The sequence below is a fragment of the Mediterraneibacter catenae genome, from assembly GCF_008691045.1.
GTDB lineage: Bacteria > Bacillota > Clostridia > Lachnospirales > Lachnospiraceae > Mediterraneibacter > Mediterraneibacter ornithocaccae.
Map to the genome: position 1 here is coordinate 1 of NZ_VMSO01000006.1, position 57,671 is coordinate 57,671.

The 57,671-nt window shown below is 45.1% G+C and carries 51 protein-coding genes and 6 pseudogenes (1 of these 57 running past the window's edge); 10 read left to right on the forward strand and 47 right to left on the reverse strand.

Annotated elements, in window-relative coordinates; all coding sequences use genetic code 11:
• The 4 genes from FNY66_RS16115 to FNY66_RS06015 form a co-directional block, all read right to left on the reverse strand.
• On the reverse strand, positions 1 to 111 hold a 111-nt coding region (locus tag FNY66_RS16115; protein WP_150310575.1), incomplete at its 3' end, for a helix-turn-helix domain-containing protein.
• Between the two features lie 175 nt (positions 112 to 286).
• Positions 287 to 1,129, reverse strand: coding sequence for a C39 family peptidase (locus FNY66_RS06005; protein WP_229409456.1), 843 nt, complete (start codon positions 1,127 to 1,129; stop codon positions 287 to 289).
• 142 nt (positions 1,130 to 1,271) lie between these two features.
• A complete protein-coding gene (gene uraA, locus FNY66_RS06010; RefSeq protein ID WP_087151609.1) occupies positions 1,272 to 2,531 on the reverse strand; it encodes a uracil permease in 1,260 nt (419 codons plus the stop codon).
• Between the two features lie 87 nt (positions 2,532 to 2,618).
• Complete coding sequence (locus tag FNY66_RS06015; RefSeq protein ID WP_150310576.1) at positions 2,619 to 3,662, reverse strand: dipeptidase; 1,044 nt, start codon at positions 3,660 to 3,662, stop codon at positions 2,619 to 2,621.
• Positions 3,663 to 3,827: 165 nt separating this feature from the next.
• On the opposite strand from FNY66_RS06015, the gene FNY66_RS06020 reads away from it, so the two are divergent.
• From FNY66_RS06020 to FNY66_RS06030, 3 genes are all read left to right on the forward strand, one after another.
• A complete protein-coding gene (locus FNY66_RS06020) occupies positions 3,828 to 4,559 on the forward strand; it encodes a gamma-glutamyl-gamma-aminobutyrate hydrolase family protein (protein WP_087151611.1) in 732 nt (243 codons plus the stop codon).
• Positions 4,560 to 4,588: 29 nt separating this feature from the next.
• Positions 4,589 to 4,771 (forward strand): hypothetical protein, encoded by a 183-nt coding sequence (locus FNY66_RS06025; RefSeq protein WP_087151612.1) that lies wholly within the window; start codon positions 4,589 to 4,591, stop codon positions 4,769 to 4,771.
• A 67-nt stretch (positions 4,772 to 4,838) separates the two neighbouring features.
• Positions 4,839 to 5,087: a spore coat protein gene (locus tag FNY66_RS06030; protein WP_087151640.1), complete on the forward strand. Its 249-nt coding sequence runs from the start codon at positions 4,839 to 4,841 to the stop codon at positions 5,085 to 5,087.
• 54 nt (positions 5,088 to 5,141) lie between these two features.
• Here the strand turns inward: FNY66_RS06030 and FNY66_RS06035 are convergent, their stop codons facing one another.
• From FNY66_RS06035 to FNY66_RS06095, 13 genes are all read right to left on the reverse strand, one after another.
• Entirely contained in the window at positions 5,142 to 5,984 is an 843-nt protein-coding gene (locus FNY66_RS06035) for an HAD hydrolase family protein (protein ID WP_150310577.1), read from the reverse strand.
• 27 nt (positions 5,985 to 6,011) lie between these two features.
• Positions 6,012 to 6,230: a hypothetical protein gene (locus tag FNY66_RS06040; protein ID WP_150310578.1), complete on the reverse strand. Its 219-nt coding sequence runs from the start codon at positions 6,228 to 6,230 to the stop codon at positions 6,012 to 6,014.
• Positions 6,231 to 6,236: 6 nt separating this feature from the next.
• A complete protein-coding gene (locus tag FNY66_RS06045) occupies positions 6,237 to 7,043 on the reverse strand; it encodes an MBL fold metallo-hydrolase (RefSeq protein ID WP_150310579.1) in 807 nt (268 codons plus the stop codon).
• A 105-nt stretch (positions 7,044 to 7,148) separates the two neighbouring features.
• The gene (locus FNY66_RS06050) at positions 7,149 to 8,525 is read right to left on the reverse strand and encodes an NAD(P)/FAD-dependent oxidoreductase (RefSeq protein WP_150310580.1); all 1,377 of its coding nucleotides are present in this window, start codon (positions 8,523 to 8,525) and stop codon (positions 7,149 to 7,151) included.
• A gap of 91 nt (positions 8,526 to 8,616) precedes the next feature.
• Positions 8,617 to 9,315, reverse strand: coding sequence for a YczE/YyaS/YitT family protein (locus FNY66_RS06055; protein WP_087151617.1), 699 nt, complete (start codon positions 9,313 to 9,315; stop codon positions 8,617 to 8,619).
• Between the two features lie 102 nt (positions 9,316 to 9,417).
• On the reverse strand, positions 9,418 to 9,579 hold the full coding sequence (gene rd, locus FNY66_RS06060) for a rubredoxin (protein ID WP_087151618.1): 162 nt from the start codon (positions 9,577 to 9,579) through the stop codon (positions 9,418 to 9,420).
• A 101-nt stretch (positions 9,580 to 9,680) separates the two neighbouring features.
• Positions 9,681 to 10,814 carry a sporulation integral membrane protein YtvI gene (gene ytvI, locus FNY66_RS06065; RefSeq protein ID WP_087151619.1) on the reverse strand — a complete coding sequence of 378 codons (1,134 nt, stop codon included), beginning with the start codon at positions 10,812 to 10,814 and terminating at the stop codon, positions 9,681 to 9,683.
• A gap of 1 nt (position 10,815) precedes the next feature.
• Positions 10,816 to 11,418: a ribosome biogenesis GTP-binding protein YihA/YsxC gene (gene yihA, locus FNY66_RS06070; protein ID WP_087151620.1), complete on the reverse strand. Its 603-nt coding sequence runs from the start codon at positions 11,416 to 11,418 to the stop codon at positions 10,816 to 10,818.
• 1 nt (position 11,419) lies between these two features.
• Entirely contained in the window at positions 11,420 to 13,741 is a 2,322-nt protein-coding gene (gene lon, locus FNY66_RS06075) for an endopeptidase La (RefSeq protein ID WP_087151621.1), read from the reverse strand.
• Between the two features lie 118 nt (positions 13,742 to 13,859).
• Positions 13,860 to 15,131: an ATP-dependent Clp protease ATP-binding subunit ClpX gene (clpX, locus tag FNY66_RS06080; RefSeq protein ID WP_087151622.1), complete on the reverse strand. Its 1,272-nt coding sequence runs from the start codon at positions 15,129 to 15,131 to the stop codon at positions 13,860 to 13,862.
• 24 nt (positions 15,132 to 15,155) lie between these two features.
• Complete coding sequence (clpP, locus tag FNY66_RS06085; RefSeq protein ID WP_087151623.1) at positions 15,156 to 15,737, reverse strand: ATP-dependent Clp endopeptidase proteolytic subunit ClpP; 582 nt, start codon at positions 15,735 to 15,737, stop codon at positions 15,156 to 15,158.
• 81 nt (positions 15,738 to 15,818) lie between these two features.
• Entirely contained in the window at positions 15,819 to 17,108 is a 1,290-nt protein-coding gene (gene tig / locus FNY66_RS06090) for a trigger factor (protein ID WP_087151624.1), read from the reverse strand.
• 164 nt (positions 17,109 to 17,272) lie between these two features.
• Entirely contained in the window at positions 17,273 to 17,824 is a 552-nt protein-coding gene (locus tag FNY66_RS06095) for a DJ-1 family glyoxalase III (RefSeq protein WP_087151625.1), read from the reverse strand.
• 181 nt (positions 17,825 to 18,005) lie between these two features.
• Here FNY66_RS06095 and FNY66_RS06100 point away from each other — a divergent pair, with 181 nt between their 5' ends.
• Positions 18,006 to 18,455: a CYTH domain-containing protein gene (locus FNY66_RS06100; RefSeq protein WP_150310581.1), complete on the forward strand. Its 450-nt coding sequence runs from the start codon at positions 18,006 to 18,008 to the stop codon at positions 18,453 to 18,455.
• 143 nt (positions 18,456 to 18,598) lie between these two features.
• A complete protein-coding gene (locus tag FNY66_RS06105) occupies positions 18,599 to 18,973 on the forward strand; it encodes a helix-turn-helix transcriptional regulator (protein WP_150310582.1) in 375 nt (124 codons plus the stop codon).
• 652 nt (positions 18,974 to 19,625) lie between these two features.
• Here the strand turns inward: FNY66_RS06105 and FNY66_RS06110 are convergent.
• The 4 genes from FNY66_RS06110 to FNY66_RS06125 all read right to left on the reverse strand — a co-directional run bounded on the left by FNY66_RS06110 (position 19,626) and on the right by FNY66_RS06125 (position 25,404).
• Positions 19,626 to 20,537: a magnesium transporter CorA family protein gene (locus FNY66_RS06110; RefSeq protein WP_087151628.1), complete on the reverse strand. Its 912-nt coding sequence runs from the start codon at positions 20,535 to 20,537 to the stop codon at positions 19,626 to 19,628.
• 27 nt (positions 20,538 to 20,564) lie between these two features.
• Positions 20,565 to 22,688: a polyphosphate kinase 1 gene (ppk1, locus tag FNY66_RS06115; protein ID WP_150310583.1), complete on the reverse strand. Its 2,124-nt coding sequence runs from the start codon at positions 22,686 to 22,688 to the stop codon at positions 20,565 to 20,567.
• 37 nt (positions 22,689 to 22,725) lie between these two features.
• Positions 22,726 to 24,099: a PhoH family protein gene (locus tag FNY66_RS06120; RefSeq protein ID WP_087151630.1), complete on the reverse strand. Its 1,374-nt coding sequence runs from the start codon at positions 24,097 to 24,099 to the stop codon at positions 22,726 to 22,728.
• A gap of 168 nt (positions 24,100 to 24,267) precedes the next feature.
• On the reverse strand, positions 24,268 to 25,404 hold the full coding sequence (locus FNY66_RS06125; RefSeq protein ID WP_190324799.1) for an acyltransferase family protein: 1,137 nt from the start codon (positions 25,402 to 25,404) through the stop codon (positions 24,268 to 24,270).
• Between the two features lie 313 nt (positions 25,405 to 25,717).
• Between FNY66_RS06125 and proB the strand changes: the two genes are divergently transcribed.
• Positions 25,718 to 26,521, forward strand: a complete 804-nt coding sequence (gene proB, locus FNY66_RS06130; RefSeq protein ID WP_087151632.1) for a glutamate 5-kinase — start codon at positions 25,718 to 25,720, stop codon at positions 26,519 to 26,521.
• Positions 26,522 to 26,542: 21 nt separating this feature from the next.
• On the opposite strand, the gene FNY66_RS06135 is transcribed toward proB, so the two are convergent.
• The 12 genes and pseudogenes from FNY66_RS06135 to FNY66_RS06190 all read right to left on the reverse strand — a co-directional run bounded on the left by FNY66_RS06135 (position 26,543) and on the right by FNY66_RS06190 (position 37,185).
• Positions 26,543 to 27,070: a methylated-DNA--[protein]-cysteine S-methyltransferase gene (locus FNY66_RS06135; protein WP_087151633.1), complete on the reverse strand. Its 528-nt coding sequence runs from the start codon at positions 27,068 to 27,070 to the stop codon at positions 26,543 to 26,545.
• A 15-nt stretch (positions 27,071 to 27,085) separates the two neighbouring features.
• Complete coding sequence (locus FNY66_RS06140; RefSeq protein ID WP_150310585.1) at positions 27,086 to 27,331, reverse strand: alpha/beta fold hydrolase; 246 nt, start codon at positions 27,329 to 27,331, stop codon at positions 27,086 to 27,088.
• Positions 27,318 to 28,094, reverse strand: a complete 777-nt coding sequence (locus tag FNY66_RS06145; protein ID WP_150310586.1) for a TOTE conflict system archaeo-eukaryotic primase domain-containing protein — start codon at positions 28,092 to 28,094, stop codon at positions 27,318 to 27,320. Before FNY66_RS06145 ends, FNY66_RS06140 begins: the two co-directional genes overlap by 14 nt.
• A 168-nt stretch (positions 28,095 to 28,262) precedes the next feature.
• Positions 28,263 to 28,940, reverse strand: coding sequence for a nucleotidyl transferase AbiEii/AbiGii toxin family protein (locus tag FNY66_RS06150; RefSeq protein WP_150310587.1), 678 nt, complete (start codon positions 28,938 to 28,940; stop codon positions 28,263 to 28,265).
• The gene (locus tag FNY66_RS06155; protein ID WP_267872925.1) at positions 28,927 to 29,481 is read right to left on the reverse strand and encodes a DUF6088 family protein; all 555 of its coding nucleotides are present in this window, start codon (positions 29,479 to 29,481) and stop codon (positions 28,927 to 28,929) included. Before FNY66_RS06155 ends, FNY66_RS06150 begins: the two co-directional genes overlap by 14 nt.
• A 62-nt stretch (positions 29,482 to 29,543) precedes the next feature.
• Complete coding sequence (locus tag FNY66_RS06160) at positions 29,544 to 29,969, reverse strand: DUF6262 family protein (RefSeq protein ID WP_330581280.1); 426 nt, start codon at positions 29,967 to 29,969, stop codon at positions 29,544 to 29,546.
• A pseudogene (locus FNY66_RS16120) lies at positions 29,902 to 30,066 on the reverse strand (tyrosine-type recombinase/integrase); the annotation flags it as partial. The pseudogene FNY66_RS16120 and the gene FNY66_RS06160, both read right to left, overlap by 68 nt.
• Before the next feature lie 157 nt (positions 30,067 to 30,223).
• The gene (locus FNY66_RS06170; protein ID WP_087151637.1) at positions 30,224 to 31,036 is read right to left on the reverse strand and encodes an HAD-IIA family hydrolase; all 813 of its coding nucleotides are present in this window, start codon (positions 31,034 to 31,036) and stop codon (positions 30,224 to 30,226) included.
• A 156-nt stretch (positions 31,037 to 31,192) separates the two neighbouring features.
• Positions 31,193 to 31,993, reverse strand: a complete 801-nt coding sequence (locus FNY66_RS06175) for a helix-turn-helix transcriptional regulator (RefSeq protein ID WP_087151638.1) — start codon at positions 31,991 to 31,993, stop codon at positions 31,193 to 31,195.
• A gap of 263 nt (positions 31,994 to 32,256) precedes the next feature.
• Positions 32,257 to 32,442 (reverse strand): annotated as a pseudogene (locus FNY66_RS06180) (UDP-glucose--hexose-1-phosphate uridylyltransferase); the annotation flags it as partial.
• 136 nt (positions 32,443 to 32,578) lie between these two features.
• On the reverse strand, positions 32,579 to 33,976 hold the full coding sequence (locus tag FNY66_RS06185) for an MFS transporter (protein ID WP_150310588.1): 1,398 nt from the start codon (positions 33,974 to 33,976) through the stop codon (positions 32,579 to 32,581).
• A 170-nt stretch (positions 33,977 to 34,146) separates the two neighbouring features.
• On the reverse strand, positions 34,147 to 37,185 hold the full coding sequence (locus FNY66_RS06190) for a glycoside hydrolase family 2 TIM barrel-domain containing protein (protein ID WP_087152593.1): 3,039 nt from the start codon (positions 37,183 to 37,185) through the stop codon (positions 34,147 to 34,149).
• Positions 37,186 to 37,387: 202 nt separating this feature from the next.
• Here FNY66_RS06190 and FNY66_RS06195 point away from each other — a divergent pair, with 202 nt between their 5' ends.
• Positions 37,388 to 38,251 carry an AraC family transcriptional regulator gene (locus FNY66_RS06195; RefSeq protein ID WP_150310589.1) on the forward strand — a complete coding sequence of 288 codons (864 nt, stop codon included), beginning with the start codon at positions 37,388 to 37,390 and terminating at the stop codon, positions 38,249 to 38,251.
• Positions 38,252 to 39,157: 906 nt separating this feature from the next.
• Here the strand turns inward: FNY66_RS06195 and carB are convergent.
• From carB to FNY66_RS06220, 4 genes and pseudogenes are all read right to left on the reverse strand, one after another.
• On the reverse strand, positions 39,158 to 42,358 hold the full coding sequence (gene carB, locus FNY66_RS06205) for a carbamoyl-phosphate synthase large subunit (protein WP_087152510.1): 3,201 nt from the start codon (positions 42,356 to 42,358) through the stop codon (positions 39,158 to 39,160).
• On the reverse strand, positions 42,358 to 43,428 hold the full coding sequence (locus FNY66_RS06210; protein WP_087152509.1) for a carbamoyl phosphate synthase small subunit: 1,071 nt from the start codon (positions 43,426 to 43,428) through the stop codon (positions 42,358 to 42,360). The genes carB and FNY66_RS06210 overlap by 1 nt, the downstream gene beginning before the upstream one ends.
• A 268-nt stretch (positions 43,429 to 43,696) precedes the next feature.
• Complete coding sequence (uxaC, locus tag FNY66_RS06215) at positions 43,697 to 45,115, reverse strand: glucuronate isomerase (protein ID WP_150310590.1); 1,419 nt, start codon at positions 45,113 to 45,115, stop codon at positions 43,697 to 43,699.
• Positions 45,116 to 45,139: 24 nt separating this feature from the next.
• Positions 45,140 to 45,655: pseudogene (locus FNY66_RS06220) on the reverse strand (SLC13 family permease); the annotation flags it as partial.
• A 35-nt stretch (positions 45,656 to 45,690) separates the two neighbouring features.
• On the opposite strand from FNY66_RS06220, the gene FNY66_RS06225 reads away from it, so the two are divergent.
• Positions 45,691 to 46,746 (forward strand): tagaturonate reductase, encoded by a 1,056-nt coding sequence (locus FNY66_RS06225; protein ID WP_087152507.1) that lies wholly within the window; start codon positions 45,691 to 45,693, stop codon positions 46,744 to 46,746.
• A 97-nt stretch (positions 46,747 to 46,843) separates the two neighbouring features.
• Here the strand turns inward: FNY66_RS06225 and FNY66_RS06230 are convergent, their stop codons facing one another.
• From FNY66_RS06230 to FNY66_RS06255, 6 genes and pseudogenes are all read right to left on the reverse strand, one after another.
• Complete coding sequence (locus tag FNY66_RS06230) at positions 46,844 to 48,100, reverse strand: transglutaminase domain-containing protein (protein ID WP_150310591.1); 1,257 nt, start codon at positions 48,098 to 48,100, stop codon at positions 46,844 to 46,846.
• Positions 48,101 to 48,173: 73 nt separating this feature from the next.
• Positions 48,174 to 48,767 (reverse strand): annotated as a pseudogene (locus FNY66_RS06235) (peptidoglycan-binding protein); the annotation flags it as partial.
• A complete protein-coding gene (locus FNY66_RS06240; protein ID WP_150310592.1) occupies positions 48,739 to 50,445 on the reverse strand; it encodes a recombinase family protein in 1,707 nt (568 codons plus the stop codon). The gene FNY66_RS06240 and the pseudogene FNY66_RS06235, both read right to left, overlap by 29 nt.
• Positions 50,446 to 50,501: 56 nt before the next feature.
• Positions 50,502 to 50,798: a hypothetical protein gene (locus tag FNY66_RS06245; RefSeq protein ID WP_087152504.1), complete on the reverse strand. Its 297-nt coding sequence runs from the start codon at positions 50,796 to 50,798 to the stop codon at positions 50,502 to 50,504.
• Positions 50,799 to 50,900: 102 nt separating this feature from the next.
• Positions 50,901 to 51,209: a hypothetical protein gene (locus FNY66_RS06250; protein WP_087212215.1), complete on the reverse strand. Its 309-nt coding sequence runs from the start codon at positions 51,207 to 51,209 to the stop codon at positions 50,901 to 50,903.
• 354 nt (positions 51,210 to 51,563) lie between these two features.
• Positions 51,564 to 52,559: a reverse transcriptase domain-containing protein gene (locus FNY66_RS06255; RefSeq protein WP_267872926.1), complete on the reverse strand. Its 996-nt coding sequence runs from the start codon at positions 52,557 to 52,559 to the stop codon at positions 51,564 to 51,566.
• Positions 52,560 to 52,682: 123 nt separating this feature from the next.
• On the opposite strand from FNY66_RS06255, the gene istA reads away from it, so the two are divergent.
• Both istA and FNY66_RS16275 read left to right on the forward strand, forming a co-directional pair.
• Positions 52,683 to 53,624 (forward strand): IS21 family transposase, encoded by a 942-nt coding sequence (istA, locus tag FNY66_RS06260; protein ID WP_162607892.1) that lies wholly within the window; start codon positions 52,683 to 52,685, stop codon positions 53,622 to 53,624.
• 43 nt (positions 53,625 to 53,667) lie between these two features.
• Positions 53,668 to 53,989: pseudogene (locus FNY66_RS16275) on the forward strand (transposase); the annotation flags it as partial.
• A gap of 208 nt (positions 53,990 to 54,197) precedes the next feature.
• On the opposite strand, the gene FNY66_RS06270 reads toward FNY66_RS16275, so the two are convergent.
• The 4 genes and pseudogenes from FNY66_RS06270 to FNY66_RS06285 all read right to left on the reverse strand — a co-directional run.
• Complete coding sequence (locus FNY66_RS06270; RefSeq protein ID WP_087151684.1) at positions 54,198 to 54,722, reverse strand: hypothetical protein; 525 nt, start codon at positions 54,720 to 54,722, stop codon at positions 54,198 to 54,200.
• Between the two features lie 823 nt (positions 54,723 to 55,545).
• Positions 55,546 to 56,235, reverse strand: a pseudogene (locus FNY66_RS06275) (carboxypeptidase-like regulatory domain-containing protein); the annotation flags it as partial.
• Between the two features lie 53 nt (positions 56,236 to 56,288).
• Positions 56,289 to 57,320 (reverse strand): RIP metalloprotease RseP, encoded by a 1,032-nt coding sequence (gene rseP, locus FNY66_RS06280; RefSeq protein WP_087151686.1) that lies wholly within the window; start codon positions 57,318 to 57,320, stop codon positions 56,289 to 56,291.
• 18 nt (positions 57,321 to 57,338) lie between these two features.
• Positions 57,339 to 57,671: the 3' end of a 1-deoxy-D-xylulose-5-phosphate reductoisomerase gene (locus FNY66_RS06285; RefSeq protein WP_087151687.1), read on the reverse strand. The gene runs 825 nt beyond the window's last position; only the last 333 of its 1,158 coding nucleotides appear in the window; its start codon lies beyond the right edge, outside the window — the gene reads right to left on this strand; its stop codon occupies positions 57,339 to 57,341.

Genomic DNA, 57,671 nt, shown 5'->3' on the forward strand with positions numbered 1-57,671 from the left:
CCGTTCCCATTTGTTGACCGCCGGAGCGGATACCCCGAGACGCTGCGCCATCTGCTCCTGAGTAAGTCCCTGTTCTTTTCTCTTCCTACGTATTACTTCACCAACCGGCATACTTGTATCCTCCTCATTCTCTTTCACCCGCGCATATTTCGGCCATATACTTTCTTTCTACACACATTATACCAGCTCACAAATACACCTCACAACTGAACTGTCTTCACAAATACTGACAAAAAACTAACCGGCAGTTAAAACGGATAACTGCCGGTTATGCATTTATCTGATTTCAGGTTGTAAATACCCACAGATTATTGATCTGATACTCAAGCCTGCTGTAATCCCACAGCTTCCCGCTGCGTTCCCGGCTGTTCGGATCATTCACCCGGATCTTCCCGTCCTCAACTCCGGTCAGCACGACAAAGTGCCCTGTCGTCGTAAAATCCCCCGGTCTCATGCTGCATATGATAGGGTGACCATTCTCCAGCGCTGTAAGGACCTCGCTCTCACTCAGCCCCATCTCCTCTCCGTATATCCCGAACTGCCGCGCTCCCTCTGTCATCAGAGACCAGCTTGTGCCGGAGTCTCCTGCATAGTAACCGTTTTCCGCTGAGAACTGCGCGACTCTATAGGGAGTGATCGTATTATCTCCGGTCAGCCCCGCCGCCACCATTGAGATCACGGTCGGTCCGCATCCGTTGATCGCGATCATATCGTCTGCATAATACGCATAACCCCAGCGTTCATCCCACTGGAGAAGGAGGGGAATCTCCCCCTGTGTGACGTCGCCGACTGTCTCCGCGGGTGCCGCGTCCTTCTTCTCCGGATATCCCAGCACAAAATCCACCGTCTCTGCATTGCCTTCCAGCAGTTGTATCAGTTCCTCGGGATACTGGTCTTTATGAGCCATCACTTCCCAGACTTTCGGGTTTGTCAGCGCCATTACCCCAAGCTTTCCCTTTCCAGTGATCATATCCTTAGCCCACAGAACCGCTGTAATCATAGGAAAAATCAGCGCGACACAGAAAATACCTTTTATGATCCTGCGTATTCTGTGTCTCTTCCTTCTTTTACCTCGTCGTTCGGTCCGCCTTCCCGTATACCTGCTGTTACTCTCCCATTCTTCCCTCATAAGGGCGTCGCCTCCTTTTCACATAAGGGAATTATATCTTCCCTTTTCGGCGTTTTTTTTGAATGGATTCTTAATATTTGCAGATATTATTTTTAAGAAAAAATTAGCGCCGACATATGCCGGCGCAGTTTCAATCATTCATTTAATCATCTCTGTCGTTCGTAAGGTTCAGTCTGTCGAAGATATAGAACATCAGTCCCATCAGCATGCCGACCACGCACGCCAGCACCATTCCGGTAAGCTCGATACTTCCGAACTGTACCGTAATGCCGGACAGGCCGACAACGAAGATAACAGAAGTCATAGCCATATTCCTTGACTTATTGTAATCCACCTGAGATTCCACCAGAATGCGGATACCCGAAGTACCGATCATACCGTACAACAGGAAGGAAATGCCGCCGATGACCGGACCGGGGATCGTGTTGATCAGCGTCGTCATCTTCCCGATGAAGGAACAGATGATGGAGAGTACTGCAGCCCCACCGATCACGTATACGCTGTACACTTTCGTCATCGCCATGACGCCGATGTTCTCCCCGTAGGTTGTCGTCGGCACGGAACCGATCAGACCGGAGAGCATGCTTGAGAAGTTATCCGCAAAAAGTGAACGGTGAAGCCCCGGATCTTTTAACAGATCCCGTCCCACAATCTTGCTGGTAACGATCTGGTGCCCGATGTGCTCCGATGTAATAACAAGCAGCACCGGTATGAGGATCACGATCGCCTCCCACTTAAACTTCGGAGTGGAGAAATTCGGGATAGAAAAGAGCGGAGCAGCTGCAACATCCGAGAAATCCACGATGCCGCAGACAAGCGCCGCAACATATCCGGCGATGATGGCGATCAGAATCGGAATGACCGACAAAAAGCCGCGGAATAGGACGGAACCAAGTACTGCTGTCAGAAGAGTTACCAGAAATACGATCACATTTCTGACATCAATCACTTCTTCTGTAAGTTTGGCATTGGATGCCGCTGTTCCTGCGAGTTCAAGGCCAATCAAAGCCACGACCGGCCCCATAGCCGCGGGCGGGAGCACCACGTCGATCCAGTCTGAACCGAACTTATATATAATGAGCGCCAGTACGCATCCGAGGAATCCGACCACGACGAATCCGCCCAGAGCATACTCATATCCCCACTTTGAGATGACAACGCCTGCCGGTGCCAGAAATGCGAAACTGGAACCAAGGTACGCCGGCGCCCTTCCTTTTGTGATCAGGATAAAGAGCAGTGTGCCAACTCCGTTCATGAACAGTACCACCGCCGGGTTGATACCAAACATAAAAGGCACAAGCACCGAGGCGCCGAACATTGCGAACATATGCTGAATGCTTAGAGGCGCCAGCAGTTTAAAGGGTACTTTCTCATCTACCTGAATGATTCTTTTGTTTTCCATGTAAGTCCTCCTGTTTTCTCATTCTCATCAGTAACCTTATACATTCTACCATACTATGGGAGTATGGAAAAGATAATTCTGTCCTCATCACCGCCATACTTCTCGGATCACCCTCATCACATTCCCATATGCGATCTTATCAAGCTGCCGCGGCGTGATGCCTTTCTTCCTCATCGCATCCCACACCTTTTCAATGTCTTCCACACCGCGAATGCCCTCCGGCAGAGAAGCAGGCTCAAATCCGTCAAAATCCGTACCCAAGGCGACGGCATCCTCACCGGCTTTTCGTATCATCCATACAGCGTGATCCGCTATGTCCTCCACGGACGCCCTGCGGCCTGCGTTCATCTGGCTGTCTGCCTGTATTCCGCGTCCTTTTCTCAGAAACTCAGAATAAAAATTAAGACCTGCCACACCGCCCTTCTCCCCGAGGGCCCGCAGCATCTCATCACTCAAGTTGCGGGGATGCGCGCAGATGCTCCTTGCATTTGAATGTGAAGCGGCAACCGGCGCCCTGCTGTGCCTGATGCAGTCCCAAAAGCCGCCGTCAGACAAATGGGACACATCGACGATCATACCGAGAGTATTCATCTTTTCCACCACTTCTATTCCAAATTTACTGAGTCCTTTCTCCATTATATTTCTATTCCGGCTGTTGGGAGCTCCAATACAGTTCACATAGTTCCAGGTAAGAGTTACAAGGCGTATTCCCAGTTTATACAAATTCTCCAGTCTGGAGAGCTGCCCGTTCAGGACGCCTCCCTCTTCTAAAGTGAGGATGCCTGCCACTACATCTGTCATCCTGCTGTTCTCCTCTCGCATCCTGATATCTGCCGCCTTCCCGACAATCAAAAAATCCCCGTCCGTCCCGGCTTCCTCATGCGCCAGTGCGATCATATCCAGCACAGCCTGATACGCAGTGTCCCAGCATCTTGTACCATCAGCCCTGTCTCCATATTCAGCCGCATTTACATAGCAAGCAAAAAACTGTGCCGATGCTTTTGCTTTCTTCAGCCGTTCTATGTCTACAGAGAGATGATTTCTTTCCAGACTCTCTTTTGTATTTTCATCTGTTTTCATTTGTTTTGCAATCTCACTCAGCGTGTCACAGTGCATATCAATCCATCTCATACTGTGTTCACCTCTTGATAAATAATTATATAAATTTGTCCCCGCAATCCTGATGCTGACAAATTACTCTTTCTAATATTATGTATAAATCGCTGTTTTCTTACATACTCTATCATACATCATAACAGCCTGACGGTATAAAACAAAAGGAGATAATGAGAACCTATGGAACCGAAGATCGGAATCGTTGTATGCGGCTTTACACAGAACCGCCAGTTCGTCACCAACCCGTATATCCAGTCAATCCGCTATGCAAAGGGCTTACCGCTCGTACTTCCTATTGTAAGGAGCGACCGGCTGCTCGACGAGTATACCGGGCTGTGTGACGGCTTTCTATTCTGCGGAGGAGATGACATTACTCCGCTCCTGTTTGGCGAAGAGCCCCGGAAAGGAAACGGAAAAACTAATGTCACCGTAGATCTCTTTCAGATCCGTCTTATGAAAAGAGTCTTAAACTCGCGTAAACCTGTCTTCGCCATCTGCCGGGGAATGCAGGTCATGAGCGTTGCCTGCGGCGGTACGATCTGGCAGGATCTGTCACTGATCCCCGGAAAGACCATCGACCACATGCAGCAGACTACAGCGCGCGGTGAGGTGAGCCACCGCATCCGGACAGAAGAAAACAGCCGTCTCAGAAAATATATCGGTTCATGCCTTTTTGTCAACAGCTTCCACCATCAGGCTGTCAACTCTCCCGGAAAAGATGTCTTCGTGAGCGCCCGCGCCCAGGACGATACTATAGAAGCTGTCGAAATCAGCAGCCATCCCTTCGCGATCGGCGTACAATGGCATCCGGAATGTATGTACCGCACTTCTCCGGAAATGCGCGGACTTTTTCACGAATTCGTCTTCCATTCACTCATAAATGAGAAAGATTCCGGGCATACTAGCCTCTGAATTCATTTATAACAAGGAGGGTAATAACAATGTCGGAAATTTCAATTCTTGATCTTCAGAATCTGCGCCATCTCATCGGCGGCTATTCAACTACGCACTGCAAGATGACAGACTACGCTGCAAAGGCCGAAGATCCGGAAATCAAAAAACTGTTTCAGGATGCAGCAGACTCTGCTATGAAAAACAAGCAGGAGCTTATGAAATTCCTGTAACGCAATGATAACAGCTTACCGAATCAGACACCGAAACAAAGAAAAATTATATCAGCGAGGTATCATAATGGACGAAAAGACAATGGTCGCCGACGCCCTGGTCGGCATAAACGGAGAACTGAAAATGTTTGGAGACATGATTCCCCAGACTGAGAACAAAGAACTGAAACAGTGCTTAAAACAGATTCGTAACCAGTGCGAAATGTCACAGGAGAAAATGTATGATGCAGCCAGAGAACGCAGCTATTACGTTCCGGCTGAAAAAGCAACACAGGCGGAGATCGATCATGTAAAATCGATCGTACAGGCTAAATAGTTGATTGGGGACGTAGTAAAATCGGATTTTACTACGTCCCTGTTCACAGTTTTTTCACAAAATATATTTTTCGATTGCTCTTGCCGCGCCATCACGGCTGTTTGTATCCACGACATGATCCGCCTGAATCTTCAACTTGTCTACTGCGTTCCCCATAGCAATCTTAACCCCGGACGATACAAACATAGATAAGTCGTTTTCTCCGTCTCCGATACAGGCTATCTCTTCCTGCCTGATTCCCAGATGATCCGCAAGCGCCGAAAGAGCATTTCCCTTTGAGGCGTTCTTCGAATATACCTCTACATATATCGGCGTATATGCAGCATGAAGAGCCGGATACTCGTTTAAGACAGAACGCACCTTGCTTTTTGCTCCCGGGGCGAGGAAATAGAACTGGAATTCTTCTACCTGACAGTTATTTTGGCTGATAAACTCTTCCATATCGCGTACGCAATAAACACCTTTTGCATCTTTCCCATATATCGCAAGACCTGCAGCGGTAAGAAAACGTCCTTGCAGAAGGTAGCGGTGCCGGACATGTGAGGCAATTCCCAGCCCTTTCCCGCGGCACTTTTGAAGAAGAGACTTCGCATCCTCATGCGGCACTGATGCGCGGAAAATCGTCTTTCTCTCCCGGATATCTGTCACCCTTGCACCGTTCGAACTGATCACATACCGGAACAGTCCCTCATTTGCATGGTCGTCAGACGTACCTGTCTTCCTCAGAATCCCCGCCGCCAGCCTGTGAGGGATACATTCCAGATTGCGCCCTGTAGTCGGTACGATGATGACTCCTTTCCCGGCCGCTTTCCTGAGTGCGTAAAGTGTTCTGTCTGTCATACGGCTGCGCCCGTCCAGACAGGTGCCATCCATATCAACTGCAAGTAATTTTATCATAATGTCTCCTTATTGTACTTCCTGCTGTCAGTCTCTGACCTCACTTTTGTCGATCAGATCATACAGATCATACATGGAAAGCATGTTCTGATATGTCATTTTTCTCGCAAAAAGCTGCTGGTATGTCACTGACTTCATCTTGCCCCTTTCTTTTAGTTCATCCATCTCTCTGACGATGCTTCCATATTCCGTCTGCACTGCGGCAAGCATCTTTTCAAACTGTTCCAGACGTTTTTCATTATCCATGATTATTTAATCCCCCAGCTCAATTGTTTCCAGATCATCCGGTACATATAGATTCCCGCAGAAATACCGTCCGCCCTCAGCAGTATATCTTTCCTTTCTCGTGCCCATATCCGAATCCTCCGTATGGTAAAGCACCAGGTTTTCCGCATGGAGCATTTCTGCTGCCGTACATGCGTCTTTTACTGTTGAATGATGCTTCTCATACGGATTATACTGTTCCGCTTCCGAATCAAGGCAGAACGCCTCGTGGAGCAGCCATTTGCATCCCTGCACATACATACGCTCCGATTCATTATAAGGCTCATCACCGCAGCAGACCAGTTTATCCGTTTTATTCAGATAGATTGCAAAGCCGTGCTGCTTTGTCTTTGTAGAATGTATATTGAAAAATGTCGTCTTATGACCGATGATCTCATACACGTCTCCGTCGCACACCGGGACAAAACGAATACGTTCCCCGATAAACTCCGCCTCTTTTTTCGAGAGGAGCATGTGCGACATATCGTCCAGGATACAGAGAACTTTTTTATGCCCGTATATTCGGACTTTTCCGTCGTAACGGCCGCGCTTCATCGCCTGAACCGCCATGCGGATCATCCACATAACGCCAAGGATATGATCCATATGCTTATGTGTGACGAAAATGTCATGAATATCCTGCCAGTCAATCCCGGCATCTTTGAGCTGCTTCAGGATTCCGCTGCCGCCCCCGCCGTCCACAAGGAAATGCCTGTTCTTATCACTGAGCACAAAACATGTATTGTAGCATTCTGTTACTACGGCTTTCCCGGTTCCGAGCATTGTCAGTTTCATCGCCATTCTCCTTTCTGCGTCAGATCTGTCATTCTATCCGGTATCAGTCTGTTTTCTGTCCGAGTCTTCCTGTGTTTGTCTCTCTGCAGCAAATACGGCACTTCGTCACCGTACATTTTCCGCGATCTCTCTTGCAACATACACTCCGCTCGCCGAAGCATGAGACAGCGAATGAGTTACACCGCTGCCATCTCCGATCACATAAAGACCTTTGTGGATTGTCTCAAGATGCTCATCGAGCTGTACCTCCATATTGTAGAACTTCACTTCCACACCGTAAAGCAGTGTATCGTCGTTGGCTGTACCGGGCGCAATTTTATCCAGCGCATATACCATCTCAATTATTCCGTCAAGAATACGCTTCGGAAGTACAAGGCTTAAGTCTCCCGGCTCCGCAGAGAGCGTCGGACGCACAAACCCTTCTTCAATCCTCTTTGCCGTACTCCTTCTGCCCCTGATGAGATCCCCGAATCTCTGTACGAGAACTCCGCCTCCAAGCATATTGGAAAGCCGTGCGATACTCTCGCCGTATCCGTTGCTGTCTTTAAACGGCTCTGAGAAATGCTTCTCCACCAGCAGGGCAAAGTTCGTATTCTCTGTCTGTTTCGCAGGGTCTTCATAGCTGTGGCCGTTGACCGTAACAATACCGTTCGTATTCTCATTTACAACGATACCATAAGGATTCATACAGAATGTCCTTACTTTATCCTCAAATTTTTCCGTCCGGTATACGATCTTGCTCTCGTATAACTCATCTGTCAGGTGCGAGAATATCACTGCCGGAATTTCGACCCTCACGCCGATATCCACACGGTTGGATTTCGTCGGAATATCCAGTCCTTCGCAAATCTTCTCCATCCATTTGCTGCCGCTTCTGCCCACAGACACAATACATTTCTCACATTCAGCTGTATCACCAGCACTTGTCACTCTGTAGCCTTTGTCAATTTTCTCAAGACTGTCCACACGGCAGTTGAAATGAAACGCCACTTTTTCCTTTAATTCTTTGAAAATATTCTCCAACACGACATAATTAATGTCAGTTCCGAGATGGCGCACCGAAGCATCCAGAAGTTTGAGTTTGTTCTGCATACAGAGCTTTTTGAATTTTGTCCCTGCTGTAGAATACATTTTCGTACCTTCTCCGCCATAGCGCACATTGATCTCATCAACATAATGCATCAGGCTGATGGCAGTGTCCTTCCCTATATATTCATAGAGCGTGCCGCCGAAATCATTGGTGATATTATATTTTCCGTCTGAAAACGCTCCTGCACCGCCAAATCCGCTCATAATCGCACACGTCTTACAGTTAATACAGCTCTTTACCTTCTTTCCGTCAATCGGACATTTTCTCTTCTCCAGCGGATTCCCCGACTCGTATACCGCCACCTTAAGCCGGGGCGCTTTCTGCATCAGTTCATATGCCGCAAATATTCCGCCCGGTCCTGCTCCGATAATGATTACATCATACTTATTCATCTATATTTTTCCTTTCCCACCGGCAGCGCTCTGCCTGCACAAATCTTCCGGTGCCTTCTCTATCTCATTATATTGACGTCACGGATCTCAGCTATGATGCCTGCGGATTGTTCTGCACTGTACTTTCCTCGTGAAGCACTGCCTGTACAGCTTTCTTTGTCTTAGGCAGCCAGAACTGTACCAGCGGACCTGTGAGAAACACTGCCACTACTGTGCCCGCTCCCACTGTGCCGCCCAGGATAAACCCAAGCACAACAAAGAACAGATCGCATCCCACTCTCACCCAGCGGAACTGCACACGTTCGATCTTATCCGACAGGATAACCGCCACCAGATCGTTTGGCCCTGTGCCTGCATTGCTGTTGATCACGATCGACATTCCTGCCGAAAGGATCACGCACCCGAGCACCATACTGACGATGCGTACAGCCATCTGTGCTTCGCCGTTTATATACTCTCCCAGTCCCCATGTGAACAGATCAATAATCGGTCCGCCGCAGAAGGCACAAACTACCGTTCCCGGTTTCACATATCCTTTCGTCGTCAGGAGCATTACGATCATCAGGATGCACAGCACAATCACATGCACTGTCCCAACCGTCAGGCCGAACACTCTGGACAATCCCTGGATAAATACTGTAAAAGTATCTGTTCCGAGTTCAGATAAGAGAAACAATGTTACGCCAAGATGGGCAATCGTCAGTCCTATCAGAAGTATGATCAGCGCCTTGGCCCATCCGGCCGCGCTTCTCCCCGATGTATCCGAGGCAAATTTTTCTTTTTTTCCCATATCACAATTTTCCTCCGGGCGTATCGCACAAAAAATCTGCCGCCCCATTCCTCCGCAAAGGTCCGTGGGACGGCAGTCTTACTTCTTCTTATCAAGTGGGGATTATTCAACTTCTGAAAACTGATCTTTTCCCACACCACACAGCGGACAGAGGAAATCTTCCGGTACATCTTCCCATTTTGTGCCAGCCTCGATGCCGTTGTCCGGATCGCCTGCTGCCTCATCATAAATGTATCCGCATACGTCACATACATATTTTTTCATATTCTGCTACCTCCTGTGATCACTATAATTATTCTGTATTTCGTCTTTTAATATACAGGTAATTTACCCTTTAATCATAATAGCATACCTCTGCGGCTTTTTCAACGTTCTTTTGGCTCTTCCCTGAGTCCCAGTATTCCGTCCACAAGGATCTTCACATCATCGAAAATATAATCGAACGCTCCTGCCTGGCACATATTGATGAGCACCATACCGATCGGCACTGCGAGGATCATCCACAGAATACCGCCCATGCGGTAGCCGATATAGAGCAGAAAGAGCGTGACCAGCGGATTTAATCCCACACTGTCGCCCACAAGTTTCGGCTGAAGAAGCTGATGGACTGCCTGTGTGATCACATAGATAACTATAAGCGCGACCGTCATCTTGTAGTCTCCCATGAAGAATTCGTAGACAGCCCATGGGATCATAGCTGTTCCCGTCCCAAAAAACGGAAGAAAGTCCAGAAAAGCGATCAAAAATGCCACGAGGACAAAGTATCCTGTGCCGAGGATGCCCAGTCCCACAAGCAGGATCAGGAATACGATCCCCATGATCTTAAACTGGGCTTTGAAATACCCGCCAACGGCATACCTCAGATTGTCTATCACGAGAGTCATTCTTTTCTGTACAGACTCCGGAGAGACTCTTTTCATCCAGGCCAGTACCTCCTCGCGCTCAACGATAAAGAAATAAGCAGAAAGCACAGCCACAATGAATGAGATCAGATAATATGGCACACTCTTGGCAATATTTCCAGCAGCCATAACGGTCGGTTCGCTCATATTTGAGACCAGGTTGCCCATATACTGATCCAGATTCTGGACTACCGTCTTCCAGCCGTTCTGGATACCGGTCGGAAGACGCTCGAAAATACCCGAGAGCGTATCACCGATCTGACGCAGCCCGATTTCAAGCTGGGCATACATATCCGGGAAATTCCGGATCAGATCGCTGATTTCCGATGCCAGCCGGCTGATACCAAAATAGAGAGCCAATATGATCGCTGCCAGCACAAGGATCACGATAAGGGCCGAACCCAGCTTCTTGACGATCTTAAGTCTCTTTTCCAGCCAGTTGACAAGGGGAGACGCGATTGCCGCAATGATCCACCCGATTACAAACGGCATGAAAAAACGAATCAGATTCCATCCTATGACTACAAATGCTACAGTGGCGAGCAGGCTGAACAGCAGCCGCAGCGCCACCTGCCAGTACGGACGACTATTTTCCATCCTATTCCTCCACAGTTACGCCAAAACATTCATTTTCGATCAGTTCCCAAATCTCGTCTTTTCCCTGTTTTGTCGCCGATGAAAACGGGATTACTTTTGTGCCGGGGACAAGAGCGAGACCTTCCTTTATCATTTTAACATGTTTCTGTACCTGTGAGCGTTTTATTTTATCGAGTTTTGTTGCAATAATGACCGGCTGGTATCCTTGTTCTACCACCCACCGGTACATCATTTTATCATTGGCAGACGGATCATGACGGATATCAATGAGCAGGAACACTGCTTTGAGCTGCTTGGAACTGTGCAGATACCGCTCGATCATCTTCCCCCACTGCTCTTTCTCTTTTTCCGATACTCTGGCATACCCGTAACCGGGCAGATCCACCAGATAAAGCTCATCATTGATATTATAGAAATTGATCGTCTGTGTCTTGCCGGGAGTCGCCGAAATGCGCGCATACGCTTTCCGGTTCATAAGAGTATTGATCAGCGAGGATTTCCCTACGTTGGATTTCCCGGCAAATGCCACTTCCGGTTTATCGTTTACCGGCAGGGTACTTGTGACCCCGCACACTGTTTCCAGATTAATACTTCTGATTACCATATTATTCTCCTGTCAGCGCTCTTTCCAGCACTTCATCCATATTCTCTACCGGTATGATCTCCAGACCCTTGGTGATCTCGGAAGAGAGTTCCTCCACGTCCGCCACATTTTCTTTCGGCACGAGCACGGTCCTGATTCCGGCGCTCTTAGCCGCGAGCAGTTTCTCTTTGAGTCCTCCGATCGGAAGCACCCTGCCGCGCAGCGTGATCTCTCCTGTCATGGCCAGGTCTGCCCTGACTTTCTTGTCCGTCACCGCCGAGAGCATAGCCGTCGCCATTGTGATGCCGGCGGACGGACCGTCTTTTGGTACTGCTCCCTCTGGGATATGAACATGTAAGTCGTGTTTTTCAAAGAAATCTTCGGCAATGCCGTATTTCCCGCTGACCGAACGGATATAGCTGATACCCGCTCTGGCGGATTCTTTCATCACATCCCCGAGCTGGCCTGTCAGCATCAGTTCTCCATTTCCCGGCATTACATTGACCTCGATCTGCAGTGTATCGCCGCCGACGCTTGTCCATGCCAGACCTCTTACGATACCGACTTCCGGAGCGGTATTCGCCATCTGGTATGTATATTTCTCTTTTCCGAGGAATTTCTGGATATTACGGTCTGTTACATTGATCTTCTTCCGCTCTGTCGTGAGGATCTCTTTTGCAGCTTTTCTGCAGACATTTCCTATTTCACGCTCGAGCTGCCGCACTCCAGCCTCTTTCGTGTAATTGCGGGCCATCTTCCAGATCGCATGTCTGCTGAAAGTAAGCTGTTCCGGTGTAAGACCATGCTTCTCAAGCTGTTTCGGAATCAGATGCTCCTGCGCGATATGCAGCTTTTCATTCTCTGTGTAGCTGCTGATCTCGATCACTTCCATACGGTCGAGGAGCGGTCTGGGGATTGTCTGCAGTGTATTCGCCGTCGTGATGAACATTACTTCAGACAGATCAAGAGGGACTTCGAGATAATGGTCACGGAACTTGCTGTTCTGTTCGCTGTCAAGTACTTCCAGGAGCGCTGAAAATGTATCTCCTTTATAGTCTGTGCTGACTTTATCGATTTCATCCAGAAGCATGACCGGATTTTTCACTCCGGCAGTCCTGATTCCGTTTGCAATACGTCCCGGCATAGCTCCTACATAAGTCTTTCTGTGTCCCCGGATCTCCGCCTCATCACGTACGCCTCCGAGAGAGATGCGGACATACGGCTTCTTCATTGCCCGCGCCAGTGATTTTGCGATAGAAGTCTTTCCTGTTCCGGGCGGTCCCGCAAGACAGAGAATAGGGCTGTCACCTTTCTTTGTCAGCGTGCGCACCGCAAGGAACTCCAGGATACGCTCCTTGACCTGTTCCAGACCGTAATGGTCCTCATCCAGCACCTGCTTTGCATACTCTATGTCATTATTATCCTTAGCAGCCTTATCCCATGGCATCTCCAGAAGTGTCTCGATATAAGTACGGATAACCCCGTTCTCCGCCGGAGAATTCAGCGAACTCTTGAAACGGTTGATCTCCTTTTGCAGCTTCTCTTTGACTTCTTTCGGAGCTTTTAGTTTTTTCAGACTGTTCTCAAACTCTTCTGCGTCTGATATGGTCGAATCTTCCCCAAGCTCTTCACGGATCAGTTTTAACTGTTCTCTTAAGATATATTCGCGCTGGTGTTTATCTACGCGTTCTTTGACCTTTTTCTGAATCTCTTCCTTGATATTCATGATCTGGACTTCATTGACCAGTTTGAAGCAGAGTCTCTCATACCGCTTCTGGAAATCCGTCTCATCCAGTATCTCCTGCTGATCCGTATAGTAAAGCGGGATATTGGCTGCGATCTCATCAACCAGTTTTTTAACCCCTTTGATATCGAGGAGCTGAGCCACGGATTCCTTTGACATCTTTCCGTTTTTGGCCGCATATTCGACCAGAATGTCTTTGAGTCCCCGCTCCATTGCCTCTGCGCCCGGGTCATCAGGTATCATCAGGTCAGCCTCATCGATAACCTCCACTTTTGCGCGGAGATACGGATCCTGATATTCAATCTCCTTCAGTCTGCCTCTCGTCTCACCAGCGACAAGCACCCTCACGATATGTTTCGGCAGCTTAATGATCTGCTTGATCGTTCCGACCGTGCCGACCTCATAGACGTCTCCCATGCCCGGATTTTCCGTATCGATGGATTTCTGTGCAGTCAGAAAGATTTTCTGTTCCTCTACCATTGCCTCCTGGACCGCTGCAATGGAGCGTTCCCTGCTCACATCAAAATGCACGACCATCTCCGGCATGATCGTCATTCCTCTGAGGGCTACCATGGGCAGACTCTTTATCTCGTTGTCCATTCCTTCTCCTCCTGTGTCAATGCATTCCTGTAATAAGACAAAAGGCGGGTACACATGGGAATATACCACTGCACCCGCCCACGGCTGTCTCTATACCGTATTATATCTTAGTGCATCATCATGCACTCTCTGATGTCAGAAATGATTTTCTCTCTTCCCCGTCACGTATATACAACGGCGTCCCCGTTCCAAGCACTGTATCCTTTGTAATGCGGCATTCCTTTATCGTCTCGTCCGAGGGTACCTGGAACATGGTATCCATCATGATCTTCTCCATGATAGCACGCAGTCCTCTTGCGCCCGTCTTCCGTTTCAGCGTTGTCTCCGCAATGGCTGTAAGAGCATCTCTGTCGAATTCCAGTTTCACTCCGTCCAGTTCCAGGAGCTTCTGATACTGTTTCACAATCGCGCTCTTCGGTTCCGTCAGGATCCGGATCAGAGCCTCTTTGTCCAGCAGATCCAGTGAAACTGTGACCGGGAGTCTTCCCACCAGTTCCGGGATCAGTCCGTACTTCACAAGATCCTGCGGAAGGACTTCATGAAGCAGGACGTCCATATCATACTCATGTTTCGTGGCAATCTCCGCATTAAAACCAATTGATTTTCTGTCGAGGCGTGTCTCAATGATCTTGTCGATCCCCTCAAATGCTCCTCCGCAGATGAACAAAATATTGGTCGTATCTATCTGGATCAGTTCCTGATGCGGATGCTTTCTTCCGCCCTGTGGAGGAACAGATGCCACGGTTCCTTCTATGATTTTAAGGAGAGCCTGCTGTACGCCTTCTCCGGAGACGTCTCTCGTAATAGAAGGATTTTCCGACTTTCTTGTAATTTTATCGATTTCATCGATATAAATGATGCCGTGCTCTGCCCTTTCAATATCTCCGTCCGCTGCCTGTATCACTTTCAGGAGGATATTCTCCACATCTTCTCCTACATATCCTGCCTCTGTCAAAGCAGTCGCATCAGCAATCGCAAACGGAACATTCAATATCTTAGCCAGTGTCTGCGCAAGCAGTGTCTTGCCGCAGCCAGTCGGTCCGAGCATCAGGATGTTGCTCTTCTGGAGCTCCACACCGAGATCCTGCTCAGCCATTATTCTTTTATAATGATTGTAAACTGCCACCGAGAGGACTTTCTTTGCCTCATCCTGCCCGATCACATAATCGTCAAGAAAAGCTTTCATCTCCTCCGGAGTCAGAAGATTAATATCATCAAATGCCCTGTCATCGCTGTAGTCCAGTTCTTCTTCAATGATTTCCGAACAAATACCGATACATTCGTCACAGATATATGTGCCGTTGGGTCCTGCAATCAGTTTTCTCACCTGAGCCTGCGTCTTATTGCAGAATGAGCATCTTACGATATCATCCATCATTTTCCCTGCCATATTCTTCACCTCATACTGCCTGTCTTAGTGATTTACGATCACTTCGTCGATCAGACCGTAAGCTTTTGCCTCTTCTGCAGACATAAAGTTATCACGTTCTGTATCTGCTTTGATCGTTTCAATATCCTGCCCTGTGTTTGCAGCAAGGATCTCGTTCAATTTCTGTTTTGTGCGGAGAATATGTTCCGCTGCGATCTGAATCTCTGTCGCCTGGCCCTGAGCGCCGCCTGACGGCTGGTGGATCATAATCTCTGCATTCGGCAGTGCAAATCTCTTGCCTTTCTTACCACCGGAAAGCAGGAATGCCCCCATGCTTGCAGCCATACCGATACATACAGTAGACACATCACACTTGATATACTGCATCGTGTCATAAATCGCCATTCCGGCGGTAACTGATCCTCCCGGGCTGTTAATATAGAGCTGGATATCCTTATCCGGATCATCAGCCTCAAGGAAGAGCAGCTGCGCCACTACGACACTCGCCGATACATCATTTACTTCCTCGCCGAGGAAGATGATCCTCTCTTTTAAAAGTCTTGAATAAATATCATAAGACCGCTCACCGCGGCTTGTCTGCTCAATGACATAAGGTACTAAACTCATAAATAAGCCTTCTTTCTGTGTTTTTATACTATATAAGAGCTGAAAGGTGCACCATGCGGCACACCTTTCCCTTCATACTGCTTAACCCTCTACTGCCGCGTCTGCAATGAGTGTCACTGCCTCCTGGACTGCAATGTCCTCTTTCATCTGTTTCTTCTCATTTTCACCCATGAATTCTTTGAGCTTGTCAACTTCCATCTGATAAGCATCTGCCATCTTCTGAAGTTCTTCATCCAGACGTTCATCTGACACTTCAATATTCTCTGCAGCCACGACTGCCTCCAGCACAAGTCTTGTGCGGATGCGCTTCTCAGCCTGCGGCTTAAACTCTTCCATCATTTTTTCTTCATTGAGACCTGTGAACTGGAAGTACTGTTCCAGGCTCATGCCCTGCTGCATGATGCGGCGTGCGAAATCATCTGCCATCTGTCTTGCCTGAAGGTCGATCATCGGCTCCGGTATATCGATTTCCGCATTGGCTACAGCCTGCTCTACAGACTGATCTTCTCTCTTCTGTTTTCCTTCATTTTCTTTGCGCTCTTTGATCTTAGCCTTAACTTCAGCCTTGTAATCATCTACAGTCTCGCTCTTATCGGAAACATCGGATACGAACTCGTCATCCAGCTCCGGAATCTCTTTCGCTTTGATCTCATGAACTGTGCATTTAAATACAGCAGCTTTTCCTGCAAGATCTTTTGCCTGATAATCCTCCGGGAATGTTACGTTAACTTCCACTTCTTTACCGATCTCGGCTCCGATAAGCTGATCCTCAAATCCCGGAATGAAAGAACCTGATCCGATCGTCAGCGGATATTTTTCGCCTTTTCCGCCTTCAAAAGCCTCGCCGTCAACAAAGCCCTCAAAATCAAGGATAACCTGGTCTTTGTCCTGAACGGCCCTGTCTGTCACTTCTATTGTTCTTGCACTGCGCTCCAGCTCTTTCTGGATTTCCTCGTCAACTTCTTTCTGTGTAACTCTTGTAGAAACTTTATCCACTTTCAGACCTTTATATTCGCCAAGCGTTACTTCCGGTTTCACTGCAACCTCTGCTGTGAAGATGAAAGGTTTGCCTTTCTCAAGCTGTGTGATATCCACTTTTGGCTGGGATACGATTTCAAGCTCGCATTCATCGTAAGCTTTTCCGTATGCCTCTGATATCATATGATTTGCAGCCTCATCATAGAACACTTCCGGACCGTACATCTTTTCGATCATCTGACGCGGTACTTTGCCCTTACGAAATCCCGGAAGGCTGATCTTGCTGCGTTCTTTCAAGTATGCTGCCTGAAGTGCTTTCTCCACATCCTCCGCCGGCACCTCGATCGTCAGTTTCGCCATATTATGTTCTAATTTTTCTACCTGTAAACTCATTTTCTTCCTCCTTGCATGCGCAAAGTTCTAATTACCCTGTTCTTCAATAAATTCTGTCCCGGGGCATACCTTTGCAGTCATTAAAGTAGTATAGCACATAAAACCGCATATTTCCAGTGTTTTTTCCTGAACTGTTGCCTTTAACTTCTCGGCAGCTATGTTCCTTATACTTCATATACAATTGATGCCTTTACTTCTTCCGCTTTTTCCTCTCCGCAGAGAATGGCAGTCAGTTCAAGCGCAAACGGAATAGCCGCTCCCATTCCGCGCCCCGTTGTAATATTACCGTCCGTGACTTTCGGTGCTTTGAGCACTTCTGCGCAGTCAAGCCCTTCCTCAAAGGACGGATACGCACACGCCTTTTTTCCCTTCAGCAGTCCGAGTTCACTCAGTATGCTCGGCGCCGCGCAGATTGCCGCAAGATGCTTTCCGGCCTTATCAAATCCAATAAGCTGTCCTCTGAGCCCCTCGTGTGCTTTCAGATTAAGCGTTCCCGGCATCCCGCCTGGAAGCACGAGCATATCTGCTCCGGCAATATCGGCTTCTTCAAACAGTTTGTCTGCTTCTACAAGAATCTCATGAGCCCCGTGGATCTGCTTTGTTCCCATCACCGATACCGTCTCAGTCTCAACGCCGGCCCGGCGCAGAATATCTACCACGGTCAGGCCCTCGATCTCCTCAAATCCGTCTGCAAGAAATACACACACTTTCTTCATTTTTGAATTACCTCCTACCGTCGAATATACTGTATTGCTGTTTTTCATTATATCGAATGTTTTATGCAGTTACAAGCAATTGATTTTTATCACTGAAACAGCTCCTTTTCTGTGCAAGGGTATACTTTTTCTGCATAAACCTTTATACTGATAAAAACAATTGTTTTCAGGAGGAAAGCTTATGGAAATCGAACGCAAATTTCTGCCGCTTATGGATCAGCTCCCATTTTGTCCGGAAGACTATCCGTGCCGTCAGATTGAGCAGGGTTATCTCTGCACTGAACCTGTCGTGCGTATCCGAAAGGATAACGACGATTATTTTCTGACCTATAAATCCAAAGGACTTATGGTCCGTGAAGAATATAATCTGCCGCTCACTGCAGACAGCTATGCACACCTGCGCGCCAAGGCAGACGGACGGATCATCACGAAAAAAAGATATGTAATTCCGCTTGAGAATAATCTGAAACTTGAACTTGATATATTTGAAGGCGATCTCGCACCGCTCGTCATCGCTGAGATTGAATTTCCCGATGAGGAAACCGCCTGTGCCTACTGTCCTCCGGAATGGCTCGGAAAAGACGTTACGCACTCATCCCTGTATCACAACAGCACATTGAGCCGTTCCTGATTATTACTCCAAGCCGGCAAGCCAGCAACGTTTTGTTGCTATTTTATGCAATTCCTCATTATGTTGCATAACCTCTTATTTACAGGAAATATTGATATAATTGATGAAGAATTTTGTAGTTTCCTGTAAATGGAGGTGTTTTCGTGTCAAATATCCAACTTGCGGCTAATCTGCTCCGTCTCAGAACAGATCACGAGTATACGCAGACACAGATCGGCGCAAAACTGAATATCTCACGACAGGCATATTCCAATTACGAGACAGGAAAACGGATTCCTGACCTGGATATCCTGATCAGGATTGCTGATCTGTATCATGTCACGCTTGAACAGCTTATCCTTCAGCCGTGCACCGGCGCAGGAGTTGTTAACGAGAATACCGGTCCGTATTATATTGGTATGGAAGTAGAAAGCGCTGATACGATATATCTCTCAAAAGAAGAGGTAGAACTTCTGTCGCATTACAGAAACGCAGATGAAGATGACAGAAAACTGACACGGAAAGTGCTGAAGATGTGAATTCATGTTTGTTTAAAGGAAGGACGCTGCAACAGTAAGAATAAATATCAGACTCGAACAAAGTACGCAGAAAAAGAGGATCCTGCAACACTGTGCCGACCCGCTTTGCCTCATCCCCTCGAATCCATGTAACGCGGGATCCTTTTTTTCCGCTGTCTCATCCGGTCGGTAGTCTTTTCTTCCGCCGCAGCGTCATCCTTCAACAAACACTCATGCAAACCGGAAGAGATCGTAACTTAGTCGACAAAGTTCACCATTTCGACCAGTTTTAGTTTAAACTTCGTGATTGCCGGGGAGATACTTCCGATTGGATGAATGCAGAAAATCAAGCGGATACAGCCTCTTTGATGAACCTTTCGGGACGGGCGGGGATAGGATGCTGACGGTGACTGTGGAAGGGAATTAGAGATAGTTAAAGCCCGTGGTGCGGCGTTAATCCGGGAAAGGATGTTGTCTGAACGAAGTGAGTTCTTCCTTTTCCGGATTGCTTTTAGCCGTATCACGGGCTTATTACTATCTCTTATACCCTGTAACCGGAACCGGAAGCATCCTATCCCCGCCTGTCCCGATAACGTGGATCAACATATTGTGTCCGATTGATTTTCGGATGTTTCATGTTTTATCGCAAAGTATCTCGCCGACAAACACGAATTTACAAAATATGCTTCTTCTTGAAGATGATGATACATCCGACGATGACAACTATACTCAGCACCACGACAAACGGGAATCCGTCTTCGAGCCCCGGCATGTCTTTGAAGTTCATCCCGTACCATCCCGTGATCAATGTCAGCGGAAAGAAGATGGTGGATATCACGGTCAGGAACTGCATGTTACTGTTCTGTTTTGCGTCAATCTGAGCCTGATACGCCTCCTTTACCTGCTGGGCATATTCGAGCAGATGACTCGTCCGGCTCATGAGCCGGTCCGCCCGGTCAGTCAGCGTTCCGAAGTATTTCAGGTGTTTCTTTAAGAAGAAGCCGTTTTCGTTCTCCTCAAGTTCTTTCGTCAAGTCCATGATCTCATCATAATAACTGCGGAGATTTAACAGCTCACGCCGCAGCGGCATCAGCTTTGTCTGAAAATTGGCAGTATGCTCCTGGCTGACGTCTTCTTCCATCCGCAGGAGTCTTCGCTCGTATGCCACGAGCATCTCCAGATCCCGGCTTATAAACTCAGAAATATAATTGTACAGAAAACGCTCTTTCGTCTCTCCCTGATGCGTCTTCTTCTGCTGGATACGCCGGATGAGCCGCTCAGAGAAATCCTCATCGTCCACGATTACTACATTACTGCGGTTGACGAAGAAATACATCCGATATCTGCTCCCCAGTACATCCAGCAGCTTGGGGATGCAGAGAGTTCCGACCACACAGTCCTGCTGGTTCTCTAACCTGCAGAATCCGATCTTTGCCACCTGGATTTCATTTTCGTAGATGATCCCCGCCTTTGCAAGCGTCTCATCTGCATGGCGGGAATCTGTTACAAAGACGGCCGGCACCTGATCTGTCTCCCATTCTTCCGTTGTCACCGGAACAAGCTGTTCCCCAAATTTGTAAATCATCTTATCACCTGCCGCTTCTTTTTGTCGCTACACTTCGTTGGCTCCCTCCGGCGTCTGACCTGCATTTCGCTGTGCAGCTTTGTCATAAGCCTCCTGATAAAGAGCCTCCTGGGAATTGACCGGTTCTCCATCACATTTCACCAGAGTATAGACGCCTTCTGCATTTTCTTCTCTTGCCTTCTTATTATCGCTGAGCATCAGATCGAAAATGCCCTGGATGCGCGCCCGGATCGCCGGATCATAGACCGGTGATGCGACTTCTACACGCTTTACTGTATTTCTTGTCATAAAGTCAGCTGAAGAGATATAGTATTTTCTCCTCTCGCCGCACCCGAAAATATAGATTCTCGAATGTTCCAGAAAACGTCCGACAATACTTATTATGCGGATATTCTCGGTCTGGCCTTTTACTCCCGGGATCAGACAGCTTATTCCGCGGATGATCATGTCAATGTGTACACCTGCCTTGGACGCCTCCACAAGTTTATCGATGATCTTCTTATCTGTCAGGGAGTTGAGTTTCAGCCCGATATAGGCATCTTCTCCGTTCTTCCTGTGTTCGATCTCCTCGTCGATCATATCGATAATACGGTTCTGCAGACACTTCGGCGCCACTAGCAGATGCTCGGACTCCTCGACAGCTTCACCCTTTGTAAGTGCCTGGAATACCTTCGCCGCATCTGTACCAATCTGCTCATTTGCCGTCATGAGCGACAGGTCCGTATAGAGTCTGGCTGTCTTTTCATTGTAGTTTCCAGTTCCGATCTGCGTAATATATTCAATGCCGTCTTTGCCTTTTTTCGTGATCAGGCACAGTTTAGAATGTACTTTGAAGCCTTCCAGTCCGTAAATAATCTGGCACCCGGCCTTCTCGAGCATACGCGACCAGCGGATATTATTTTCCTCGTCAAAACGCGCCCTCAGCTCCACCAGGACAACGACCTCTTTTCCATTCTCCGCCGCCTCGCAGAGAGCCTCGACAATCTTGCTCTGTTTCGCCAGACGGTAGAGCGTCATCTTGATAGAAATGACATTGTCATCTTCTGCCGCCTCATTCAGCATGCGGAGGAAAGGACGGATTGACTCATACGGATAGGAGAGAAGTTTATCTTCCTGCTCGATCTGTTTTATGATACTCTCACCGTCACGGAAAGCTGCAGATTTCTGAGGCACCCTCCTTTCATAGAACAGCTCCGGATTCATACGCAGATGATCCTGTATCGCAAAGATAAATGAAAGATCCAGAGGTGCTTCGCTGCGGAACACCCTTTCCGGAGATACATCCAGATAACGGCACAGAGACTCCACGACGGAGCCATCGATCTCTCTCGACATATCGAGACGCACCGGAGAGAGCTTCTTTCTCTCCTTCATGAGATCCGCCATAAACTCGCGGTAATCCAAGTCTTCATCATACAGGGCATCCGCATCGATATCTGCATTTCTCACAACACGGATCAAAGATTTTCCAAGTACTTTATACCCTTTGAATACCTTGCCGATATAGTGAAGGATCAGATTTTCAGAAAGGATATATCTTCCCTGTCCGCCTGGAATTTCGATCAGACGCTCCACCATATTATTCGTACACGGAATAATACCGATTCTCTCTTTTCCGCTCCTTGTCTGGAGTACGACCACAGCATAGATCTCCTGATTTCTGAGAAACGGGAATGGCTGCCTCTTTCCTACGATCGTCGGTGAGCTTAAAGGCACGATTTCATGGTTAAAGTACTGCTCGAGAAATTTCTTTTCTTCTGATTTCGCAGTCGTAAAATCGATCAGCGTAATCCCATACTCTTTTACTTTATCCATCACATCCATATAAGCCGCGTCTTTTCTCTTATTGAGTTTCTTTACGCCTTTTAAGATCGCCTTGATCTGCTCCTCGGATGTCATATTCGTCTTATTATCCCGGATCTTTCTGTTCACCAACATCTGGTCCTGAAGAGATCCGACTCTGACCCGGAAGAATTCGTCCAGATTGCTCTGGTAGATTGACACAAAATTCATGCGCTCACAGAGCGGCACTTCCTTATTCTCCGCCTCCTCGAGTACTCTCTCATTAAATTTCAGCCAGGACAGTTCCCTGTTCATATAAATGTTTTCCATGTTCTCCTCCTTCGTAACTAACACGCTTAATTGTATCATACGCTTTTCTTTGTCAATAATCAACTTTTGTCTTCGTTTACAGCCTTCTTACTGCTTCCATCGCCAACGCTGACCGTTCACACTCTCCTGCAGTCATCGTAATCTGCCAGCATAGCGGGCTTCCTTTCATATGTTCGGACGCATAGCTCAGCCCGTTCGTCCTCTCATCGAGAAACGGGCGGTCGATCTGGTTCGGGTCGCCGAGCAGGATGATCTTCGTGTCTTTTCCCGCTCTGGTGATGATCCCCTTGATCTGATCCGGCGTCGTGTTCTGCGCCTCATCAATGATCAGATATGTTTTCACGATAGATCGTCCTCTTATGTAATTGAGCGCTTCTGCCTGGATGATGCCCCTGGCAAATATTTCTTCTACTTTTCCTTTCAGCTCTTCTTCATCCCGGTAGCGCTCCTCCTCGCTGGAATCGATGAGCTGCTCCAGGTTATCGATGACAGGCCGCATCAGAGGCGATATCTTCTCCTGCTCATCTCCCGGAAGGAATCCGATGTCGTCGTCGAACTGTGCATTGGGCCGGCAGATCAGGATTCTGCGATACTCGCCTGTAGGATGATTAAGAAGTTTTTCAAGTCCTACTGCCAGCGAGTAAAATGTCTTGCTTGTTCCGGCCATTCCTTTTACAATAACCAGAGGCGCCTTCTCCGCCGGCTGCATCAGTGCTTCCTGCAGGAAGTACTGACCTGTGTTCCTCGGAGTGATACCGTATGGCGCACTCTTTCTGTACTCCAGTTTGCGTATCACCCCTCCCGATACCCGACCGAGCTGCGTCTTCTTGGCCGACTGGTCCGCCTTTAAAACAACGAACTGATTTTCTGAAAGCTTAGGCACATAGTTTTCCCCGTCTTCTCCGAGCACATACGTCTGATCTGCAGGAACACCTTTTTTCTTAAAATCTTTGAAGATTTCTTCCGGAACATACAGTTCGCATCTGCCGCTGTACTGATTCTCATGTTCCAGCACCTGGTCTGTTGTAAAATCCTCCGCACAGATGCCGAGAATCTGGGCTTTGATGCGCAGCAGAATATCTTTAGTAACCAGGATGACCTGCTCGCCGCAGGACTGTGCCAGTCCGAGACACACCCTCAAAATCCTGTTATCAGCCGCTTCCTCCGCCAGGTCTCCCGGGAGCTTTACATCGACAAAATTCTTTTCTACACGGATCACGCCGCCGTTACCAAGCGGAACCCCTTTCAGGAGATCCCCTTTCTGCCGGATCTGTTCAAGACAGCGTATCACCCTGCGGGCATTCGCCCCGACCTCACCCTCAGCCTTCTTGAAATGATCCAGTTCCTCAAGGACCACCATCGGCAATACGACAGCATTGTCCTCGAAGCTTTCGATGGCATAAGGCGCCTGGAGCAGAATATTTGTATCGACTACATAAATCTTTACCATACAGTATCCTCTCAAGTCTGTTTTTCATTTTACACGAAGTCTATTTTATAATAAAGTTGCGGCAGATGGGATGATAAAAATGTTAAATATAAGTAAAGACGCCGGATACGTATGGTGGTCATACTGGTACGTATCCGGCATTTTTCTCCTTTCCTATTTGTTTTTTCATTAACGTGGGCCGTCTGCCCTGCCTTTTTCAATATGTTCTCTTTTCAAACAGTAATAGATATATGTGAATACTGCCGCTGCCGCGAAAGATATGACTGCGACACATAAAAACTGCACCAGCGTATTTGTCTCCAGAAGTCCCGTAACCCCGGCAGCTCCGGCAGCTCCTCTCAGGCCGATCCGGACTGCAGGATGAATGATATACACAAGCATGGATACATTCCTCGCCCATCCCGGAGCTTTTCCCGTAACTAACAGGAGCAGCCGGAACAGGAAATACATAACCGGGATGAGACACAGATACATGCTGTTATGACGCTGCAGATTATGACTATATGTAAAATATCCTTCAGCAAACATAAGAAGCAGACTCACACTCAGGCCGATAACGAGTCCTGTCATACCTTTATGCGTTTTCCGTTTTCCGTCTTCTCCTGTGTTGTCCCGCATCATCATACCCAGGGTCAGAAATACCGGTGCGTAAAACACTCCGTTTCTCGTATAACTACTGACAGTAAAAATCATTTTATACAGATGTTCAAGCACAGGTATCCGGTTTACAACCCCGTAATAGATGTCCCCGCCAGCCCCTATCACATAGAGCAGGACAGCAATGGCAAAGACCGCCTGCACGGAGAAGCGTTTCATCAGTGCCACGATAATAATACATCCGAGGATCACCGCAGGAAAATACCAGAGATGATAAAAACCGCCGTCAAAAATGATCATCTGGAGGAACCTGCCTGCACTTTTGGGCACAACTCCTGTATAAAAGTTGACCGGAAGATAGAAGACAAATGCCGCCGCATACAGAAATAATGCTTTCTTCATTGACCGGATCACTTTTTCATCCTCCGTACAGCCGCTCAGTTTCCATGCTCCCAGCATAAAGTATCCTGTCGTCATCAGGAAAAAGGGAACGGCCACCCGTCCCAGGCAATAAGTCAGGATAAAATCCAGATTTCCGCTGAGTCCGGCAAGCGGTGCTGTATGGATGGCGATCACCATAACCGATGCCAGCAGCCGGAAACCATCGATACCCGCATATACCACACTCTCTGTCTTATCCTTTCGCCTGGTATATATTCCTGTTCTTTGATGTTTCTGCTCTGTCATCCCATATCCGTTTTCTTCCATACTCTGACCCTCTCCCGCGTTCTTCGCCCTGTCCGGCAGTAATTTTGCATTCATTAGCAAATGGTATCAGTACAGAATTAATGATTTTTAACGGAAACCTGATGATTTAGTGTATAGAATTATTAAGATTTTATTTAGCGTCATTGCCGGCCGGCATATCCTGACAGGATCATTGTTCCGACAGGAGTGATATATGCTCTCACGCAGCTTCACGACTGAACTGTTGCTTGACAAAAGTTATATCTGTGTTACGATATCACAGTAAGTGCCCGCATACTGAGTACGGGCAGATCAGTTCTAAAGGAGTAAGACAATGGCACTTTATAATAACAGAATTGTAGTAAAAGTAGGAACTTCGACACTCACAAACGACTCGGGCAAGAGCGATCTTCGCGCTACCGACCGTCTCGTCTGCACACTGGCCGATATCCAGAACATGGGATATGAGGTCATTCTTGTTTCCTCGGGCGCCATCGCCGTTGGCAGGAACAAGCTGAACATGCAGGGACGAGCAGACAATAATACCATGCGTATGAAACAGGCCGCAGCAGCTGTCGGCCAGTGCAGCCTGATGTATCTGTACGACAAGTTTTTCGGGGATTATGATAAGACTGTGGCTCAGATTCTCTTAAACGCCGAAGATATCGAACAGGAAGAAAAGAAAGAAAACCTGACAAACACATTTAATGCGCTTCTTGAAATGGGCGTAATTCCGATTGTAAATGAAAATGATTCCGTAAGCTATACCGAAATCGAATCCGAAGACAGGCTGTTCGGCGACAACGACATGCTCTCCTCAGTCGTAGCTGTCCTGTGCCGGGCAAAACGCCTTGTCATCTTATCTGACATCGACGGATTCTATGACAGCGATCCCCGTCTTCATCCAAACGCCAAACTCATAGAACAGATTGATGCCATTGATGAGAGCGTCTACTCTCTCGCTGGAGGAGCCGGCTCCAGAAGAGGTACCGGCGGTATGCGCACAAAACTCCAGGCCGCACAGCTTGCCACATCCAACGGGATCGATACGATCGTCACAAACGGAAAGCGCCCGGAGGTTCTTTATGACATCGTCAGGGGCGGAAAAGCGGGCACACTGTTCACTGGGAAATTGTAAGCTGACAATCCTCTCATACATTTAAATTCCAGAAATTGTAAGATCCGCTTTCTCCAGTGTGAGAAGGCGGATTTTTTTATCAACCCCGCCCGCATAACCGGTCATACTGCCGTCCGTACCGAGCACCCTGTGGCAGGGTACGATAATAGACACAGGGTTATGTCCCACCGCTCCTCCCACCGCCTGGGCCGACATTGACTCAATCCCTCTCCGAGACGCAATCTCGCGCGCAATTTCCTTATAGGTCGTCGTCCGCCCGTAGGGAATCTCTAAAAGAATCTCCCATACCGAATGACGGAACTCACTTCCCGTCAAATGCAGAGGCGGGGTAAAATCGGGCGCCTGGCCGTCAAAATAAAGATCCAGCCACTTTTTCGTCTGCTCCAGAACAGGCGGATTTTCTTTTGAATATTTGTATTTCATATCTCCTTTCAGTATCCCGCCGCCGAAATACTTCTGCCCGTCGAACCACAGACCGGTCAGCCCTTTCTCGTCACAGGCAAGCGTAATCCCGCCCAGCGGAGAATCATAGTGACAGATATCGTACATAAATTTTCTCTCCTTTTAACAATTTTTCAGAAATTTCTCTACAGCGTGGTTAAACTCTATGTAATTCTCCTTTGCGATAAAGTGTGTTCCACGCAGTATGCGGATCTGTGCATTCGGAAGACTCGCATAAATAAGCCTTGTATGTTCGTCCTTTATCATATCTTTATTTCCAGCGATGACAAGTTTTTTTATTCTGACGAAGTCCGGCTCTTTATTTTCAACCAACTCCTCCGGACGGATATTCGGATCATTTTCGCCCATTTAAAATAAGATGATCCACACGCTCCGGATATTTCAGCGCAAAGACAAGAGCAATATTCCCGCCGTCCGAAAAGCCCAGGATATGCGCTCCTTTTCCAGAACGAGAACGCTCTGTCAGGATATCCACTCCATAAATCCTGCAAATCTCGCGCAGAGCATTTACTTCTTCCCTCCAGAGTTCATCTGTATTGGCATAATCATCCCCATTCGTAGTATCATCATGATTGTCAAAATCAAATACAAGGAAATTGCAAGTCTCATCAGGCAGCATCGGGTAGACGCCTATCACGTCCGAACAGTCTTCTCTTGCACCTGTCAAATGCTGCATGATCACTTTGCCTGTAAGCTCTTTGTAATGCTGTTCCGGGCAGTCTGCACATTTTATTTTCTTTTTTTCATATTTCGGACAAATACCCGGCTTCCAGTAATTCCAGCACTGCGTATAATATCCTGTTTTCCCGGTCTTAGGATTCGGCTTTCCTGCTCTTTTACTGTATACATCTTTCCGTCCTTTGAAAAAAGAATAGAAATACTGGGCGTGCTTCTGAGTGATCGTTTCCGGGATGATAAATTGCTCCCTGACTGTTTCCGTTTCACTCATGACAGAATCCTTCTGCAGAGCAGCCGGTCTTTCCTTTTCCTGAATACCTTTTCCATAGGGAATACCTGCTTGGGACAAAAGTAACTGAAGGCGCTTAATTTCTTCATTTAATAAACATATTTCTTCTCTCTGTTCCTGAATGATCTTATCTTTATTATCCATATTTTTGGCTGTTTGATTTCTAAAAAGAAATGTTCTGTATAATTTTTCTCATATTCTTGATGGTATCCTCATAAGACACAAAATCTTCTGTAAAGTAGCTTGTAATAGCTTGATAATCTTCTTCATAAAAAGAGTTGTCACAAAACTCCGTAATGACGTCAGACACATCTACTCCTTCCTTTGCAGACGGACATATCGACATTTCAGCCCGATGCTCCCGGATCTCTTTGATTTTCCCTGTATATAATAATCACAAAGCGCAAAAATCTTGTCAATATACGTTCTTTCAAGGGACTGTAGATTCATTGAAAATCTGTCAAGGAAAAATTGTTCTGCAAGATCTTTTCTATTGTGATTTTCCAGATAATCTCCAATATAATTATGTATCTCTACTGACTGTGTCGGAAATGCATATGACCCCAATGCAGTTTCCAGCTTTATATACTGCGGCAGTCTTTCATCTTCCAGTTCAAATACAGAAGTATATGAAAAAAAATAAACGTTATAGTCCCTGTCGCTCTGGGTTTCATTCCAGTTTGCAATCGGCATTTCCAGTTCTTCGCTTATTCCTTTTAAAACAACATTCTTAAGTTTTTTCCTTCTGCTCTCTCCTATATGCTCTTTGAAAGTAATATCAATATCTTCTGAAAAACGATTGATTACGTGATATCCTTTGGATAAAGATGTTCCCCCTTTAAAAACACACAGATCGAGCTGCTCTGCCAATAATTTCAGAATCAGTGTAACATAGTAATCCTTTTCTACTACTATAGGTGTTCTTCCACTTTGCTCAGCAGTCTGTTCCACCACGTCCTTAAACATTTCCCTATCCTTATGAAGATACATACTCTACCTCCGTTTCATATATTGCTTTATATACCTTAATCGGATAATTTGCAATAATCATATCAATCTTTTTCTTTGTAATAGCATTTTTCCTGGCAAATTCTGTCAAAATCTTTCCGCATTTTTCCGGTTCTAGCTCTGTGCATTTTTCAATATCCTTCAAACAGTCAAGAAACTGCAGCACCGGCGCATTTTCTTCCGTCACTTCCACCACTGGTCTTCTGATAATGTATTGCCTGTTTTTAATCGTCATTTTCCTTACCAATGCCGGAGCAAAATTGCTGCTTATCTCCTGAGTAAACGGAACCTGCGTGGATAATCCCATGCGGTTTGCCAGTGTATAACCGGAATAGTACCCCACCCGCTTTCCCCTGCGCATGATATACTTATGAACAGCTACTGTATCCGGGGACAAAGACATCCGCTCACCGAAAATATCCGTTTTAGGGAAATAGTATACTCCCGGTTCAAATCGGCATATGGTTCCACTGTCAGCAAGTTTTTTTAAATGATGCATTATGATTTTCTCTCCATAATACACCTTTACAAAAAGAAGTATACTCTCCGATAGTAACCATCGGTCAATATTTTTTTACCTGTTTCCTATAAATTTTTTATAAAATTCAAATCCTGTTTCCGTAATGCTTTCTGCAGTTTTTCATTCGCTTTTTTCAGTTCTCTGTTTTCTCTGGTCAGAGCTGTTACTTTCTGGTTCAGCAGTTCAATTTGTTTTTCCATCGCCATGTTCAGGTTTTCTCTTCTTGGATCAATCATCCCTGCCTGTTGCTCTATCGCCTCGTTCATCGTATCCCGGACAATTGGATTTTTATAGAAGAATCCTCTGGACAGTCCGGTTTTCTTCATCAGTTTCGGAACGCTGATACGTTCTTTATTTGATATCATGTCTTGTATTGTACGTTGTGCCAGTTCAATTTTTTCTTTACTTTTTTTCTGATTTTCTTCAATCATCTTGTCGTATTTGTTCATATTCTTCACCCCATCCAGCCAGACTCTTATAAATAATATCACTCATCATCTGCCGTACTTCTCTGGTTTCATCTGCCATTTGCTGATTGCTCATTTTGCGATAATGCTTTACACTCGATACTCTCTTATGTCCGAGAATCATTCATTTTATAGACTCTTCTAAAAACATTGGAATGAGGTAATTCAAAAAAATTTATTGAAAAAGACAGTGAAATCACTGCCTTTTTTCTCATTCAATAGGTTAATTTTGTTTAAATTCTCCCCACACGTATTTTAACTTGCTTCTAACAAATTTATTACTCTGCTTTTGCCTTTGCCATCGTAGCAATATCTCCCACACCATTTAAAACCAAAGTTGGACGATATGCATAAGTTTTAAGTGTATCTTTCGTTGAGCATCCTGAGAGAACCAATACAGTAGACATACCACTTTCCATACCTGAAATCACATCTGTATCCATGCGGTCCCCAACCATTACTGCTTCTGCGGAATGACATCCAAGCATATTTAAACCTGTTCGCATCATCAATGGATTCGGTTTCCCACAGAAATATGCCTGTGTGCCTGTTGCCATTTCTATAGGTGCAACCAATGCACGACAAGCAGGAGCAATGCCGTTCTCAATCGGTCCGGAAACATCTGAGTTTGCTCCGATCAGCTTTGCACCTTTCAGAACCAAATTCGTTGCTTTTGTTAATGTATCCAATGAATAGGATCGTCCCTCTCCCACAACAACATAATCCGGATTCACATCATTCATTGTGATACCTACATCATAAAGTGCATTTAACAGACCGGCTTCTCCTATCACAAATGCTGAACATCCTGCCGCCTGTTCTTTTAAAAAAGCTGCTGTTGCCAATGCACTGGTATAAAAATGTTCTTCCGACACATCAAGTCCCATCCTTGCCAGTTTCTGATTTAATTCCCGTGGTGTATACCCGCTATTATTTGTCAAAAATAAGTATTCCTTCTTTTCATCATGTAACCACTGAATGAATTCTGGAACACCTGGCAATATCTGATTGCCATGATAAATCACACCATCCATATCGCAGATAAACCCTTTTTTCTCGTTAAAATCAATTATGGAATTTCCCATATTCATATATGCCCTGCCTTTCTTTTTCTTTAGAGTACGCCTTGTTCTTTTACTTCTGAAAAATCTATTTTCTACGACCATTGTAATATCGTATCATACGCACATAAAATCAAATACATAACGGCGTGAAATCAAAGTAAATTATTCTATCAGCAGAACCTTTTATGACAATATATCTTTTACACATGTACTCCGATAGTCACTAGGCGATATTTTATATCTTTCCTTAAATACCCGGTTAAATGTTCTCTGACTTTCAAAGCCACTATCCAGGCAAATATTTGTAATAGAATCACTCGTATTTTCCAAACGATGACATGCGTAGTTGAGCCTTGCATCGTTAAGATACTGGTTGAAATTCCTATGAAATGTTTTGGAAAAGAGTCTGGATAAGACATATTTGCTTACTCCAAGGTCTTTCGCCATCTCTTCCAGTGAAAGCTTCTTTTTGAAATTTGCTGATATATAGGAAACCGTCTGGTAAATAAGGTCATTGCTCCCCACATGGCTCTTCTCTACCAGATTCAGTTTTCCTATGCAGCGTGCCAACACAATTTGAAGATAAGCCTGTGCGACTGTAATATCCGACTGTTCTGTCTCTAAGATCGCATTGATAACCCTATATACCTCCGGCTCAACCTTTTCCGCTTTGATAACTGGATATTCAGGAGCCATGGACTGCATGATATCTGCAAATTTACCAATCGTAAAGGGCGATGCGATCAGATAAGTCGCTTTATTTACACCGGGTGTCAGTACCTGATAGTGATGAATAATATCCGGAAATACAAAGCCTATATCTCCTTTTTCCATATGGTAAAGTTCCTGTCCGACACCAAGCTCTAATGTTCCACTTGTTACACAAACAATCTCCAGTGCATTATGAAGATGTGGTTCAATATGTTTTGACTTTTTATTTACTGCTATGATCTCCTCTTTTGTGTCAACATATTTTAACTGCATGAAATACTCCCCTTTGCAACATTTGTCTATATCTTCTTTCGATTTGGCAAGCAATCCTTTTTCATCTATCCTATAATCAACTTGTAAACAAGGAAAGGAGGAATCGCAAATGAGCAATCTTAAAAAATATCTGAACGACCTTTTAGTATTCTACGCTGACTATTTTGAGCATCCATATCATGTATAAATACTAAAAGGACTATTTTGTGAAAACTGAATATTTTTTCTTAAGACCATTTCACAAAAATGAAGTGGTCCTTTTTTTATAAACTTTCAATAAATCTTTTGAATGCAGCTTTCCCTTCCTCTGTTCTCTTATAAACTCCTGCATCCTCCAGGACTTTCGTAAATACAATCCCAATTTCTTTCTGTACGATAGAATGAATATTACTGTCTGTAATCTCGTATTTTGGCATCCATTCCTCTGCCCAGTCAGCATGGGCAGCCATCCCGTTAAGCATTCCAATTGCTTCTTCTATATTCAAAATACTGTCCCCCACTCTTTTGCCTGTTTCATTGTTTCATAATATGTAAAAGCATTGTCTAATTGAAGATTCAATCAGACAATGCTTTTACCTTCAAATTTTACTCCATGTCTGATGCATCTGTTACTTCATCTGCAGTGATTCCTTTTTCTGCTTTCAGTTTCTTATTTGCACCTTCTACATTCATTCTTGAAAGTACAAACATAATCAATACATCAAAGATTAATGGAAGCCACAGATACATAAACTGCATCATATCAAGTGCGGACTGTGGCTGAGTTGCATTTGTTCCAACGTAACCACTGAAATCAAGCATCCATCCAACAACAGCCGTTCCAATACCTCCACCGATCTTTACACCAAGAGACGTACAAGAGTACATAGTTCCGTCAATTCTCTTTCCCTGTGTAAGATAAGTGTATTCAGAGCAGGATGCGATAACCGCATTCATATCTCCCTGCCATGGTCCCTGTCCTAATGCTGCAAGAGCCGTAAATGCCATCATCAGCGGAACGCTACCCATATATCCGGCAACAACAACAAGTGCTCTACCGATAACTGCTAAGATATAACCTCTTAAGTTCAGTTTGTACATACCTTTCCACTTACCAACTAAAGTTGGTGTGAAAATCAAAGCAATGATCAGTGGAATATTAACTGCCCATGCAAACTGTCCGAACAAGTTTTTGTTTTTCAGTACCCATGTCATGTAATAAATACCGGCTCCAATCATGGCACTGTATAACTGCTGTAAAATGTAAGTTCCACAGATCATCATGTAATATTTGTTTTTGATAAGAAGCTTAAATGCCTGTGCCATTCCGTACTTCTCATCCTCATTTTTTACTCCCCCTTCGTTAAGTTCCTCTTCTGGAAGTTCTTTAACAGAAAGAGCAGAAATTGTATTTACAATAAGACCAATAATTGCATAAATAATTGCTACAGTTCTCCATGCAGCTGCATCTCCACCACACTTATCTACAAATCCAACTGTAATTGCCTGAATCAGAAGGCTTGTTAAAAATGCAAAAATGAAACGGTATGATCCCATCTGCACACGTTCTTTGCTGTTCTTTGTGATGAGTGATGTAAGTGCTGAATATGCAATATTATTAGCTGTATAAAACACACCATTTAACAGTGTATAAGAAATAAAGAACCATGCATATTTAGCGGTTGTTCCCCAGCTGACTGGTACTGCAAAACAGCAGACTAATGTAATGGCACATCCAATATAGCCATATAACATCCAAGGCTTTGCTTTTCCCATTTTGCTGTGTGTTTTGTCGATCATTGATCCAAAGAATATATCTGTAAAACCATCAATTAATTTTGATACGGCAATCAGGGTACCTACGACACCAGCAGCAAGTCCTACTGAGTCTGTCAAATAGACCATCATAAAAGATGTCAGGAACGCATAGACTACATTACCTGCGATATCACCTGAACCATATCCAATTTTGTTATACCATTTTAAATACTTTTTTTCTTCCATAGAATTCTTTTGCTCCTCATATTCATCGCACTTAGAATCTCAAGATGCCTAACAGTATGATGCCTAATTCTAAATTTTTTTGCTTTGTTTTTGTCTGATTGTTCTGTATATCCGGACTTTACAAAACACCCAGACTCTCCTTCCTTGTTAACGGGTTACTTAAAACTTTATTATCCCTTTACATACGGAACCAGAGTAAACTGGAACCGGAATAATACATCATTAAATCGATACTGATCCAATACAACCGGACCACAACTGTTAGAACCTATTCCATTTAATGCATAGTCAACACAAAATATCACGCTGTCTGATTCTGTCAATTCATAATTATGCGTTTTCTTCTCAAGTTCTTCCTGTGTATAATAAGAAGCATTGAATGAAAATGCCTTTTCTGCGGATGCCACAATTCCATATTGGCTGTTGTTAAGCTCTACATATTCACAATCATAATGGCTTCCGTTTTCCTGTGGACGGATATAGTCCTCATGTAAATCCCCTACATTTGCCCGGTACAGACCGTGACTCGCTGCCTGATGTTTATCACGATAGCTCTCCTGTGGTCCCATTCCAAAGTATCTGGCATCTGAAAGTTTCTTATCCAAAAACATTCTCACTCCAAATCTCGGAAGATCCGGGAACTCTCCATCTTTTGTTACTGCTATATCTGCATCAATCTTTCCTGCAGCATCTATTTTCCATGTAATCGTCACATCAAGAATCTTCTGTACCGTCTCTGCCACAACGGAAGCATGGCTTGTAATCTTCACACCATGTTTTCCCTGTGCAACCTCTGTCGTATAGGCTCTTGTGTAAGCCTTATCATAGTGAGCTTTCTTCCATTCAGACTTGATGTACATATCGTTATCTGTTGGAGCTCTCCAAATATTCAACTCCATCGGATGATTCAGATATTCCCGTCCTGCAAATTTCATCTCTGTAAAGAGAGCCGTACGTCTGTCTATGGTGTAGGAAAATTCACGACCTTTGATATGAATCTGTGTATCATTTTCATTCACCTGTAATTCAGAGTTCGTTGCTGTTTTTTCCATCCATTTCTCTGCGAGCTGACATTTTGCATCTTTCTGACTTACCTCAATTTCATCAAATCCCAGAATGTGGTCTTCCTCTAACAGTGGCATTTCTTTTTTCAGATGGTAAATAAGTTTCAAATAGCATTTTCCGCTTTCTGGAACATTGACTTTCAGATTTGTCTTTCCTTCACTGTGTGGTGCCACAGACACTTCTGAAAGTTTACCTTTTCCGATTACAAGACCATCTTGCGTCAGTTCATAACTGATTTTTACATAATCATTCAGGTCATCAAAATCCATATAATTGTGAAGTACCAGCTCTCCACTTTCTTTATCATAAGAAACCACCCTTGCCGGACGATAGACATTCTTGTATTCCAAAAGTCCTGTGTGGGCAGTTCTGTCCGGATATACTAATCCATCCATGCAGAAATTGCCATCATGGATATCTTCGCCATGATCTCCTCCGTAGGCATAGATTGTCTTTCCATTCTCAGCAGTGCCATGATCAATCGCATGATCACACCATTCCCAGACGAAACCGCCGCACATTTTATCATTATCCTGTATCATCTGGAAGTAATCTTCAAAATCTCCAGGGCCATTTCCCATGCTGTGACAATATTCTACCAGAAGGAATGGTTTGCTTCCGTCCTTGTCCAGATATTCCTGAATCTCGGAAATTGCCGGGTACATACGGCTGTACACATCCAAGTTGCTGTAATCATATGTTTCATCATAATTACGGTATCTTGCACTCTCATATTGTGTGATACGGTCCGGATCAAATTTCTTTGTCCAAGCAAGTGCTTTTTCAAAGTTGCAACCATAAGCACTTTCATTTCCCATTGACCACATGACAATACAAAAACGGTTTTTATCACGTTCTACCATGAGTTTCACACGGTCAACGATAGCTGCTTCCCACGCCGGATCATCCGCAATTTTTTCATTCCACCGCTTGAATCGATTGTAATCCGTGTCTTCTTTTCTGTAGAGCATAAATGGTCCATGAGCTTCTATATCTGCTTCATCTATCACCATAAATCCATACTTGTCACACATTTCATAGAAAAATGGTGCATTCGGATAATGGCTGGAACGGATAGCGTTAAAATTGTGCTGCTTCATTAGCGTAAGATCTGTTGTAATCTGTTCCACACTAATTGTAAATCCAGTAACCGGATCGGAATCATGTCGATTGACACCACGGAATTTAATCTTCTGTCCGTTTAAGTAAATAACCTGATCTTTGATCTCTATCTTTCTGAGTGCGATATGATCTACAATTACTTCATTTTCTGTTTCAAGGATCAGTTTGTACAGGTATGGATTTTCTGTATTCCAAAGCTCCGGACTTGCAATCTCTAACACCGCTGTTCCTTCTTCGGTAATACTTCCTACTGCGACAACTGCTCCATTTTTATCTTCAATCGAAATTTTTACATTTGCCGGAGAGTAGAATTTCACATCAAGTTCTATCTTTGCAAGCATATCCTCAATCTTTGTTTTTATATGATAATCGCTGATTGCCTGCTCCGGACGTTTCAAAATGTACACATCCCGGAAAATTCCACTCATACGGAATTTGTCCTGATCTTCCAAGTAAGAACCGTCACACCACTTCATTACCAATACTGCTATGGTATTCTTTCCATCCTGAAGAAGGTCGGTAATATCAAACTCACTGGTCATATGAGAAACCTGGCTGTATCCCACATAAGAACCATTGACCCATACATAAAAGCAACTGTCTACTCCCTCAAAATTTAAAAATGCTTTTGGTGCATTTTCATCTTTATGATAGTCAAAAGTATGTGCATATGCTCCACACGGGATATCCTGTGGTACATACGGTGGATCAAATGGGAACGGATACCGGATGTTTGTATACTGGTGTGTGTCATATCCTGCCATCTGCCATACACTCGGAACCTGAATCTCGTCAAAGTTTTCTGTATCATAATCCTTCTCAAAAAAAGATTCCTGAATATCATAGATGCTGTTATAATACTGAAATTTCCAAGTTCCGTTTAATAACTGCATACGGTCTGATTCTTCCCTGTGTTCCACCAGGTTGTCCATTCTTTTGGATGCCGGAACATAATAGGCTCTGGCTGGCATTGTGTTTTCATGCAGTACACTTAAATCCTCATAATAACGTGGTACAATCATAAATAACTCTCCTTCAATACATATGCATTTTTTTATACGTTGTTCTCCCACAGCAAGTCTTGTTCTTTACTTTTTTGTTTACGTTTCTTTGTTTTTCTATACATAGCTTATCCTAATCCGCAAAATATGTCTATGAATTGGATTAGACAAAATATGCACTAAATGATACAATGGTAAAAAGTAGGAAAAGAGGTGCTGCCCTATGTATATGAATACTGGTTATCTGAACCACTCCCATATGGATTTCAAAGACAAAAGTCGCCCACTGATTGTAGGAAGCTGTGGTACTTATCGCCTTTCCAGCCATCCAAAATTACCAACCTACCGTCCAAGGGGACGCCTGGATTATCAGATCATCTATATCACCGCTGGTTGTGGGCATTTTCATTTTGGCAATGTAGGTAACGAAACGATTGTTCCCGCCGGTAATATTGTGCTGTACAGACCGAAGGAACTTCAGAAATATGAATATTATGGGGAAGATAAGACAGAAGTATACTGGATTCATTTTACAGGCAGCAATGTTAAAAATATCTTGCGTCAGTATGGATTTCCGGATAAAGAACGGGTTTTCCAAGTTGGCACATCTATGGAATATGAACGGGTTTTTAAGCGTATTATCATCGAACTCCAACGCTGTCAGGATGATTATGAGGAAATGCTTGTTCTTCTGCTTCGTCATCTACTAATCACTTTCCACCGAGAACTGACACGAGAACATATCCTGAAAAACGAATACCTGGATCAGGAAATGAACACTGCAGTTACCTATTTCAGCGAAAATTATAATCAGGACATCAACATAGAGGATTACGCAGCCTCACGAGGCATGAGTGTCAGTTGGTTTATCCGGAATTTCAAAAAATACACCGGTTCCACACCAATGCAATTCATCGTAGGAATCCGGATCAACAATGCTCAGATGTTACTTGAAACAACAACCTATTCCATCAATGAAATCTCTAAAATCGTCGGATATGATAACCAGCTGTATTTCAGTCGGCTTTTTCACAAGCTGAAAGGATATTCACCGAGAGAATACCGAAAACTGAGAAACAAATTCTGAAATCCACAAAGAGGATACCACCGAATCATCAAAACAATGATTTGTGATATCCTCTTCGCACTTTTGCTAAGCTGTATAATGGTGGAGCAATTGGTATATCGGCTTCCTTTCTTGGACTTCGCGTCCGTAAAACAGACTGATAACCAGCTCCTCATTCGCAGCGTTCGTTTTATGCAGGTTGAATCGTCGTAGACGCATTCGTGTCACACCACAGTAGATTGAATAGGCAATGAGTAAAACTGGCACTTATCCATTGCAATAATCTTAAGGAGTGACAAATTTATGAACGCAGTAGGTATCGATGTTTCTAAGGGTAAAAGTATGGTTGCTATCATGCGGCCTTTACAGCCCGTATATGCCCCCAGCTGATGCTCAATTAAATGGCATCCGAAGTCCCCCCTTTTCCCAAGTTTGATCAGACGGTTTTCAGACAATGTGGAGGTCCACATCAGATTACTCCTTGCCGTATAATCCTTTGGATGTTTTGTTTTCGTTGAAACATCACCTCATATACTACGAGCGCAGACTATTATGCAGCCTGCGCTCAGATTTCTCTGAATTATTACATACACTCTTCTGATATGAATTATAGAACCGCTTTTATATTAATTGAAGAAACAATAAGTTCTTCTGTTTATACCCTGAACTTTAAACTCATTGCCATACAGTACCGGAAATCAGGCTTTTTCAGGGGAATTTCCTTTCGGGCATCGGGTAGGGGAAGCTTCCTTCCCCTACCCGATCACCGCGATACCTCGCTCATCTCACGGCATTGCCGCTCGATGACCGTTGCCCGTCGGATGCCCGCTCGTGCAAGCACGGCGGTCGCCCTCCGGGCGTATCGCGCAAAAAAAAGAGGATGCCGCACATGATATGCAATATCCTCTTTTTCTGTGTCCGCTATTTCTAAACCGTCGCGATATCGATTAACGTCAGCTTCTTAATATCCGTATTCTCAAGACTTGTGATCAGTGCTTCCGCAGTATCAATTGCCGTCAGCACGTTGACCCCCGTCTCGATAGCATTTCTTCGGATAACAAAACCGTCTTTGGAGTGTTCTGCTCCCTGTGCCGGGATATCAATAACAAGATCGATCTTATGTCCTAAAATCAAGTCAAGAAGATTCGGTGACTCCTGCTCGATCTTACGCACAGGTGTTGCCTTTACTCCCGCCTCCTTAAGTGCTCTTGCTGTTCCGCTCGTAGCAAAGATATGGTAGCCGATATCTGCGAATCTGCGGCCGATCTCCACTGCAGCCGGATGTTCCTCATCACGGACGGTCATGATCATGTTCTTGAACTTCGGCAGCTTGATCCCCGCGCCGAGGAATGCCTTATAGAGAGCCTCATCAAATGTCTTAGCGATACCAAGGCACTCTCCGGTAGACTTCATCTCCGGTCCGAGACTGATATCTGCGCCTCTGATCTTCTCAAAGGAGAATACCGGCATCTTCACCGCCACGTAGTCCGCCTCAGGCTGCAGTCCCGGCGTGTATCCAAGATCTTTTATCTTCTTCCCGATTATGACCTGTGTCGCCAGCGGCACGATCGGAATTCCCGTCACTTTGCTGATATACGGTACAGTACGGCTGGAACGCGGATTAACCTCAATTACATACACATCGTCCTCGCCGCAGACAATGAACTGAATATTGATCATACCGATAACATGAAGAGATTTTGCAAGCCTTCTCGTATATTCTGCAATCTTTGTCTTTGCGCTCTCTGTCAGGCTCTGTGCCGGATAAACGGAGATACTGTCTCCTGAATGGATACCTGCGCGCTCTATATGCTCCATGATGCCCGGGATCAGAATATCCGTGCCGTCGCACACGGCATCGACTTCGATCTCCTTACCCTGCAGGTATTTATCCACGAGGATCGGATGGTCCTGGGCGATCCGGTTGATAATACCGATGAACTGGTCGATGTCATTATCATTGATAGCGATCTGCATGCCCTGTCCGCCAAGCACGTAGGACGGACGCACGAGCACCGGATAACCGAGACGGTTTGCCACTTCTTTCGCTTCTTCTGCTGTGAATACGGTACCGCCGGTCGGACGCGGAATCCCGCACTCTTCAAGGATCTCGTCAAAGAGCTCCCTGTCTTCAGCCTTGTCCACGTTCTCCGCGGAAGTTCCGAGGATCGGAACACCCATCTTCATAAGCGCTTCTGTCAGCTTGATAGCTGTCTGACCGCCGAACTGTACGACTGCACCGTCCGGTTTCTCGATATCCACGATGCTCTCCACATCTTCCGGTGTGAGCGGTTCAAAATACAGCTTATCCGCAATATCGAAATCTGTACTTACGGTCTCCGGGTTATTGTTGACGATGATCGTCTCATATCCTTCTTTGGCGAATGCCCAGGTACAGTGTACGGAGCAGAAGTCGAACTCGATACCCTGACCGATACGGATCGGGCCGGATCCAAGCACGAGAACTTTCTTCTTGCCCTCTGTTTTCTCCACTTCGTTCTCACTGCCGTATACAGAATAATAGTAAGGCGTCTCCGCCGCAAATTCTGCCGCGCATGTGTCCACGATCTTGTACGCCGCAACGATACCGTTTTCATGGCGCATATCATGGATCTCCCGCTCGCTCTTTCCTGTCAGACGTGCGATCACATTGTCCGGGAACTCGATACGTTTTGCTTCTCTTAAGAGATCAACTGTCAGTTCCTGAGTTTTTAACGCGTTCTCCATCTCCACTATAATGGCGAATTTGTCAATGAACCATTTATCTACTTTTGTGATATTGTAGATCGTATCGTAGTCGATGCCCCTGCGGATTGCCTCTGCGATCTTCCACATACGCATATCGTCTACTATAGCAAGCTGCTCTAAAAGGTCGTCCCTGGAAAGCCCTGTAAAGTCATAGGACATAAGGCTGTCCACATGCTGCTCGAGGGAGCGGATTGCTTTCATCAGCGCGCCCTCAAAGTTATCGCAGATACTCATAACCTCACCGGTAGCCTTCATCTGCGTTGTCAGCGTCCTCTTTGCACTGATAAATTTATCAAAAGGCAGACGCGGAAGTTTTACGACTACATAGTCAAGCATCGGCTCGAAGCTTGCGTATGTCTTCTGCGTAATGGCATTCTTTATCTCATCCAGTGTATAGCCCAGTGCAATCTTTGCGGAAACTTTTGCGATCGGATAACCCGTAGCCTTAGAGGCCAGAGCGGAGGAACGGCTTACTCGGGGATTCACCTCGATAACGCAGTATTCAAACGTATCCGGATTCAGCGCGTACTGCACGTTGCATCCGCCTGTGATATTCAGCTCACTGATGATATTCAATGCTGAAGTACGGAGCATCTGGTACTCCTTATCTCCCAATGTCTGTGACGGAGCCACGACGATACTGTCTCCGGTGTGGACGCCTACAGGATCGATATTTTCCATATTACATACAGTAATGCAGTTACCCGCACTATCGCGCATTACCTCATACTCAATCTCTTTCCATCCTGCGATGCAGCGCTCCACAAGAACCTGTCCCACACGGGAGAGACGGAGACCATTCTCCAGGATCTCTACGAGCTGATGTGAGTCATGGGCGATACCGCCGCCGCTGCCACCCAGTGTATATGCGGGACGGAGCACGACCGGGTAACCGATCTTATTGGCGAATGCAAGACCGTCGTCCACACTCTCCACGACGAGAGAAGCTGCGACAGGTTCGCCGATCTTCTCCATTGTCGCCTTGAATTCCAGACGGTCCTCAGCCTTTTTGATCGTCTCCGATGTCGTTCCGATCAGGCGTACGCCGTTCTCGCGCAGGAATCCTGCCTCTTCAAGCTCCATGGCAAGATTCAGCCCTGCCTGTCCGCCGAGAGTAGGAAGCACACTGTCCGGCTTTTCTTTCTTGATAAGCTGCTCTACCACTTCCACGGTAAGGGGCTCAATGTATACACTGTCCGCGATATCTTTATCTGTCATGATGGTCGCCGGGTTTGAATTCAACAGTACGACCTCAATACCTTCTTCTTTGAGTGAACGGCATGCCTGAGTTCCCGCATAGTCAAACTCCGCCGCCTGTCCGATGACGATCGGACCGGAACCGATGACCAGTACCTTCTTAATACTTAAATCTCTTGGCATTATTTCGCTCCTTTCATCATCTCAATAAATCTGTCAAACAGGTAGCCGGAATCCTGAGGTCCCGGGCATGCTTCCGGATGGAACTGTACTGTAAAAATATTCTTGCCTACATATGCAAGTCCCTCATTTGTACCGTCGTTTACATTAATAAATGCCGGTACAGCAACCTGCGGATCCACTGATTCCTCGTCAACCACGTAGCCGTGATTCTGTGATGAGATATAGACTCTTCCTGTATCCAGGTCTTTCACCGGATGGTTTCCGCCCCTGTGCCCGTATTTCAGTTTGTGCGTGGACGCACCTGTAGCAAGCGCCATGAGCTGGTGTCCGAGGCAGATGGCGAATATCGGAATATCTGTATTGTACAGCTTTCTGATTTCTTCGATAATAGATGTGCAGTCCGCCGGATCGCCAGGTCCGTTGGAGAGCATAATACCGTCAGGATTGGATGAAATGATCTCTTGGGCGGTGGTGTGAGCCGGATAGACAGTCACCTCGCAGCCGCGCTGATTTAAAGACTTTGCGATATTATTTTTTGCGCCCAGGTCGAGAAGAGCGACTTTTAACCCCTCACCCTTAAGGACGTATTTTTCGGAACATGTCACTTTAGAGACGACATCTCCCACTGTATATGCTTTCAGTTTCGGGATGACCTGATCCAGATCATAATTCTCATCTGTTGTGATCATGCCATTCATAGTACCTTTTTCTCTCAGGATCTTTGTGAGAGCCCTTGTGTCGATTCCTGCAATACCGGGAATGTCCTGCTCTTTTAAGAAATCCTGTATAGTGCCCTCGCAGCGGAAGTTGCTGGGCATTCTCGATAATTCCCTTACAATATAACCGTCCGGCCACGCTTTCCCAGACTCCATGTCCGGCGTGATACCGTAGTTCCCGATCAGGGGATAGGTCATGACCACTGCCTGTCCTGCATAAGACGGATCGGTCAGCACCTCAAGATAACCTGTCATAGATGTATTAAATACGATCTCACTGATACACTCACGCTCTGAGCCGATGCTCGTACCGGTGAATACTGTACCGTCTTCCAATATTAGAAACGCTTTCATCTGTTCACCCTTTCCCTTTGTAGATTCAATAACTGCCCGTTACAGTCTGCACTGTAACATCTTCTCCTCTGAGAACAGATATGCCGTTGCATAGCAAAGGCACTCTTGGAGTCTTTTGATCCAGAGCGCCCTCGTTCTCAAATTGTAAAGATTATACTACAACTGAGCTTATAATTCAACTGATAAATCCTGCAAAATATTCAGAAATACTTCTTAATATTCAAAACTTCTGCTGATAATTATGTAAGCCAGACAGCTCCTCCAATGTCTATTTTGCCACTTCGAGTCCGAATCCGAAGTATCTGACAGCATTATTATAGGAAATATCCTTTACGATTGAACTTAACACTTTCATATCTTTCGGATACTCTCCGTTTTCAACCCATCCGCCCAGCAGGTCGCAGAGGATTCTGCGGAAATACTCATGACGTGTATACGACAGGAAACTCCTTGAATCCGTCAGCATTCCGACAAAATTCCCCAGGGCTCCCAGATTGGCCAGGGATGTCATCTGCTTTGTCATACCGGTTTTGTGGTCATTAAACCACCACGCGGATCCCTGCTGGATTTTAGCTGCAGCGGATGAATCCTGGAAGCAGCCGAGGATCGTTCCGATAGCTTCATCATCATTGGGGTTCAGACTGTAAATGATCGTTTTCGGGAGTTCTCCCGTCATATTCAGTGCATTCAGGAAGTCCGCCATCTGGCCGGACGGCGCATAATTGTTGATGCAGTCATATCCGGTATCAGGACCGAGCCGGTCAAACATCGGAGTGTTATTATCTCTCTTGCACCCGTAATGAAGCTGCATGACCCATCCGAGTCTGCTGTACTCTCTTCCGACAAAAATCATAAAGGCTGTCTTATATTTCAGCTCTTCTTCTTTTGTGACCGTTCCTCCGGCAAGCTTTTTCGCAACAATTGCCTCGATTTCCTCCTCGGAAGCCGGCACATACATCACATACTCAAGTGCATGGTCGGATGCACGGCATCCCATTTCATCGAAGAACGCCATCCTTTTCTTCAGTGCCTCTTTAATATCGGCAAAGGTTTTTACTTCCATGTCTGCCGCTTTTCCGAGTTCTTTCAGATAGTCGGCAAATCCCGGCTTTTCAATCCCGTTCGCCTTATCCGGACGCCACGCAGGGAACACCTGTACGTCAAATGTATCATCCTCTTTCAGGACCTGATGCCACTTAAGAGAATCCACCGGATCATCTGTTGTACAGATCAGTGTGACGCCGGACTGCCTGATGATATTTCTTACACTCATACCATCCTCCGCCAGTTTTGCATTGCAAAGATTCCACACCTCTTCCGCAGTCTCTTTATTCAGCACGCCGTGATAACCGAAGTACCTCTGCAGTTCGAGATGGCTCCAGTGATACAGCGGATTACCGATCCCTCTCTCCAGCGTCTCTGCCCATTTCTGGAACTTCTCGCGGTCAGATGCATCGCCAGTGATATATTTTTCATCTACTCCGTTGGAGCGCATAAGGCGCCACTTGTAATGGTCTCCTCCAAGCCATACCTGCGTGATATTGTCAAATTTCCTGTCCTCTGCGATCTCTTTCGGATCAATGTGGCAGTGATAGTCCAGAATCGGCGTGCCTTCCGCATATCCGTGGAAGAGTTCCTTTGCCGTTTCAGTACTAAGCAGAAAATCTTTGTCCATAAACTGTTTCATAATTGTTTTTGTCTCCTTTCCAGATTATACATATCCCATAAGACCTGGCAGCCACAATGAGAGCTGCGGAATATATGTTACAAACATAAGCACGATGATGATTGCCGCAAAATACCATAACAGCTGCTTAAATACTGTCTCGATCTTAACTTTTCCCACCTTGACACCGACAAACAATGTTGTTCCAACCGGGGGTGTGATCGTTCCGATACAAAGGTTGAAGATCAGCATAATACCGAAGTGGATCGTATTCATTCCGAGAGCTGTGCACACCGGAAGGAAGATCGGTGTGAAGATCAGGCAGGCCGGCGTCATATCCATAAATGTTCCCACAAACAGAAGCAGGATATTGATGATAAACAGGATCACGAACTTATTGTCTGTAAGGCCCAGGAGCGCTGTGGAGATCGCTGTCGGGATTCCTGTAAAGGCCATGATCCATGACATAATATTGGACACGCCGATCAGGAAGATGATGATACCTGTCATCTCTGCGCTCTCCTTTCAGATCTTCGGGATCTCTTTCCATGTGATGGACTTATCACGCCGGAGATCAGCTCAACGACCGGCCGCCGGTGTCTTTCCCGGCAAAAGTCACAGCATTCCTCTACGAAAGATATAAAGCATTTGACGGAGCTGCCGACAAAGGACTGCTCTTCCTTCCGGTCGAACTCATCGACAACAATGGTGCGGAATTAAAAAGAATAATCCTGCAGTACGCAGACGAGTGGGAACTGGGAGAAGATTTCATCAACTGGATCATTACTGCCAACGAATTCACCAGTACACTCGTGGATCGTATCGTAACCGGATACCCAAGAGATGAAGTCTCTTATTTTGAAGAAAAACTGGGATATAAAGATAATATCATCGATACAAGCGAGCTTTTCAACCTGTGGGTGATTGAGGGCGACAAGAAATGGGCAGAAAAACTTCCTGTCCACAGGACTGATGCCAATGTCATCTGGACTGATGATGTAAAACCGTACAAAAAACGCAAGGTGCGCATTCTCAACGGTGCTCACACATCCACTGTACTTGCAGCCTATCTGGCAGGCTATGATATAGTTATGGATTTCATGAAAGATGATACGATACGTTCATTCATGAATACCGTGATATACGATGAAGTCATACCGACTCTGGACCTTCCGAAGGAGGAGCTGGAAGACTTTGCCGCCGCAGTAAATGACAGGTTTGCCAATCCTTACATTAAACACAAGCTCCTTGACATTGCCCTGAACTCCTGCTCCAAATTCAATGCAAGGTGCCTCCCTTCCCTTCTCGGATATGTGGAGGAAAAGGGTGAGCTTCCGAAATGTCTGACCTTTTCGCTTGCTGCATTCATCCGCTTTTACAAAGGCCAGATGAATGACGGTGTCTGCACAGGCGTAAGAAAGGATGGTACACAGTATCAGATCCGCGATGACGCCGATGTGCTCACATTCTTTGCTGAAATATGGACCTGCAACGATGCAGACAAGATTGCAGGAGCCGCACTATCTAACACATCCTTCTGGAGCGGAAAAGATCTGACACAGATCCCGGGGCTTAAAGACGCTGTTGCAGGATATTTAAAACGCATGGATACCGAAGACATCCGCAGCATTATGACAGAACTCATCGGATAATCTCCTCCTTCCTGATACAGTAAAGTATGAGCCGGTTATATGCACTGGATATGCATGTAACCGGCTCAGCTTATATCAGAGCACCTCATAGTATATGTCACCCGGCGTTGTAATTCCAGAATACCATGATCTTGTTATGCGTTTCATCCTCCACATAAGTGTAGGACACACGCTCCAGCCCGTAAGTGGAAGCCAGTGTCCTGGCCGCCCTTGGGAACAGACCATCGATCATCTCATTTCGGGCCTGTGCATAAGTTTCTCTATCCGGGAACTTGCACACAAACAGCTCTTCTTTTTTATAGATGCTGTCATTCATAGCGCCGAGGAGGATCTGTGAATCATAGGAATCATAATACATTCCGTTCATCCGGTAATAATTCAGATCATCCGATACGCAGGACGGATAAGGCACCTCGTCACTCTGCACATGGTCCGCCGCGATCTCTTCATCTGTACAGCACAGATAGTCATAATATATTATACTTTCAGGCAGGTCATCGCCGCTTTCTGCAGCCATAAACACAGGGTCACCAAACGTCACATCCATCTGATAATAATTACCGCCGCAGTTCACGATATTCCAGGCATGGGCTTCCTGCCCCTGTGCAGTTCCCACCACATAGATACATTCAATCCCCATATGATCCAGAAGATACTGGGCTGCTCTGGAATACCCTGCGCACACGGAACTCGTTCCGACAAGCGCGCTGTAAATATTCTGATTATCCGGCGCATTCTCATCGTAATCCACTGTATTGACAAGATACTCAAATACATAACGTATCCTGTCATATTCTCCCGCAGAGGCATCAATTCCCGCCATGCAGTCTGTGACCGCCGCATCAATCTCATTCTGTCTGGTTTCCCTTTCTTCCAAGGAGCAGGAATATTCCGGATAAAACTCTGTATATGTGTCATACATCGTCATCTGGGAACTCCCGATACACCAGAAGAGTTCCGGGCAGTCATAAAGGAGATATTCGTACGCCTTCTCCGGCCGCTCACCTTTTCCTGCATGGACGAGGATACACTCTTCCATGTCGTTAACTCCCTGGAGAAGTTCTCTGTACACAGTCTGTTCCTCTTCCGTGAGCTGCTGATAATAGAAATGATCCGCCACATCATCTGCTGCCACAGTAAGGTCAGGGAAATCCGCCCCTGACGGCTGCAGCGTATTCACTGCGTTCTCTACAGTCTCATTGAATGTCTCCCGTACCTGTCCTCCAAACTTATCAATGACCCAGGGGATCCCGTAAGCTGCCCCTGCACCGAGTATTGCGATCATCACAAGGGCAGTCACACATCCTGTCCTGCATTTTTGTCCCGCTCTTCGTCTTCTCCTTCTTTCTGCCATAGGACTCCTCTCTGATATTCCTGCATATCCGCTGTATTGTCTGCTGCGTTCATCCCATTCTTCTCTCAGATTCTTATGTCAGCTCTGCGATCCTGGACACTCCGACATAAATCTCTGATATCTTATACCATGTAGGATAATCCACCTTTCCCGTCGCCGGAAGTCCGAACACAGACTGAAATTCTTTCACGGCTTCTTCTGTTGCCGGACCATAGATACCGTCCGCCGTGATCTTCGGAAGCGCCGGATAGGCTCCTGCGATTACATTAAGCTGTTCCTGCATCTGCTTTACTTTAGCTCCGCTGGACCCTTCTTCCAGAGTATATCCCGGCCAGGATGCTGGTATTCCCGAGATTTCCTCTGCAGTGTTGATGTACATATCGTCCCCGTAGAAATACCGCAGGATTTCTATCGGAGAATAGCCCTGGTCTCCCAGTTCTTTTGACCCCCACTGTGTCATCCAGTCCGGACAGCTTACCCGCCTTCCGTCACAGTACTGTGTCAGAATCGGCTGTCTCACATTCGGTCTTGACAGATAGGCGGCAAATAATTCGTCTACGATCACTGATATGGTATCATAATAATTCCGCTCCGGAATCCATTTATGATCAAAAGCTGTAGAGGATGTAATAGTAAAATCATATCCGCGGTTTCTGTACCAATTCGTTATTGGTGATTCGGGGTTGCGGTAAAAATTCATCTAGGTTAATTTTAAACCGGATAATCACCTGATTCTCAGTAATATCAATCCGTTCGATTAATTTATTTACTAGTACACGTTTATCGGGTGTATCCGCCTTTAAAAAGACTTCTCGCCATGTTGGAATCTTAGTACGCAGTGTTTCCCAATCGGTAATAGATGCCGAAGTGTTTTGAAGTTCTTTTTCTAATTCAGCTATCTGTGCAGTTTGTTCTTGTTCTTTTCTTTTTTGCTTTTCAATAATATGTACCAATTCTTCAAGAGACAATGGATATTCGCCAGTGATTGCCTGAGGAATCTTATCTTCTAGTACATCAATATTACTTCTTATTTTACTAAGCTCTGCTTTTTCCTGTTGTAATATCTTTTTTTGTTGTTCTCTTTCCTTGTTTTGATTATCCAGAATTTCTTCAAATACGTTTTTGTTTTCTTGCAGCTTACCAATGTATTCTGCAAGAGCCTCAAATACAATCGGTTCGATTTTGCTTGCATGAATCAATTTCATTTTTTCATGAGGAACTCCCTGCCAAACATTCTGACATCTATAAATTACTTTTCTGGATGTTCTTCGTTCACCAGTTGCTTTAATTGTCCAATAATCATATTTTGTTCCATTTGTCAGCTTACACCCACAATAACCACAATGAGCCACGTCTATCAAAGCAAGCATACCGTCATTACGTGAAATCACAGTCGCATTCTCATTTTTCGCACTCTTCTTATACTTTTCTCCTCGGTCTTTTCTTTTTTTCTGTACCTTTTGCCAGAGTTCCCTGTCTATAATAGTAATTGCATCATTGGGTTTCTCCGCGAGAATCCAGTTTTTACTTTCCAGACGAATATATTTACCATCTATGTGTTCTCGCCTTTTATACGCCGTATAACCGGCATAAATCGGATTTGTTAAAATACTGGTAATTGTTCCACTTTTCCAAACATCATTTGGTGCCATTTTTCTATACTTTTCATCTGAATTTAAGATAGTTGCAATTTTGTATGACCCAAATTCTTTATAAAAAGATAAGTTGTAAATATATTTTACTATATTTGCCTGCTCAGGAACAACTACAAGATGTTTCAATGCTCTTTGATGTTTGCTGTATTCACCAGAAAATTCCAGAGTATATCCATAAGGAGCCTTTCCCCCCATAAATTTGCCTTGCTGAACCAATTTTTGTGCAGTATCTTTTACCCTCATACCAGTATCAGAACTACTCTTTTGTGCCATACCGTAGCGCATAGTCAACATAATAATTCCGTTCACATCATTAATATCTTTTGGTGATAGTAGACCGTCACTTACTGTATACACATCTACTCCTGCTTGTTTCAAAGATAAGATGTAACCTGGTATCTCCAGAACTCTTCTTCCCAATCGGTCATCTTTGTAAGCAGCTAGGATATCATATTCTCCATGCTCTGCATCTTTTAAAGCCTCTTGTAAAACATCTCTGTCTGCTACAGAATTTTTATATCCACTGTTACTTCCTTCAAAATATTCCTTAGAATCCAACTGCCAATCCTGATGTTTTGCAATATACTCCGACACAATTTTTCTTTGAACTCCTAAATCACCATCAGCTTCTAACTGCTGGTCTGAACTTACTCGAAGTAACACTCGTACTCTTTTTATTTTACTTTCCATATTTTAGTTCTCCTTTTGGTAAAAAGGGGTAAAGAATTAATTTTACCCCAAATCAATTATACAATTTTCAGTAACTGTTCATGGAGTAGACTTGACATTAGCTGTTTTATCTCTCCATTAATACTGTCTTTGCATTTTGATTCATTCGGAAATTCTACAATGACCTTAAAACCATTATAATCTGTCTCAAATTTTTTATATTCTGTTTCTTCCATAGGACTCTCCAAACATAATTCGTTTACCATATCTTTATTTGAAGAAGGCTCGTCACATTCCATTATCTGAGACATATTAATTATATAATCTTCTTTAGTCTGAAATAAAGATGAGTCTTTAAGAATTTCTTTCTGCATCGCGCACCTCCATATGAATAATGTTGATGCCTTTAGATTTTGCGAAATAACCGCGCGGAGAAAGACAGTCTGAAATCAGTCCGCTATATCGTATATAACGACTTATTTTTTCAATGGTGTATATGGGAAATGGTTCCAAATACGTAATCCTTCTAAAATTTCAGGTTTTTTCTTTAGTGCCCGTTTAAACATTGTAAACTGGCGTCTTAATGGAACAAGCCGTGGATTTATAGCAATCCCCACACTAGTTTCTTCGTCTTCCCATACTCCTCCCCGTATCTCGAGGAAGTAACCGCAATGATGACAACAGAAATTTTCTTTTTTCAATGGTTTATTCTCAAACATTTGTTTCCATATAACATAAGTGTCCTTGTGCCCACATATAGGGCAGATTCTTTTTTCTTTTCTCATAATTCTTTATCCCTTTCCAATTTCATTTTTATTTTTTAGGTTTATAACGAAAATGGTCTGTAATACACAATCCCTCTAAAATCTTACGATTCTTTTTTAGTGTTTTTCTGATTATATTTATTTGCCTTTTCAATACGATTTTTCTTGAATCAAATGTAATTCCTTCAACCATATCTTCGTTTTCACGTTTACGACAGAAAAAACCACATTCATGACACAGAAAAATTTCATTTTCTACGGAGACATTGTCAACTATTCCTTTCCATATGACATAAGTGTCTTCGTGTTTACATACAGGACATATTTCCTTTATGTCTAGCCATATTGATATACCATACCTCCTTGTTGTATTTTCTATCTTTCAAATTTTTCAAAAATCTGATGAATAACTCCTGCGAGATACCGCATTCCGGCAAATTGATTTATGAACATTATTAGTTCATATTCGATATTCAAAAAGAATGGATATGTTGCTATCGAATAAAAATTCAGCCAGCCGGTTATAATTTGTTTTAACCTTTTAGCCTTTTCTTTTTCAGAAATATGATTCTGATTCAATACAACTTTTATCTTTTCAAAAAGTCTATTCTTACTTTCTTGAGTAGGAATACGCTTTATGTTTTCATTCTTTTTGAATATCTTCCATCCAAGAAAAGTAATCCCATCATTGATATTAATAATTCGGGTCTTTTCTTGGGAAAGTTTTAACCCCCTTTTTTTCAAAAATTTTTCAATTGCCGGAATCACCTCTCGCACCAAAACCGCCCTATCATCACATATAATGATAAAATCATCAGTATATCGAATAATATCTATAAAAATATCATCCATACAAATATCATTCATTGCATATTGATTATTTCTCATATAGTGAGCATCATTACATATGTCCGCAAGGCCATCTAACGTCAAATTGCAAATTACGCTAGATACACTGCCGCCTTGTGGTACTCCCTTTTCAGTTGAATGCCATATCCTATTTTCTATAAATCCTGATTTCAGAAATTTTTTCAGAAGTTTTGGATTTATATAGATATATCTTAATAACCAGTCATGACTGATGTTATCAAAACACCCTTCAATGTCGGCTTTCAGAATCCATTCACATTTAGGATTCTCTGACAAATCATTTGTAAGATGTAATATAGCATCTGTTACACTACGTCCTTGTCTATAGCCATAAGATTGCTCGTCTGCATAGTATTCTGCAACGGGTTCAAGTGCAAACCTGTATAGTGTCTGCATTGCTCTGTCCTTTATCGTTGGTATTCCCAATGGACGTCGCTTATTGCCGGATTTTTGGATATAGACCCTTTTTAACGATTTTGGTTTATAACCTCTTAACTTCAAACTAAAAATAGCATTGAACTTATCGGTGTTACTTAACCAAAGAACTCTGTCTATTCCCGGCGTATGTTTACCATTAGTGGAACATACATGCTTAACAGCACAGGCTTAAGGAGGACGATGATCATGGTAGATTATCGCGAAATCCTGAGGCTCCAGAGCCTTGGACACAACATCACTCAGATCGCCGGATCGCTGCACAGCTCCCGCAACACCGTAAGGGAAGTTGAACGGCTTGCGGATGAGAAAGGCATCCGGTGGCCGCTTGGAGAGGAGGTGACAAATCCACAGCTTTATGTCCTGCTTTATCCGGAACGACAGGAAAAAGCAAATGTTTATCTGGAACCGGACTGTGCCTGGATTCATCGCGAACTGGCGAAAAAAGGAGTGAACCTGACATTGCTTTGGAAAGAATATCAGGTCAATTGCTCCAATGCCGGGCGTGTCCCATACCAGTATACACAGTTTTGTGACATTTACCGGGTATGGGCAAAAAAAGCCAAAGCTACGATGAGGATCCATCATAAGCCCGGAGATGCCATGGAAGTGGACTGGGCAGGCGGGACACTGCCGATCAAAGATCCTGTTACTGGGGAAACGGTTCCCGCATACCTTTTTGTAGGGGTTCTTCCCTGCAGCTGCTATGTTTATGCCGAACTCTGCAGTGACATGAAGTCTGAAAACTGGCTGCTCTGCCATGTACATGCCTATGAGTATTTCGGGGGCGTCCCCAGGCTGACAATCCCGGACAATCTCCGTACCGGTGTGCTGAAAAACACCCGTCTGGATACAGTCCTGAACCGCAGCTATTCGGAGCTTGCCGATCACTATGGTACTGCGATTGTTCCTGCGCGCATTCACCGTCCGCAGGATAAGAGCCATGCCGAGGGCAGTGTCTCTTATGCGTCTACGTGGATCCTGGCAGCGCTGCGGAATGACACATTCTTTTCCCTGGCCGATGCCAAAGAGGCAGTTGCTGAAAAGCTGGAAGAGCTCAATGGTTATACCTTTAAAAAGCGGGAAGAGTATTTGACAAAGATAAGTACAGCTGCTGGAATGAAGAGATGAAAGCCGAGGAGGGGAATGCCATTCATACGTTCCGGAGGAATGGAATCACAGTAAAGTTCCATTCGAAAACAGGACGAAGAATCTGTATGTTTCCCGGAAATTTAACCAGTACCGAAAGGAAGACCTGGAGAGGATTACCAGCGAAGAAGGGATCCTACTGCGGGTGAACAGGAGTATCCAGTCCGAGGGAATTTTTGGTGATTTGAAAGAGGATACAGGCTTTCGAAGATTCCGGTATCGAGGGAAGCGAATGTAGAAGCACAAAGTATTCTGTTGGCAATTGCACATAATATCAGGAAACTACATCAAAAAATCCAAAACGGAAAACCGGAACACATCCGTTTGTGTTAAAGAAGAGCGCGTAAATTTAAAAGGTTCAAAACGCCAAACAGACAGATCATCTGGATATTTTTCTGAAATAAGCGAGAAAAGAGGGGCATGACGTATGAGGAATTTCATTCCTCGTGCGACAGCCCCATAGCGGAATACCTTGTGAAAAGATATCCATTATTTTATTGAACGCTTACCTTGAATATGTTGATAAGTACAGTGTTTAAGGGGGCAATCAGATTATTAGTTGTTTTTTTCATTGAAAAACTGTACTAGGAAAATATGAGCCAGATATACTGCATACCAAGTGCCAAGGCCATTGATTACACCAGAGAGTATTGCATGTCCCAGACGACCGATTCCGCCGGGATTGATGCCCCAGCTGGCCAAGAAACATGGAAGGCCAGAGCCGATCAACATCCCTGCAAAGAAAGAAGTGAAGATCACATATGCCCACCATTTTGCAGGTACCCACAGGGGGAAGATCAGTTGTTTTTCGCGGCTATCCATAGGAGGGAGCTTTTTCCCATTCTTGGCAAACTGAGCTTTAAATGTCTTGCCAACGATCAGATACTGAAGGAAACAGCAGATTAAAGATGTGACGGTAACGGTACCACCAATTTTGACTCCGAATTCAGCCAGTGTCAGCGGATTTTCTGCGAATTCCCTGCTCAGAGAAAAATACATAATAATCGCAGTAAGTATTATGGTTGGAATACCACACACGATCGATTCTTTAAATGCCCATTTTCTTGCTTCTTTTGTCATTTTTCTATTACTCCTTTATTATTATACTTACAGGTGATATGCTACCACAAAAATGAGATTTTTTCATGTGAATCATATGGAATAAAATGGACATACAGGCAATAATATTCTTTTTACAAAGGCGAGCCCCGTTCCAAATGGATTATCCGAAGGCGACTGCGAAGTCGCATACCTTGGTGACGTCATGGCTGACAGCGGCCTTTCGAACGGGAATGCACAGATTGTTCTGGCAGAAATCCTCCCCACGGCTGCTTAGCGCCGGCGTTTGAGCAAAGATGAAAATGGGTGCTTGATCGTTGATCGTATCTTTGCAAAAGACTTTACAACTCAATCCGAGAGATATTGATTATGTTTATAACTGTTTACAATTTATCGAATTGTTATGGTGTCAGATGATAAGCTGTAGAATAGAGCAAGTATTTATTTCCGAACTTGCTTATGCAGCTGATTATGTTATAAGTCGAAAAGGTAATATAGAGTCTCCTGCTTTTGTCAGTTACTCTCTGTTTCCACAAAATTACAATGATTTTCATTATGAAGAATATTATGAAAAATATGATGCATTATGGAATTCGTGATATTTAGAATTTCTGCTATGTATAGATAACATCAGATATGATAACCGCTACATTGAGATTGAATAAATCACAAATGTAGCGGTGTTTTATGTAATTGAGCCTATGGCTGAATTAAGTCAGTCTTTCATTTTGAAAATGGTCTGCCTGTCCTGATTATAGATATTCCAGTTCGTATGATGTTTTACCAGTAAATCGAATAACAAGCCCATTTAAAGTAAATGTTTTGCAACCATGAATCACCGTATATTTCTGTACCACTCCGTGTATACTCTGTTAAGTGTAAATGACATGATCGCCAGCACGTTTGCCCGGATCGTATCTGTCGGCCACGTGGCATAAATCTCGCTTGACGCTACGTTTTTAATATAGTCCTTGTATTTCACATAATAATTTGTCGCCGTTGTGTCTCTTGGCGAACCGTCATGGACAACGACATATTCCGGAACAACCACACGGCTTAGGACAATTTCCCCTGACTCATTTGTCGGCTTGATCTCGTCCTCTGCAATTTTCGGCGGATAATCTCCGTATAAAGTATGAGCGGGGATGACGAACACTTCTTCCTCCTCCCCGCCCGTATCACTCGGCCGCATCCTGACATTCTGGATCGCCTTTACATTTGCAAGTATTTCTGTCCCGGCAATGCTCACCGGCTCATATCCCGGAGCACTGACGTCCAGTGTATATTCGGAATACGGCTGTCTCTCATTTTCCGGATCAAGGCTCCACGACTCAGGCGGAGCATCCAGTGTCAACACTTCACTCTGGCCGGAGGAATCTGTCGTCACCTGCTCCAGCGTCCGTTCGGGAACTCCCGTGTACGAAATGGATATCTTCGCCTCCGCTATGGGATGGGAATCCAATGTCGAGGTGACATTGATCTGAAGTTCTCCTTTTCCCGACGTCTCCTCCTGCATAGCTCTTATATACTGCATAAAAGTCTCCCGCGTAAAAATGATCTATTAATTATATATGCGGGAAACGTTCTTTAGAACAATTTCATAATATCATTGAACATGACTACGACCATGAGCACCATGAGCAGGGCAAAGCCGGCGAAATGCACCATGCCTTCTTTCTCCGGCGGAATACGCTTGCGCCGCACTGCCTCCACGATGAGGAACACAAGCCTGCCTCCATCCAGAGCCGGTATGGGCAGCAGGTTCACCACGCCCAGGTTTGCCGACAAAAATGTACCGAAGTTCATCAGGCTTAATATAATTGCCGCTATTCCTGCCGGAGCTGCCGATTCATATACACTGTCCACAACTGTAACAATCCCAACAGGTCCTGACATATCCTTTATTCCTACCTGTCCGCTCACCAGCATGCGCAAACTGTCCACCGTATAGTTCATCCAGTATTTCAGCCTGTACAGACCATACTGCATGGAACCGAATATCCCCGGACGTTCAAAGTTGCCGCCGGTCACTCCCAGCAGAGGAGACGCATCCCCCTCCAACTGTCTCGGCTCTATCTGCGCCGTATACGCTTTTCCGTCGCGTTCATATACTACCTCATAGGGCGTATCGTCCGGATGAGTCAGAGTATAGAGCTGTACATCATCCCAAATGTGGGTATTACGTCCGTTGATCTCTTTTATCACGTCACCTGCCTGAATCCCCTCTTCCTGTGCCGAATATCCGTCGGACACAGCACTTATTTCAGTGGACTGATAGCCCGTCGCCCCGACCAGGATCACACAGAAGATCCATGCGAGGATCAGATTGAACACGGGACCCGCCGCAATGACAGATATTCTCGCCCACACGGATTTACTGTTGAAACTCCCCTCGGACATATCATCGGTATCGTCCTCGCCCATCATGCACGCTCCCCCGAACGGAAGCAGCTTAAGAGAAAAAAATGTATCTCCGATCTGCTTTCCTATGATCGTCGGTCCAAGTCCCAAAGAAAATTCATCCACACGTATACCATTTAACTTGGCAAGGAGAAAATGTCCCAGCTCATGAAAAATGATTATAAAACTGAATAGTAGGATCGCTATGATTATTCCCATGTATTACCACCTGTTTCTTTATTTGCAGAAGCGTGGCATTCTGCATTTTATAAATTCATATGTTTCCTGCTCTGTCTTTAGTATCTCTTCCACTGTCGGATCAGCGATATTTTTATGTTCTTCCATACAGGCCCGGATAATCTCAGGTATCTGAAGGTACCGGATCTTCCGATCGAGGAAAAGCGCTACCGCTTTTTCATTGGCAGCGTTAAAGACTGTCGGAAGAGATCCTCCCTTTTTCCCTGCTTCGATCGCCAGCTTTAATCCGTAGAATGTCTCTGTATCCGGCTTCTCAAATGTGATCTGTGTGAGAGTCTCAAAATCAAGCCGCTCCCCCGGCAGATATCTTCT

Bases quoted from the DNA above. Each gene is read 5' to 3' on its own strand.
- FNY66_RS06005 (WP_229409456.1), bottom strand. From the start codon at position 1,129: ATGAGGGAAGAATGGGAGAGTAACAGCAGGTATACGGGAAGGCGGACC.
- uraA (WP_087151609.1), bottom strand. From the start codon at position 2,531: ATGGAAAACAAAAGAATCATTCAGGTAGATGAGAAAGTACCCTTTAAA.
- FNY66_RS06015 (WP_150310576.1), bottom strand. From the start codon at position 3,662: ATGAGATGGATTGATATGCACTGTGACACGCTGAGTGAGATTGCAAAA.
- FNY66_RS06020 (WP_087151611.1), top strand. From the start codon at position 3,828: ATGGAACCGAAGATCGGAATCGTTGTATGCGGCTTTACACAGAACCGC.
- FNY66_RS06025 (WP_087151612.1), top strand. From the start codon at position 4,589: ATGTCGGAAATTTCAATTCTTGATCTTCAGAATCTGCGCCATCTCATC.
- FNY66_RS06030 (WP_087151640.1), top strand. From the start codon at position 4,839: ATGGACGAAAAGACAATGGTCGCCGACGCCCTGGTCGGCATAAACGGA.
- FNY66_RS06035 (WP_150310577.1), bottom strand. From the start codon at position 5,984: ATGATAAAATTACTTGCAGTTGATATGGATGGCACCTGTCTGGACGGG.
- FNY66_RS06040 (WP_150310578.1), bottom strand. From the start codon at position 6,230: ATGGATAATGAAAAACGTCTGGAACAGTTTGAAAAGATGCTTGCCGCA.
- FNY66_RS06045 (WP_150310579.1), bottom strand. From the start codon at position 7,043: ATGAAACTGACAATGCTCGGAACCGGGAAAGCCGTAGTAACAGAATGC.
- FNY66_RS06050 (WP_150310580.1), bottom strand. From the start codon at position 8,525: ATGAATAAGTATGATGTAATCATTATCGGAGCAGGACCGGGCGGAATA.
- FNY66_RS06055 (WP_087151617.1), bottom strand. From the start codon at position 9,315: ATGGGAAAAAAAGAAAAATTTGCCTCGGATACATCGGGGAGAAGCGCG.
- rd (WP_087151618.1), bottom strand. From the start codon at position 9,579: ATGAAAAAATATGTATGTGACGTATGCGGATACATTTATGATGAGGCA.
- ytvI (WP_087151619.1), bottom strand. From the start codon at position 10,814: ATGGAAAATAGTCGTCCGTACTGGCAGGTGGCGCTGCGGCTGCTGTTC.
- yihA (WP_087151620.1), bottom strand. From the start codon at position 11,418: ATGGTAATCAGAAGTATTAATCTGGAAACAGTGTGCGGGGTCACAAGT.
- lon (WP_087151621.1), bottom strand. From the start codon at position 13,741: ATGGACAACGAGATAAAGAGTCTGCCCATGGTAGCCCTCAGAGGAATG.
- clpX (WP_087151622.1), bottom strand. From the start codon at position 15,131: ATGGCAGGGAAAATGATGGATGATATCGTAAGATGCTCATTCTGCAAT.
- clpP (WP_087151623.1), bottom strand. From the start codon at position 15,737: ATGAGTTTAGTACCTTATGTCATTGAGCAGACAAGCCGCGGTGAGCGG.
- tig (WP_087151624.1), bottom strand. From the start codon at position 17,108: ATGAGTTTACAGGTAGAAAAATTAGAACATAATATGGCGAAACTGACG.
- FNY66_RS06095 (WP_087151625.1), bottom strand. From the start codon at position 17,824: ATGAAGAAAGTGTGTGTATTTCTTGCAGACGGATTTGAGGAGATCGAG.
- FNY66_RS06100 (WP_150310581.1), top strand. From the start codon at position 18,006: ATGGAAATCGAACGCAAATTTCTGCCGCTTATGGATCAGCTCCCATTT.
- FNY66_RS06110 (WP_087151628.1), bottom strand. From the start codon at position 20,537: ATGATTTACAAATTTGGGGAACAGCTTGTTCCGGTGACAACGGAAGAA.
- ppk1 (WP_150310583.1), bottom strand. From the start codon at position 22,688: ATGATACAATTAAGCGTGTTAGTTACGAAGGAGGAGAACATGGAAAAC.
- FNY66_RS06120 (WP_087151630.1), bottom strand. From the start codon at position 24,099: ATGGTAAAGATTTATGTAGTCGATACAAATATTCTGCTCCAGGCGCCT.
- FNY66_RS06125 (WP_190324799.1), bottom strand. From the start codon at position 25,404: ATGGAAGAAAACGGATATGGGATGACAGAGCAGAAACATCAAAGAACA.
- proB (WP_087151632.1), top strand. From the start codon at position 25,718: ATGGCACTTTATAATAACAGAATTGTAGTAAAAGTAGGAACTTCGACA.
- FNY66_RS06135 (WP_087151633.1), bottom strand. From the start codon at position 27,070: ATGTACGATATCTGTCACTATGATTCTCCGCTGGGCGGGATTACGCTT.
- FNY66_RS06140 (WP_150310585.1), bottom strand. From the start codon at position 27,331: ATGGGCGAAAATGATCCGAATATCCGTCCGGAGGAGTTGGTTGAAAAT.
- FNY66_RS06145 (WP_150310586.1), bottom strand. From the start codon at position 28,094: ATGGATAATAAAGATAAGATCATTCAGGAACAGAGAGAAGAAATATGT.
- FNY66_RS06150 (WP_150310587.1), bottom strand. From the start codon at position 28,940: ATGTATCTTCATAAGGATAGGGAAATGTTTAAGGACGTGGTGGAACAG.
- FNY66_RS06170 (WP_087151637.1), bottom strand. From the start codon at position 31,036: ATGAATATGGGAAATTCCATAATTGATTTTAACGAGAAAAAAGGGTTT.
- FNY66_RS06175 (WP_087151638.1), bottom strand. From the start codon at position 31,993: ATGCAGTTAAAATATGTTGACACAAAAGAGGAGATCATAGCAGTAAAT.
- FNY66_RS06185 (WP_150310588.1), bottom strand. From the start codon at position 33,976: ATGGAAGAAAAAAAGTATTTAAAATGGTATAACAAAATTGGATATGGT.
- FNY66_RS06190 (WP_087152593.1), bottom strand. From the start codon at position 37,185: ATGATTGTACCACGTTATTATGAGGATTTAAGTGTACTGCATGAAAAC.
- FNY66_RS06195 (WP_150310589.1), top strand. From the start codon at position 37,388: ATGTATATGAATACTGGTTATCTGAACCACTCCCATATGGATTTCAAA.
- carB (WP_087152510.1), bottom strand. From the start codon at position 42,358: ATGCCAAGAGATTTAAGTATTAAGAAGGTACTGGTCATCGGTTCCGGT.
- FNY66_RS06210 (WP_087152509.1), bottom strand. From the start codon at position 43,428: ATGAAAGCGTTTCTAATATTGGAAGACGGTACAGTATTCACCGGTACG.
- uxaC (WP_150310590.1), bottom strand. From the start codon at position 45,115: ATGAAACAGTTTATGGACAAAGATTTTCTGCTTAGTACTGAAACGGCA.
- FNY66_RS06230 (WP_150310591.1), bottom strand. From the start codon at position 48,100: ATGGCAGAAAGAAGGAGAAGACGAAGAGCGGGACAAAAATGCAGGACA.
- FNY66_RS06240 (WP_150310592.1), bottom strand. From the start codon at position 50,445: ATGGAAAGTAAAATAAAAAGAGTACGAGTGTTACTTCGAGTAAGTTCA.
- FNY66_RS06245 (WP_087152504.1), bottom strand. From the start codon at position 50,798: ATGCAGAAAGAAATTCTTAAAGACTCATCTTTATTTCAGACTAAAGAA.
- FNY66_RS06250 (WP_087212215.1), bottom strand. From the start codon at position 51,209: ATGAGAAAAGAAAAAAGAATCTGCCCTATATGTGGGCACAAGGACACT.
- istA (WP_162607892.1), top strand. From the start codon at position 52,683: ATGGTAGATTATCGCGAAATCCTGAGGCTCCAGAGCCTTGGACACAAC.
- FNY66_RS06270 (WP_087151684.1), bottom strand. From the start codon at position 54,722: ATGACAAAAGAAGCAAGAAAATGGGCATTTAAAGAATCGATCGTGTGT.
- rseP (WP_087151686.1), bottom strand. From the start codon at position 57,320: ATGGGAATAATCATAGCGATCCTACTATTCAGTTTTATAATCATTTTT.